This is a genomic window from Phormidesmis sp. 146-12, from assembly GCF_052939495.1.
Map to the genome: position 1 here is coordinate 1 of NZ_JBJPHS010000022.1, position 57,671 is coordinate 57,671.

Sequence of the window (57,671 nt, forward strand, 5' to 3'; positions counted from 1 at the left end):
GGGGGCAGAAGCGCTGAAGAACGAAGCAAAAAAACCTCATCGAATTCACGTTAACCAAATGGCTAGGTATTCAGGCAGGAAGCCTATTGTATTAGTTGGATCAAACATCGTTCAGGGAAAAGGCTTAGGAATTATCAGTTTGTAATCCTTGAAATCCTAAATCTCCCTGCACAGCCACTTTATCCGGGATATATTGCCTACCAGGTCTTCTGAAAGGATTAGTCATCGTAAAGTAACCTTGATCATATTTCTACGATCAAGTAAACATAATTGTAAAAGTGGGTTAGATCATCTAAGCTGCTGTAGAGATAAAGCCGTGAAAAAATTATGGAGTCTAAGGATCTCATTGAATCGACAAAGCAATCAGCAAGTGTAAAACTCAAAAATAAACCTTTCGCGAATCAGCAAACGGCTCTGCAAAAAATCTTGTGGGCAGCTCGAACTCGGATTTTGCTCTGGTATGTTGCGATTTTGGTCTTCATTTTTCTCGCTTCGATTCCAGCATTTCGGCAACTTCTGTCTGCTCAAATTGACCAACGGGTGCGTCAAGATTTGAGTGAAAAAGTGGATGTTTTCAAAAGTTTAATGAGTGGAGAATTGCTGGATGAAGGAATTGTCGAATTAGATGATCCAGAGCTTGCACGACAAGATCAGCGATTCAAACAACCTTATTCTAAAGAGGAGTTGGCTGACTTTTTTGATGCTTACTTAATCCGTCAAATTCCTGAAGATGACATCTATATTCTTACTTTTGTAGATGGCGAATTCTACAAATCTAGTCCAAGGGCAAGACCTGAAATTCTCAAACGCGATTCAGTTTTGATGCAACGCTGGGCGCAGCAAACTCAACCTGCTCAAGGCAAACATTTCACAAATGATGCGGCGATCGGAGATGTCCTTTACATTCTTGAACCTGTGAAAGTAGGCGGGAAAAGTCTGGGAGTACTCGTGGTTGCACATACGACTGCGGGAGAGCAAGCAGAAGCGATCGAAGCCGTTGGAGTCGTCATCAAGGTCATCGCAGGCGTGCTTTTGATTGCATTGGTTTTAGCTTGGTTTGCATCGGGGCGGGTGCTAGCTCCTTTACGATCGCTGAGTGATGCAACTCGTTTGATTGGTGAGGCAGACCTCAATCAACGGCTAGAAGTGCAGGGAACGGGGCAGCTTGCAGACTTGGGACATTCTTTCAATGAAATGATGGATCGACTGGAATCGGCGTTTATAAGCCAGCGAAATTTTATTAATGATGCTGGGCATGAGCTACGAACGCCAATCACGATCATTCAAGGGCATCTAGAACTGATGGGAGATGATCCGATCGAGCAACAAGAAACATTGACGATCGTGATGGATGAGTTGGAGCGAATGACTCGGTTTGTCAATGACTTAATTTTGCTGGCTAAGTCAGAGCATCCTGATTTTTTGCAGCCTGAAACCGTTGAGTTAGCGCCATTTGCTGAAGAACTGTTGGTAAAGGCGCAAGCATTAGCGGATCGGAGATGGATGCTGGAAGGCACAGTAAAGGGTCAAGGCTTTTTCGATCGACAGCGAATCACTCAGTCAGTGATGAATCTGGCACAGAACGCCACACAATTTACACAGGTTGGTGAGACGATCTCAATTGGCTTGGCGATCAGTAAAGGAAAGCTCCATTTCTGGGTGCGCGATACGGGTGAGGGGATTGCTCCCCATGATCAACCTCGCATCTTTGATCGATTTGCGCGGGCTGCAAATAGTCGGCGACGATCAGAAGGGGCTGGATTGGGGTTGTCGATCGTAAAATCAATTGTAGAGGCACATGGGGGAGAAGTATCGGTTCGTAGCCAGATTGGTCAGGGTTCGACTTTTTCGATCGTGATTCCGCTTCAAGTCAGGAGTAAGGAGCAATGATGCAAATTCTGATTGCAGAAGATGAGCCAAGAATTGCCGCATTTGTTGAGAAAGGTCTGCGCTCAAATGGCTTTACAACGACGATCGCGACGACTGGGAGTGATGTCCTCAGTATGGTTATGGGCAACGAATTTGATTTGTTGATTTTGGATCTGGGGTTGCCTGAGAAAGATGGATTAGAAGTACTAGAAGAACTGCGGGGTCAGGGTTCTCAGATTCCAATCGTGATTTTGACAGCGCGAGATGACATTCAGGATAAAATCTCAGGGCTGGAAGGTGGCGCAGATGACTATATGACGAAGCCTTTCCGATTTGAAGAGCTACTCGCAAGAGTTCGATTGAGATTGCGAACCCAGTCAACTATACCTGTTCAAGAAGAACTAATGTTGAGCGCGGGGGATGTGGTGTTAAATCTGCGGACTCGTAAAGCAACGGTAGGAAATAAAACGATCGAACTACCTGCACGTGAGTTTACTTTAGCAGAGATGTTCTTTCGCCATCCGGGTCAGGTTTTGAGCCGTCAGCAGTTGCTCGATCGAGTTTGGGGGTATGACTATGATCCAGGGTCGAATGTCGTTGATGTCTACGTCGGCTATTTACGTAGAAAGCTAGGCAGTACATTGTTGGAGACTGTCCGAGGAATGGGCTACAGACTAAAATTATGAGAATTTTCTCATCTAGATTTCATCTTATTCTTATCTAAAGTTTTCATAGTGTGGCCTGCGGTTAAGTGACAGATAGCTGAGAGGTGCTAACTTATAGGTCAAGGTTTTCTTAACCTTTGGAGCCTGTGTCGTACCTTAGAATTGGCTTGTCTTCTGGTGGGTACGACCTCATACTACATGTGTCAGAATGTGTCAGATTTTGATTGCTGAAGACGAAGCGCGGCTTGCTGCGTTCATTGAAAAAGGGCTGAGAAGAAAAGGGTTTATGACTGCGATCGCTCAAGATGGATTGCAAACGATTGAAATAATACAAGCTCAGAAAATCGATTTGCTGCTCTTGGATTTGGGATTGCCATTGATGGATGGTATGACTGTTTTACAGGAGCTTCGGGATCAAGGAGCGAAGATTCCAATTATTGTCGTCACTGCGCGAGCAGATGAACGTGAAAAGCTAGCAGCGTTACAAGCCGGGGCGAATGAGTTTATTACTAAGCCGTTTCGCTTTAACGATTTGCTGGCAACTGTTCAGTCTTGTCTAAATCTCAGTTAACAGAAATCACAGATCAGCTTTTTCGTTTAAACAATACTAACGTTGCTAAAGTTGTGTATAATTTGATCGACATGACAGTTCAAAAAAGTAAAAGCACTCATGCGGCATTTGTGCGAGCTTCAGGATTCCAGCGTTGAGATGCTTGAGTTTTGGGGTGCGATCGTAACTTGAACTGCTGATCCTCTATTCATATTAGTAGCGTCTCTTTTAGGGCAACGTCTAAGCTGCTCTAGTTTAAGATGTCTAGATTTTAGGAGCTATGAAAAGACGTTCCAATCATGAAATTAGCCCAGCAATTTGGCAATCAATCACATTACACCAGTTACAGGTTTTTGAAGTAGCTGCGCGGCATCGGAGCTTTACTCGTGCTGCGGAAGAGTTAAATCTCAGACAGCCAACAATATCCATACAAATCAAGCATCTGTCTAATTTGATTGGTTCTCCACTATTTGAAAATATTGGAAAACGAATGTATTTAACAGATGTCGGGAAACTACTATTTAAGACTTGTCAGGAAATCTTTGTCCGGATTGAACAATCAAAGATTAACCTGCTGGAATTGAAAGGGCTGAATCATGGTAGGTTACAAGTTGCTGCAACTCCATCTTCACAGTATTGTCTCGCTAAATTGCTGCAACCATTTTGCCAAGATTATCCAGGAATTCATATTTCACTTAGTTGGTTCAGCCACAAGGCTGTTCTCGATCGAATGAATGCAGATCTTGACGATCTCTACATCATGAGTCGGCTACCTGTCTATCAACGAGAGATTGAAGCCCGATCGTTTTTGCAGAACCCGCTGGTGGTCATCGCTCCACGGCAGCATCCACTGGCTCAGAAACAGAGCATTACGCTTCAGAATTTAGCACGTGAGTTTTTTGTGATGCGGGAGCCGGATTCTGCGACTCGGAGAGCGGCTGAGAGCCTCTTTGAGCAGTATGATATTCCGATGCGAGTGAAGTTAGAAATGAGCAATAATGAGGCGATTAAACAGGCAGTGAGAGGTGGGTTTGGGTTAGCTGTCATGTCATTGCATAGTCTGAGCGAGTTTGAGCTAGATCATCATTTTGTGGTACTTGATGTGGAGAACTTTCCAATTGTGCAGGAGTGGTTTTTAGTTTTTCGTAAAGATAAAGTGCTTTCAACTTCCGCAAGGACGTTTGTTGATTTTTTGCTAGAGAAAAGCTCAGGATACTTTCGGGTTTAGGTGTTTCTTAAGTTTGGCTACTGTTGTAAGCGATCGCTGCGTTTTAGACAGCTTGCTGCTCCCCAAACTTCCCAGAATCGAGGTATGGAGAGCGAACTTTGAATAACCCGTATTGCGATCGAGCGACAGACTGCTGTCAATCAGAATGTGAAGGTTGTCCGAATCGTACCAATGACTAAATCCTGATTCCGCTGGTCATGATTGGGAGCCGTCAGCCAAATCACGCCTGGAGTAATGCTGAGATTGTCATTCACTCGGTATTGATAGAATGCCGTCAAATGCAAGGAAGTATCGCGATCGCGTCCTACTCCCGTTGCAGCCGTCACTGCACCATCAATCTGGGTTAGTTTGGGTTCCATACCAATGACTAAACCTGCAAGATTGCCTTTCTTACCCAAATCGGGAAACCCTAATGTCACTGCCCAGTTCCAAATATTGGCATCTCCTAACCTCAATACTCGCGCTCCTGTATAGCCAACCCAGCCATTGATGATAAACGCCGAACTCGGTCGAAAAGAAGCTTGTACCCCAAACGAATTGGTGACAACTGCGCGACCTGTTGCCGTAAATAAGTTCGCATTCAGGCTGCCTGCACTGCCCTCAGTCGTATAGTCAGTGTTGTAGGCATGGATATAAGTCAAGCCAAACCCCAGCGCTTCAGAAGGCTCGAAAGTTAATTGTGCGATCGCACCATAAGACCCATTAAACAGACCATTATTATCGGTCGGATCTGAGGCATCACCCGCAAGATAACCCACACTCAACTCTAGTGCATCACTAAATTCATGCGTGACACCGACACCCGCACCTTCTAACAGATAATAAATTGGGTTGCGAGTTCCAAATTTAGAAATTGAACCACTGCTATCTCCGTCAAAGAAAGGATTGATCGATTCAGCAAACTCTTCTGCTTCTCCCTCATTTGCCGCAATGAAAACCGTCGTTTTCTCGCCCAGTGGAAACTCATAGGAGATTTATTATCAGTAATAGTTGGTCAGCCAACTATTTTGGCTGCTCTTTTTGACAGATTTGGGATTTATTACTACTCACATTTTATTGCTTACGGCAGGACTAAAGGATCGGTATACTATTCCTGATATTCAGCTTTATTTAATTGAGAAAGACAGAGGGTTTCCTAAATTTTTCTAGTATATGAAAGAGTGTTGGTTGTTTGCTTCTACTGGGGTTTATTACTTTCAAACAGCGCTTATGGCTTTACTCAAGTTAGATGCTGCTATTCTTCTACCTTCTAGTAGACGATGCCTTCAGTAGATTATTAAGACACAAGTGAAGAAAACTTAAGAATCCTTTCATGAGACTTTTCTCATGCAGCCTTCACTTTAGTCTTAGCAAAAACTAAGATGCTGTATATTAGCGCAACCGAAGCGCTGTTGACTGAATGGCTGTTGAGCTGAAAGGCTCTGAGTTTTTCTAAGAGAGGTTTCCAATGCGAGTTTGTGTAATCGGAACCGGATATGTTGGCTTAGTCACAGGAGCGTGTCTTGCTCAAATTGGTCATGATGTAGTCTGTATCGATAATAATGCTGCAAAGGTTGAGCAGATGCAAGCTGGTATTGCCCCAATCTTTGAGCCTGGACTTAAAGAGATTATGCAGGCTGCAATGCAAGCAGGCAAGCTGCAGTTTTCAACGGATTTGAGTCAGGGTGTCGCACATGGCGAAGTGCTATTTATCGCAGTCGGTACACCTGCTTTACCGAATGGAGAGAGTGATACTCGATATGTAGAAGCAGTTGCCCGTGGAATCGGACAGCACCTGAATGGTGGATATAAAGTCATTGTGAATAAGTCTACTGTTCCCATTGGGTCAGGAGATTGGGTGCGTCGAATTGTGATGGATGGTGTAGCAGAGCGACAGCAGCAAATTACAGGGTTTGATGTTGTCAGTAATCCTGAATTTCTACGAGAAGGTTCAGCCGTCTATGATACGTTTAATCCCGATCGCATTGTGCTGGGGAGTGATAGTGAGCAAGCGATCGAGAAAATGAAGGCACTCTACCAGCCTTTAATGGATCGTACCTTTGCTCAAGATCCGACATTGCCGCCTGTTCCCGTCGTGGTTACTGATCTCACTTCGGCTGAGATGATTAAGTATGCGGCGAATGCGTTTCTAGCAACGAAGATCAGCTTTATTAATGAAGTTGCGAATATCTGCGATCGAGTGGGTGCAGATGTCACTCAAGTTGCTCACGGCATTGGATTAGACTCTCGAATTGGAAGTAAATTTCTCCAAGCTGGCATCGGATGGGGAGGTTCTTGTTTTCCGAAAGATGTTGCTGCTTTGATTCATACTGCAAACGATTATGGATACAAGACAGAACTGCTTAATGCTGCGGTGGAGGCGAATCAGAGTCAAAAACTAATTGTTGTTGAAAAGCTCCAGCAAGTTCTCAAGATCCTCAAAGGTAAAACGATCGGCTTACTCGGCTTAACATTCAAACCCGATACTGATGACCTGCGAGATGCTCCTGCGCTGGAAATCATTGCTGCGTTGACTCGTTTGGGTGCGAAAGTCAAAGCTTATGACCCGATTGTTTCTGAATTAGATCATGCTGACTTAGCTGAAACTCCTGAACAACTTGCTGAGGGCTGTGATGCACTGGTTCTCGTCACCGACTGGAAAGAATTCCGCGATTTAGATTATGCTGCGCTTGCTCAAAAAATGGCATTTGCATTGATCATTGATGGACGAACCTTTTTAGATCCCGCTCAGATCACTGAAGCAGGCTTTGCTTATATTGGGATTGGTCGCCCAAATCGAGGCTTCCTAACCCCTAAGATTGCTACACCTCAAATGAGTACGATCGCTTAGATTGTAGGTTCCGCATCTACAAAGCAGAATTTACTAGATATTCTCCAACAATTTGAAGAAGGTTTGTCATCTTTTCGCTTTGACCCTTCACCCCACCCTTTCTTATGAAATTGCTGGTTTACTCCCACGACGCTTTCGGCTTGGGCAATATTCGTAGAATGTTAGCGATTTGCGAATATTTGCTCCAAACGATTCCTAATTTGTCTATTTTGCTTCTGTCGGGTTCTCCGATGATGCAAGGGTTCAGAATTTCCAACAACTTAGATTACATCAAACTCCCCTGTCTCAATCGTGGGACTACTGGCAAGATTGCGACCAAATTTCTAGGAATGGATGCAGACGAAACCGTGAAACTGCGATCGAAGCTGATCCGTTCTGCGGCTGCCAGTTTCAAACCAGACATGGTTTTAGTTGATAAGAAGCCCTACGGCATTCAAAATGAGCTAATGCCAACGCTGACCTACCTCAAGACCGTTCAGCCAGAAACAAAGATGGTTTTGCTGCTCCGTGATATTCTAGATGCCCCTGAAGTGACGATCGCAGAATGGCAGAAGCATGGATTTGAGCAGACGGTTGAAGAATTTTACGATCGCTTATTGATTGTTGGAACCCCTGAAATTTTTGATTTCTGCGACGCTTATCAACTTCCGTCTCATATTGCTTACAAAGCGAGATACTGCGGTTATTTACGTCGTCCGCAAGGGTGTAAATCTGAAGCAGAAGTTCGTCAAGAACTCGCACTAGCAGATTCTGATCGGCTCGTCGTAGTAACACCTGGCGGGGGAGAAGATGGCTATCCGATGGTTGATGCCTTTCTACAAGGAGTTTCTACTTCAACTTTCAAGAGCTTGGTCATTTGCGGCCCAGAAATGCCAATTCAGCAAAGGCAAGCACTCTACCAAACCGCAGCACATCTACCTCAAGTCGAAATGCGTGAGTTTAGCGACGACTTGATGAGTTACTTAGGGGCAGCAGATATCGTTGTCTCAATGGGCGGGTATAACACGATTTGCGAAGTGCTAACCGCAGGAAAACGGGCAGTGATTGTCCCCAGGGTGAAGCCTTCGCAGGAGCAAATTATTCGGACAAATTGTATGGCGAGGTTTGGCTTTTTTAGCGCGATCGAACCTAGCCAACTCAGTCCACAGACGCTATTCCAGGCAGTCCAATGGCAAATGGATCAAGTCAATCATCCACTTCCTCAGATTGATCTCAATGGGCTGTCCAGAATTGCTCATCATCTTTCTAGCTTGATGAAAGTCGATCCTAGAGATTCCGTTAAACAAAAACCCTATGCGATTCGTTAAGGAGAAATGTTCATGCCACGGTTAATGTTTTACTGTCAGCACATTCTAGGAATGGGGCATCTTGTCCGCAGTATGGAGATTGTGCGTGGATTAATACCAGATTTTCAGGTTTGTTTTATCAATGGTGGAGAGATTGTAGAAGGCTTCGAGATTCCCGCTGGGATTGAGGTTGTCAATCTCCCTGCAATTAAAACTGATTCAGAATTTCAGGAACTTCAAGTTGTAAATTCAGCCTACACGCTAGAAGAAGTGAAAGATATGCGATGTGCGGAGCTATTGGAAGCCTTCGATCGCTTTCAGCCTGATGTTTTGATGGTTGAGCTGTTTCCCTTTGGACGACGCAGATTTTCCTTTGAATTGATTCCACTGCTAGAACGGGCGAAAACTCGTGGCGCAAAAGCTGTTTGTAGCTTAAGAGATATTGTCGTGACAAAAAGCGATCGCACAAAGCACGAAGAGAAAGTCTGCAAGTTGATGAATCAGTACTTTGATCTACTCCTTGTCCACGGCGATCCGCAGTTTCAACCCTTAGAGGAAACCTTCTCTAGAGTGACAGACCTGACCTGTGAGGTAAAATTTACAGGCTATGTTGTTCAACCTCAACCGGAGCCAGTTGCAGAGCTTCCAAATGTAAATCCTGACAGGCCTCTCATCCTAGTCAGTGTGGGGGGTGGAAGATTTGGGCATGAGCTTCTTGATTGTGTCGTGGAGACAGCTCCTATTTTGAAGCATCAACTGCCGCATCAGATACAAGTGTTCACAGGCCCATTTATGCCAGAGTGGAAACTGCTTGAACTGCAATCAAACGCAGCAACTTCTTCTAATATTCGTATCGATCGCTATACGCCAAGCCTCTTGAGCTATATGCAAAAAGCAGATTTGTCGATTAGCATGTCTGGTTACAATACAACGATGAATGTGTTGACAACAGGAGTGCGTTCTCTGCTGTTACCGTTTACAGGAAATGACGACCAGGAACAACGCATTCGAGCAGAGAAATTAGCTCATTTGGGAGTTGTTGAAGTCATTCAACCCAGCGATTTAGAGCCGAACCAATTCGCGAAAAAGATTGTTTTCTACCTGCAACAGCAACCAACTCGATTGAAATTTGATTGTGCAGGTGTTGAGAAAACCGCAATGCAATTGAAGCAATTTTTGCGGCAGCAGCAGCAAAGTAGTGTGGAGGTAGTGAAAGCATGAAAGTTTGTATCACGACGTTAGAGTTTCCGCCGGATGTGGGTGGTGTGAGTGAATCGGTTCATCGAATTTCTAAGATGCTGACAGCAGAATCTAAGATGCTGACAGCAGGAGGCTATGAAGTCCATGTTGCTGTGTTTCGGGCAAGCCATCGTGCAACGAAAGACGGTAGCCGCAGACGGGCCAGTTGCGCGACAACATTACAAGATGGAATTCACGTTCATCGAATTCAGAATGCTGTACGAGCTGATGTGGTTGAGATTCAAGACTTTTACAGTGATGTTTACTTCTACTTGAAGCAACTACACCAAGCGCATCATTTTGACTTATTCCATACGTTTTTCATAACTGAAACGGGATACGTCACGACGATGCTGGCCCGCGAAAGTAACATTCCTGTGATCAACAGTGTGCGTGGAAGCGATTTGCACAAACATATCTTTAGTGCAAAGTATCATGCTCCGCTGAGTTGGGTTTTGGAGAATGCAGATTGGAATACCTTTGTCAGTCGCGATTTGCAGCACCGAGCAGAAGTGATGGTTCTGAGCATTACTCATAAGTCCTCTGCCTTCTGGAATTCAATTGTTCCCGTTGAATTTACAGACTTACCAGTGCCGAGCTTAGGTTCTGAGCTATCAGGTTTAGTCATTGGTTCAGTGGGCCGGTTGCGCGATAAGAAAGGGATTGAATTTTTACTAGATGCCTGTGAGCAGATCGGTGATGAAATTGATTTAACTTTGCTGCTCATTGGTGATTTTGTTGAGAAAGAGCGTGCCTACTGGGAGCAAGAGTTGAAGCGATCGAGTCTTGGCGATCGCTTAAAGATTACAGGCATCGTCAGCCGCGCAGAAGCTCTTGCTTATTTACCGCTCTTAGACATCTATGTGATTCCGTCGCTGAATGATGGTTGTCCGAATGCACTCCTTGAAGCAATGTGTGCGGGTTGCCCAATTATCGGAAGTAATGTCGATGCGATCGGTGAAATTTTAGAGCAGCAGGTCAATGGATTAGTGGTGAATCCTGGCAGTACCAAAGCCCTCGCAGATGCGATTCGCTATCTTACCAAAGAGCCAGAACTGAGAAAATCGCTCGGAAAAGCGGCTCGTAAAACAGTGATTGAAAAGCTTGCTCCAGAGGTTGAATACCAGAATTGGATGAGCGTTTATCAAACTGTATTAGGAGAAAACCGCGATCGTATCTCAGAGTTCAATGTTCAAGATCTAGCACTGCAAGTCTAGCTTCTGTAGCGCATTATTTACTACAGCAACCCGTACAGATCCTCAATTCGATAGATATCGCCCCCAAGATACTCGACCCTTACAATCTAAAGTTCAACTCAGGAGTTCTATCATGTCTACCCCAAGAGTAACCCTCGTCGTTTCTCCTCGTGAACAATTTAGCTACACTTGCGAATCTCTCGAAAGCATTTTGGAGCATACAACCGTTCCTTATTCGCTAATTTACGTTGATGGTGGTTCCCCTAAACCAATTCAGCGATATTTAGAGAGCAAATCGCAAGAGCAGGGCTTTCAATTGATTCGCACCGAGCAATTTCTAGCTCCGAATCAAGCTCGAAATCTAGCACTTCCCCACGTCGATACGGAGTACGTGCTGTTTGTTGATAATGATGTGGTTGTGAGTCCAAATTGGCTAGAAAAGCTGATTGCTTGTGCAGACGAAACTGAAGCTACGATCGTCTGTCCACTCACCTGCATTGGTAAACCTCTCGGAAAAACAATTCACCTTGCGGGCGGAGAGGCACACATCTACACTGAAACGCAGAAAGACGGCACGATCAAGCGTAAGGTGCATGAGAAGCATTACTTTGTGAATCGTCCCGTTGCAGAGGTTCAAGAAAAGCTGATTCGTCAGCAATGCGAGTTTGCAGAATTTCACTGTATGTTAGTTCGGACTAGCATCTTTGAGAAAATTGGGCCACTGGACGAAGCGCTACTCAGCACCCGCGAACATATTGACTTCTGCATGACCGTAGCGAATGCAGGTGGGACTGTTTTCTGTGAACCTGAATCAGTCGTGACTTATGTTCCTGACTTGAAGAAATTCGATTTAACAGAACTTGCTTTTTTCATGTTGCGCTGGAGTGATGCTTGGGAAATTGCCAGTCTAGAGCATTTTTCTAAAAAGTGGGATCTGACGACCAATGATAGGTATTTCAAGAAGCGATACGATCGCATGGGACATCGCCGCTATCAAGGTCTCTTACGTCCTCTAGTTCGTCAAGTTTCGCTTGGTCAAAGTAATCCACAGCTTGAAAAAGCGCTAATTCCGATCGAACGAACTATCAATCGACTGATTAGCGATCGTTACAAGAACCCTGTTCAGTAATGTTCCATTTCTCTTGTAAACCCGTTTGGATAGTAGGCAAACGATGAAGAAGGACGCACCCAAAAACTTCAAAACCGTAATGCCAGGAGTCAGCCGAATTCTGAAGCAGTTTGCACCTCAAATTAGCAAGCAAAAGCCTCTTTTACTCATGTCTTTTGCAGGGCTGATGACAGAGATTGTGCTACATTTGCTCGAACCTTTTCCACTCAAGCTGATTTTTGACTACATTCTACTTCCAGGCGCAACAACTCGCCCTTTCCCGATTCCCTTTCTAGTAGGGCTGAATCCTTTTCTGCTCTTAACAATTCTGACTGTAGGATTAATTGCAATTTCTGCGCTTCGTGCGATCGCTGCTTACTTCAGCATTGTAGGGATGTCACTTGCCGCAACGCATATCTTGACCGAAGTTCGATTCGAGTTATATAGCCATCTCCAGCATTTATCGCTGGCGTATCATCACAAAAGCCATAGTGGTGATCTCATCACTCGTGTGACATCAGATATCGGGCGTTTGAGAGAAGTTACAGTGATGGCAGTGATGCCGCTCATAGCTCATTCCTTGACGCTAGTTGGCATGATTGGTGTGATGGTTTGGATGAATTGGGAACTAGCCTTAATTGCGATCGCGCTTTTCCCAATTTTCTTCTTTGCGACCCTGCGCCTGACTCGTCGAATTAAAGGCGTTGTCAAAACTCAGCGCAAACGAGAAGGAGAAATGGCAGCAACGGTTGCAGAATCGATCGGAGCAATTAAAGTCGTACAGACTCTTTCTTTGCATCAGATGTTGGAAGAGACATTCTCAGAATATAGCTCTCAGAGTTTGCAAGATAGTGCTAAAGCACAAAAAATATCAGCCGGATTAGAGCGCTTAATTGAGCTACTGGTTGGGTTAATGACGGCTCTGATTCTCTGGCGAGGGGCGCTGCTTGTTTACTCAAAAGTGCTAACAACTGGCGACTTACTGATCTTCATCAACTATGTTCGCATTGCTTTCAAACCGATGCGCCAAGTTGCTAAGTATATCGGACTGTTGGCGAAAGCGACTGCATCCGGTGAGCGCGTATTAGATGTATTGGACGAAGTGCCTGATGTTCGAGATACAAGAGGTGCGATCGCGGCTCCTGCCTTTCAGGGTTCAGTGCGCTTTGAGAATGTATCTTTCGCTTACGAGAACGACGATCGCGGTATTCTCAGACAGATGAGCTTTGAAGTAAAACCTGGGCAGAAAGTTGCCTTAGTTGGAGCTTCTGGCGGAGGAAAGTCAACGATTGTTAGTTTGCTCTTACGCCTCTATGACCCGTTGGAAGGTCGAATTTTAGTTGACGGGCATGACTTGCGAGAATACAAGCTCGATTCTTTTAGACAACGGGTGAGTGTCGTGCTGCAAGATAGTGTTCTGTTTGCAACAACCGTGCGAGACAACATTGCTTACGGCTATCTCAATGCAACAGATTCAGCGATCGAAGCTGCGGCAAAACTTGCGAATGCACATGACTTTATTCTGCGTCTGCCGAAAGGGTATGACACACAGTTGAGTGAGCGCGGATCAACGCTTTCAGGAGGACAACGGCAACGAATTGCGATCGCAAGAGCCGCGATTCGTCATGCTCCGATTGTTGTGCTAGATGAACCCACTACAGGGTTAGACCAAGAGAATGAGCACGCCGTCACAGAAGCATTAAACCGCCTAGTTGAAGGTAGAACTGCATTCTGGGTGTCGCACAATCTCAAGGCAATTCGTCATGCTGATTTGATTTTGTACATTGAAGGAGGCACGATCGCAGAACAAGGAACACATGACGAACTAATGCAGTTGGGCGGGCGGTATGCAGCAATATACGCACTACAAACTGCAATAAATTCAGATGCTCGTGCAGTTGAGGTGTAACATGGCAACACGATTCATTTTAGTTCGGCATGGGCAAAGTACTTACAATGCTGAAAAACGCTATCAAGGATGCTGCGATAAGTCTGTATTGACGGAAGCTGGATTGATGATGGCACAGCAGACAAGAGATTTGCTGAAACATACTAAAATTCATGCCGCTTATAGTAGCCCTCTACAAAGAACTCAGCAAACAGCGATCGCAATTCTGCAAAATTCCAGGCTAGAACTGAACTGTCACGATCATTTGAAAGAAATTGCGATGCCAACTTGGGAAGGATTACCCTTTCAATATGTGCGACAACACTTTGCAGAGGATTATCAATGCTGGAAAGAGCGACCGCATGAATTTCAAATGCAACTTGCTGAAGCAGAAAGCTCAGTTGCAACACTCACAGAGCCTTGCTTTCCAGTTTTAGACTTGTATGTGCAAGCCCAACAATTTTGGAAAGAGGTGATTCCGCGCCACATTGATGAAACGATTTTGATCATCAGTCACGGTGGAACGATTCGAGCTTTGATCGGAACGGCGATCGGGATAGGATGTCAAACTTTTCACACCTTACAGCAATCGAACTGTGGGGTGAGCGTGCTAGAGTTTCCACAGGGCTTAGAGCAGCCTGCAACGTTGCGAGCGATGAATCATACTCAGCATCTCGGCGAATCTCTTCCTAAGCTCAAAGAAGGCAAACTGGGCTTACGCTTGCTTCTCATTCAAAACTCTGATTCTTTGCTGAATTTTGCTAAGTTTCTCAAGTCGGTCAGCTTAGACTTCTATTTGAGTTGCGATCGCATAAACGTTACTCAAGAATTGGCATGGCAGATGGATTCAGAATCATTGATGACTGGAGTCGCGACACTCTCTCCAAATCTGATTCGTCAATTGCTTGCTCACACGCTAGAGATTCCCGCAGATTCATCGATTTTCGACCTAGAGCCAGGAACAATGAGCATTCTGCATTACCCAATCAATCATCGCCCTGTTCTGCAAGCATTCAACTTTATCCCCAACACACTACTATGAAGATTTTAATCACTGGTGCTGCTGGTTTTATTGGGTTTCATTTGGCAAAACGGCTTCTGAGTGATGGTTATCAAGTTCATGGGATTGACAATCTTAATGATTACTATGATATTGCGCTCAAATGTGCACGACTAGAAAGGCTCAAGCATCATAAACAGTTCAGCTTTCAACTTCTGGATCTCGTCGATCGAGAGGGTATTCTACAACTTTTTCAGGATCACAAATTTGACTATGTTGTGAACTTGGCGGCTCAAGCGGGTGTACGCTACTCGCTGAAAAATCCACATACCTACATTGATAGCAACATTACTGGGTTTGTGAACTTACTAGAAGGCTGCCGAAATAGTGATATTCAGCATCTCATTTTTGCTTCCTCAAGCTCTGTCTATGGTGCAAACACGAAGATTCCTTTCTCGGTTCAGGACAATGTTGACTATCCAGTTTCTCTCTACGCTGCAACCAAGAAATCGAATGAATTGATTGCTCACTCATACAGTCACCTGTATGGCATTCCAACGACTGGACTTCGGTTCTTTACGGTCTATGGGGCTTGGGGTAGACCTGATATGGCTTACTTCAAATTCGTGAAAGCGATCGCAGAAGGGACACCCATCGAAATCTACAACTACGGTAAAATGCAGCGAGATTTTACCTTTATTGATGACATTATTGAAGGTGTGGTACGGGTCATGACGAAGATTCCCACCATGAATGCTGATGCAGCTTTGAATAGTAATGCAGCTTATAAGCTCTATAACATTGGCAATAACAATCCAGTTGAGCTAATGCAGTTTGTTGAAACGATCGAACAATTACTCGGTAGTTTTGCCATCAAAAAATTTCTTCCCATGCAGCCAGGAGATGTTCCCATGACTTATGCAGATGTCGATGACTTAATGCAGGAGGTTGGCTTCAAGCCAGAAACTTCTTTAGAAGAAGGATTGTTCCAGTTTGTGCAGTGGTATCGCGAGTACTACGAAACACCTTCTAGAAACAAGTATCATCAGCGTCCAGCCACTGCTTTAATTTAGTCGATGCGATTGATGACTCAGTAAAAAAGAAAACTAGATATGTCTAGCTCCACTCAGAAGGCTTTGATGTTGTGCGCTTTCAACCTGCTGGTTGCTCAAACTGCAATCGCGGAAGAAGTTCCCACAGTTAAGAGAGAATTTCCTCAATCCTCTGTTTCTCAAACTGCTTTCCAGCAGGAATCTTCTGAGCCAACTTTTTCTGCTTTAACGTCTCCGCCTGAAGTAACACTGCCTGAGTTTTTGACACAGCCTGCTCCAATGGCTCAAGTCACCTCTGTTTCTGAGTTGTCAGATGTCCAGCCTGGTGATTGGGCCTTTCAGTCGTTAAAGTCGATCGTTGAACGATATGGTGTCGTGTCAGGCTATCCAGATCGGACTTTTCGAGGAAATCGGGCAATGAGTCGCTATGAATTTGCGGCTGGCTTAAACAGTGCGATGAATCGAGTCGATGAAGTTCTGAAGACCTTGCCTGAGCAATATGCAACTCAGCAGGATCTAGAAGTGCTTAAGAAGCTCCAAGCAGAATTCGCAAAAGAACTCGCGATCGTCAACAGTCAGATTGATACCCTTGATTCGGAACGACGATTATCTAACTCATTTTCGGCAACAACTAAACTAACAGGCGAGGTTGTGTTTGCAGTAACCAGTGTCGCTGATGCAGAGAAACCAGATGGAAGTGACGATCGTACGGATAGCAATCTCACTTTAGGAAGTCGGGTTCGCCTCAATTTTGATACCAGTCTTTTTGGGAAAGATCGGCTGAGAACTCGATTGCAGGCAAGTAATCTTAGCCGAATTGACCAAGCAGCGGGGACAGACATGGCGCGATTAGCCTACCAGGGGGGCAGTGAAGGCAGATTAGAAGTGAGCCGATTAGAGTATCGAACTTCGATAAGTAAACAAGCAACGCTGTATGTTGCCGCAGTCGGTGGAAGCTTAAACGACTTCGCAAATACCTTCAATCCGTTTCTTTCTGGAAGTGCAGAAGGATCAGTCTCTCGATTTGGGCAGCGCAATCCTATCTATCGAATTGGAGGAGGGAGCGGAATTGGTTTAGAGTATGAGTTCACCGATGATATTGCTTTCACAGTAGGTTACCTGGGTTCGGATTTGAATGATCCAGAACAAGGCTTCAACAAGTCATCGTATAGCGCGATCGCTCAATTGTCTCTAGAGCTAAGTAGCCGATTCGGAATTGGTTTGACTTATGTACGCTCTTTCAATAGCGTCAGTACCGCAAGTGGAAGCGAACTTGCAAATGATCCTTTTGACGGGGATAGTGATGCAGTCATCGCAGATTCCTTTGGCATTCAAGCTGCGATCGCACCGAGTAAAAAGCTCTCGTTCTCAGCGTGGGCAGGCTTTACCCGTGCCAAAGCGACTGATCTAGACAACAATCCGAGCGCTAGTATTTTTAACTGGGCAGTCACGATCGCATTGCCAGATCTACTGAGGGAAGGCAGTTTGGCAGGGTTTGTGATAGGTCAACCGCCTAAACTGACCCGTAACGATTTTTCTCAAGGTGGTCAAGCACTCGAAGATGAGGATACTTCCTTACATTTCGAGGCATTTTATCGGTGTCGCGTGAATGATTTTATCAGTATCACACCAGGAGTTATTTTGATTACTAACCCTGAACATAATCGCGATAACAACAATATCTTCATCGGGACAATCCGAACAACCTTTAGCTTTTGATGTCTGAGTTAACTGAATCCTTTTATCTACCTCAAAATGCTCACGCAATCTAGCTCGAAGTTTTTTGCGATCGCAATTCTAATTTCTCTATTCATTGTTGCTTCTACCTCAGCGATTGAACTCAAAGATGGGAGAACTTATTTTGAAAAGCCCCCGCGCTTACTTGGTATAGCAACAAGCCAAAATGGAACTTACGTCTGGGGCGCAAATTATTACTTCACGGTTGCAGTTCCAGAAGATGCGGGTGAACCATTACAAAAGCTAGAAATCGAACTCGAAGCAAGTCCGGGTCGCCCATTTTTCGATGCGTCTAAGCTAGAAGCGTTTGAAGGCAAGCGGAGGAAACCAGGCAATAAAATTCCCGTCAAAAATGTCATGATCAATGCTCAAGCTCAAGTCATCTCTGTGACATTTGATCCACCTGTTAAACCAGGAAAAACCGTAACCGTGAGAGTCTATCCTGTTCGCAATCCTGCTACGGGAGGAACTTATTTATATGGAGTCACAGCATTTCCAGTAGGAGAGCAACCTGCGGGCCAATTCCTCGGCTTTGGGCGAATTCGGATCTACGATCGAGAACAAGACTAGCATTTAGGTGGCAGATCATGAGTGGAGATGATGAACAACTGAAAGAGAGTCCTAGGCTTCCGGTCGGCCATAAAGGCATCTTTTGGGCGGCTCAAAATCGGATTTTATTCTGCTATGGTTTGCTGCTTGCATTAATTTTTATTGCGGTCATTCCTGCATTTCGATCAATATTGATGCTTCGCGTCAATGAACGAGTTCGGGGTGACATGACCGAAAAAGCAAGTACCTTTAATGCCTTAGTTGAAGGGAAGCTGGATGGTTCTCTCGAAGGTTCTCATTGGTCTGAAAGGCGAGATGAGCGATTGAAACCGCCTACCTCAATAAAAGATTTGGAATCTTTTTTTGATGCTTATCTTTCTCGCCAAGTGCCCGAAGATGATGTCTACTTGATTACTTTCACAGATGGAGATTTCTATCGATCTAGTCCCAGAGCTAGACCAGAAATCCTTAAACAAGGTAGTTCACTGATGAATCAATGGGCAGCCCTTACAATTCCCCAGCAAGGAGAAAAGCCCGTTGATGATCCAGAGCTAGAAAAATTAATCTACATTGCTCAACCGATTCAAGCCGATGGGCAAACGATCGGTGTGTTTATCATGGCGCACACGACAGCAGGAGAGCAGAGAGAAGTTCTAGAAGCAGTGGATGTTGTGATTCAAGTGACCGGGGGAGTGCTTGTCTTAGCTTTACTTTTAGGTTGGTTTGCTTCTGGTCAGATTCTTGCTCCACTACGGTCATTGTCTTCGACAGCACGATCGATTGGTGAATCTGATCTGACTCAACGCATTTCGATCCAGGGTGCAGGTGAGATTGCTGATTTAGCAAATACTTTTAATGACATGATGGATCGTCTTCAAAGTGCATTTACTACTCAGCGCAACTTTATCAATGATGCAGGGCACGAATTGCGAACTCCCTTAACGATCATTCGTGGGCATATCGAATTGATGGGCAATGACCCGATCGAGCAGCAAGAAACCATGAACATTGTGATGGATGAACTCGATCGCATGAATCGGTTTGTCGATGATTTGATTCTACTCGCAAAATCAGAGCGTCCAGATTTCTTGCAGCTTGAACCAGTGTCTTTAGAATCTCTAACTCAGGAGCTTTTTACGAAAGCCTGTGCCCTAGCAGACCGAAACTGGGTGTTAGATAATGTTGGGCAAGGAGAAATCATTGTCGATCGACAACGAATTACCCAGGCTGTGATGAATTTAGCTCAAAATGCAACCCAGCACACTCAAGCAACTCAAACGATCTCCATCGGTTCAGCAATCTCCTCAAAGACAGTTCGCTTCTGGGTGCGCGATACAGGAGAAGGAATTTCTTTAGTCGATCAGCAAAGAATTTTTGAGCGCTTTGCCCGTTCTGCGAAAAGTCGCCGTCGCTCGGAAGGAGCAGGACTAGGATTAGCGATCGTTCGAGCGATCGTGGAAGCTCATCATGGACAAATTAAACTACGGAGTCAGCTTGGCAGAGGGTCAACGTTTACGATGATCATTCCATTAGAGGATGCTATCTCTTCATCACAGGGAACACTTCGCAACCGTTGATCCAATTATTAACTTGAGTGTTGTGATATTTGAAAGAACCTTATGCTGTTCTGGTCACTAACCGCACGGATTGGACGGCGAAGCAGGTGCTGTCTCAATATTGGCAGCGCTGGACAATTGAAACCTTTTATCGGGACGGAAAACAACTGCCTGGAGGTTAATTTTTCGAGATGCCCTCCAAGTAATCACTCTGCCTGTAGTACTGAAAGTAGGTTTTTAGCAGTTTATCGCTCACTTGAGGGCAGGAGATACTTGTTCCTTGAAGCCCCTCTGAAGTGTTACGACAATCAAACTTAGATTCGGATAGATTTAATTGACTGTCTTTAGATTTCTCGGTTGATTTGAGCAGAAATCGGGGTAGCAGGGGATATAGGGCATTGTCTTGAGCAGATTTTGTTACTTTGATTAACTCTTCACGCCATTGCTCGTAACTCACAGGTTTTAACGAGTAGCCAGATGAGCTAATTAGCCAGTTTAGTAACTGCTGAATCCGGATGGGAGTTGGATTGACAATATGAAATACCTGTCCGAGAAGCTGTTGCTGTTGAGAAAGATGCACGATCGCCTGACTTGCATAGTCAACGGGTGTCATGTCTACTAAGATATCACTGTCTGATTCTGGAATATACCCGATTTGAATACACCCTTTGATCATACGAGACATGAAATCATCCGTGTTACAGATTCCAGTTTGGCTATCTCCGGTGATTCTTCCTAGTCTGTAAATGCAAACTGGAATTCCTCTAGACTTTGCGATCGCTGTTAGCCTTTCTGAAACCCACTTACTCTGAGCATATCCACTTTGAAGGCTTTCACAAGCTTCCGGAGTATCCTCTTCTTTAACCTCTATTTTTTCTAAACGATCGACATTAGAAAAGACACTAAACGTTGAGATAAAGTGGACAGGCTTTGTGCGAACCATCGCCGCCAGTCTCAAAACTTCTTGAGTCCCCAAAACATTTGCGGCTTTCAGTGTGGAATAAGAGTAGACGAAGTTGACTAGAGCGCCATTGTGATAAATCACATCAATGCGATCAGCTAGAGCCTGAAATTGATCAGAACTCAGTCCCAGTTTTGGTTGAGCTAAATCTCCTAAGACTGGAAGAATTCTGTGGGCAAAACTCTGATCCCACAAAGCATAATCCTCAAGATTTTGTTGAAGTCTTTCTCTCGCTTGTTCAATCGTGGAAGCACGAACTAAACAGTAAATCGTCGCAAAAGTTTGTTGTAGAAGCTGATGTAGTAAGAAAGCTCCCAGAAATCCAGTTGCCCCGGTTAAGAAGATGGCCTCTGGAGGGGATATTTCTACTGCGTATTCTGTTGCAGGTTGAATGTCAGCATCGAGGACTGCTTCTTTTCTCAAATCCACTGCTATTGTTGTCATCAATTCCTGAGTGGATTGAACTTGCTGTTGCAGACTGGTGATTACCTTTACTTGCTCTGTAATCGTTGGTGCCTCAAACAAACTTCGCAGGGGAATTTCCACCTGGAATAGTTCCTTGATTCGCGTCCAAAGTTGAATCACAAGAATGGAATGCCCACCTAAGTCAAAGAAATTGTCCCGCGTTCCAACCTGCTGAACACCCAGAATCTCTGTCCAAATCGCTGCAAGCTGCTGTTCGTCAGGCGTTTGGGGCTGAATATAACTTGTGGTAGGTGGTAGTTTGATGGAGTCGATCGTAGCCAATGCTTGACGATCAATCTTGCGATTAGGTGTCAGTGGTAAAGACTCCAGAACAACAAAAGTAGAGGGAATCATATACTGCGGTAGGATTTCCTTTAAGAAGGATCGCAACTTGTCATCAGCGATCGCCTGATCGTTCTCAGCGACAAGAAAGGCACAGAGATATTGCTGAAGATGTTCTCCAGAGAGCAATACGGCAGCCTGTCGGATCTGAGGATGCTGAGACAGTACCGCTTCAATCTCCCCTAACTCAATGCGAAAACCGCGCAGCTTCACCTGATAATCTACCCGCCCCACATACTCGACACAGCCATCGGCTCGATACTTCACCCGATCGCCCGTGCGATACAACCGCGCCCCTGGGACACCACTGAACGCATCAGGTACAAATCGCTCTGCCGTCAGGTCATCTCGTCCCACATACCCCCGTGCTACGCCTGCGCCGCCGATGTACAGTTCTCCCACCACACCGATCGGCACGGGCTGCTGCTGCTGGTCGAGAACGTAGAGTTGCGTGTTGGCGATCGGGTGTCCGACCACCGCCGCATCCGCCGCCGTCGTGAGGCGATAGCGAGTAGACCAGATCGTTGTTTCCGTGGGGCCGTAGAGATTCCACAGCGCGGCTCCGCGAGGTAAGAGTTGTGCTGCGAGGTCAGGCGTGAGTGCTTCTCCGCCACACAACATCGTGAGCGTTTGACTGCCCGACCACCCTGCTTCTAGCAGCAGTCGCCAGGTGGCAGGAGTTGCTTGCATGAAGGTGGCTTGTGTCAGAGTGAGCGTGGCTGCCAAGCGCTGACCATCGACTGCCGTGGCTCGGTCTACCAGTTCTACCGTTGCCCCCACAACGAGAGGCAGCAGCAATTCCAGCACTGCGATATCAAACGAGAGCGAGGTCACAGACAGTAGCACATCACCCGGATGCAGGTTCAAGTCCTGCTGCATTGAGTCGAGGAAGTTGACCACCGCGCGATGAGGAATTTGTACCCCTTTCGGTCTGCCTGTGGAGCCAGAGGTGTAGAGAATGTATGCTAGAGCGTCGGGAGTAACGGAGCAGGGCGGGGAGAGCGTTGAGGTCACGCCATCACTCCAGACGTGATCGAGCGGCAGAACTTGACCTGCAAAGGAGAAGGGAGTGTCGAGGGGTGTGTCGGTCAGCAGCAGGGCAACGTGAGCATCCGCAAGAATGAAGCGGAGGCGTTCAACCGGATAAGCGGGGTCGAGGGGAACATAGGTGCCGCCTGCTTTGAGTACCGCAAGTAGGGCAATCAGCAGGTTGGGAGAACGCTCTAGGAACAGACCGACGCGGGTTTGTGACGTGACTCCTGCTTGTTGCAAGCGATGAGCCAGGTGATTGGCGCGCTGGTTGAGGGTGTCGTAGGTGAAGGAGGAGTCCTGGAAGTGGAGAGCGATCGCGGCTGGGGTGCGTTGCACCTGAGCTTCCACCCATTCGTGCAGGCACAACTCAGGAATCTTGGTGCTGGTCTGATTCCACTCTTTTACGAGGGTTTGTTGTTCTTTAGCAGTCAGGAGGGGAAGCTCCTTGAGACGTTGATTTGGATCTACAACCATCCCTGTCAAAAGCATCTGTAAATGTCCTAATAGGCGATCAATCGTATCAGCATCAAATCGCCGATCGTCATAAGTCAGTTCCAAGAAAAACGGTGATCCTAGTCCGATAACGAGACTGAGGGGATAGTGCGATCGACCAAATGAAAAAACGCCTTCAATGCTGAGGTCAGTTGCTTGTGTTTGTAGAGAGGGATCAACTGGATAGTTTTCAGCAATGACCAGGCTCTCAAACAGCGGGACACCGCGAGGCAGTTCGCTCCAGCCTTGGATCTGAACCAGCGAACTATACTCGTACTGCCGCATTTCGACCTGTCTGGATTGAAACTGTTGCAGCCACGGCACCAGTGTTGCTTCTGAATTAACTTGAACGCGGACGGGCAGCGTGTTGATAAACAGTCCCGCGATCGCTTCTACGCCCGATAACGAAGCGGGTCGTCCGGAGGAGGTAATGCCAAAAACTACATCAGATTCTCCACTGTAGCGGCTAAGCAAAAGGCTCCAAGCTGCCAGAACTAGCGTAGTAGGAGTTAGCTGATGCTGTCGAGCAAAACGCTGGAGATCGTCACCGATTTGAGGGAGATCGAGCCGCTGAACCTTGTAGGAGTCAGTTGTGAAGGGCGGTTTAGAAATTGGCTGATCAACACCCATCGGCGTTGGTGCGATGAATCCTCGAAGCATTTTACGCCAGAAGGTTTCGGCTTGCAGAGAATCTTGCTGCCGCAGCCAAGTGATGTAGTTGCGGAAGGAAGGCGAGGGTGGAAGCTGGAAAGTTCCTTCGGTGGTCAGGGTCGTGTAGAGATCAAATACTTCCTTGAACACAAGCAATCTCGACCAGCCATCCAGCAAAATGTGATGTTTGCTAAATGTGAATTGATAAGTGTCTTCTGTAAGGTGGATTAGCGTGAGCCGCAGCAAGGGTGCAGTTGTCATCTCAAATCCCTGAATGCGATCGGCTGCCAGAAAAGCCTGGAGGTTTTCCTGTTGTTCGATCGAGGTTTGTTCGCGCCAATCCAGTTCTTGCCAGGGTAGTTCGATTTGTTGATGAACAACTTGTACAGGCTTTTTGAGCGTTGCCCAATGAAAAGAAGTTCGCAGGATGGAATGTCGCTCCAGCACGATTTCCCAGGCTCGTTTGAAAGCGGGAATATTCAGCTTGCCACGCAGCGTAAAGCTATTTTGATCGAAATAGGCGATCGATTCCGGGTCGTGCAGCGTGTGAAAGAGCAATCCTTGCTGCATGGGCGAAAGCTCATAGATATCCGCTACATTTTTCGCTTTCATAGTCTGTTTGGCTTCCTGGTTAATCTAACTGAGCAATCAGTAAATCGAGGTCTTCTTGATCGAGTTGAGCATCTGGAAAATCTGAGGGAGTGTAACCGCCTACGTCTGGAGACTGACAGTGAGCAATCAGCGATCGCAGAGCAGTGAGATAGTTTTGGGCTAGCTGCTCAATGCGAGAACGTTGGTAAATTTCCGCGCTGTAATCCCATCGTAGGTGCAGTTGTCCCTCGCTCACAATTGCAGTGATATCGAGCAGATAACAGCGGTTGCCTTGAGGACTGCGCCCCAACCCTGTCGATTCCGGTGCAGGGGCAAATAAGGACGTTGGGGCAGCGATCGTGTCTACTTGCCCCAGGTAATTGAACTTCACAGAAGCGGGCGGACGATCGCGCAAACTAGCTGTTACTTCGTTCTGATTGAGATAGCGCAGGATGCCGTAACCAATGCCCTGTCGAGGAATCTGGCGCAGTTGCTCTTTGATGGATTTCAAACATTTTTCGGAATGCTCAGGATGATCCAATTGTAGTTGCACAGGAAAAATTGTGGTAAACCAGCCGATCGTGCGGGACACTTCCACATCTTCAAACAGCGACTCTCGCCCGTGTCCTTCTAAATCGAGATAAAGCGAGGGAATTTGAGTCCACTGAAAAAATGTCTGCACCAGTGCCGTGAGCAATACATCATTAATTTGAGTTTGGTAGGTGGCTGGAACCTCCTGGAGGAGAGCATTGGTTTCTGTTTGGGTCAACGCGACGGACACTGTTTGGATCAGGGCAACCGTATTGGCTCCAGTCGGATTATCCATTGGCAGTGTGGCGGCTCCACTCTCTTGCTGCCAGTAAGTGAGTTCTTGCTGGGGTGCCTCCGAGTTAGCATAGTTCTGCAAACGGGTTGACCACTCCTTAAAGGAGGTTGTTTTAGCAGGTAGCTGTACCGCTTGACCCTGAGCTAATTGCTGGTAAGCTGTTTGCAAATCCTCTAGCAGAATGCGCCAGGACACCCCATCAACCACGAGATGATGCAGAATCAGCAACAGGCGATCGGGCTGATGATTGCCAAGGTCGAACAGTGCGACTTGCATTAAAGGACTGTCCGCGAGATTCAGGCTTGTTTGCAGGTCGGTGGCGACAACGGTAATTGCCTCAGATTGATCGGCGGCGGCAAGAGTAGACAAATCTACTTGAGTGAATGGCACGATCGTATCAACATCAGTATTAATCTGTTGCCAGCCTGTTGCATCTCGATGAAACCGCAGCCGCAGGGCATCGTGATGTTGCAGCAGATGACTCAGTGCTTGCCTCAGCAAAACTGGATTAAGGGGTTGCTGAACTTGCAGCAGGATCGATTGATTCCAGTGATGTGACTCTGGGAGATTTTGCTCAAAAAACCAGTGCTGAATTGGAGTCAGCGGCACAATTCCTGTTACAACTCCCTGCTCTGCGGCAATGATGGGAGCCGTATTGACCACTTCTGCCAGCGTCGCAATGGTGGGATGCTCAAACAATTGCTTGGGCGTGAATCGGAGTCCAGCTTGACTGGCTTTCGCAATCACTTGAATGCAGAGAATAGAATCCCCACCTAACTCAAAAAAGTTATCATAAATTCCTACTTGCGGCAGTCTGAGAACAGTTTCCCAAATCTGAGCAATCGTTGCTTCGATAGAAGTGCGCGGTGGAACAAATGCGCTAGCGGTGTTGGACTGGGGAAGATCCATTGCCAACAATGTGTGACGATCGAGTTTGCCATTCGGCAGTAACGGCAGTGTCTTCAACGGCACGATCGCGGACGGTATCATGACTTCGGGAAGTTTAGCTTGCAAAAATTGGCGCAGATTCACGATCGCATCAGCAGCCTGAAAAACTACATAGGCAATCAGTTGTGGATGTTCTGCTTCTGTAGCAAGCACGATCGCCTCTCGTACATCTGGATGTTGTTTCAAAGCCGCTTCGATTTCTCCCAGTTCAATTCGGAAACCCCGAATTTTTACTTGCTGATCTGCACGTCCCAGAAACTCGATTGTTCCATCTAGGCAATAACGGGCGTAGTCTCCGGTTTTGTACAGTCGGGCACCTGGATCGCTGCTAAACGGATGCGGCACAAAAGCGGCAGTTGTAAGTTCAGGCTGGGCGAGATATCCACGAGTCACGCTAGCGCCGCCAATGTGAATTTCACCCGCAACACCGATCGGGACAGGTTGGAGGTGAGTATCTAGTAGATAAACTTGGGTATTTGGCAGCGGATAGCCTAATGGAACCGTCTCAGAATCGGCTGCCGATAGGCGTTCTCGAACTTCATAAGTCAACACTCCCACAGTGGTTTCTGTTGGCCCGTAGTGGTTGAGTATCTGGCAAGTGGGCGCGAGTTGCTGAATTTGTTCAACTAGATGCCAATGAAGTGTTTCTCCACCCAGGATTAGCTGTCGCTGGGGCAGGATTGCCCGACAATCAGTAGCGTCTAGCAACACCTTAAGATGGGAAGGAACAATTTTGAGATAGTCGATCGCGTGCTGACGACCGTATTCTGCTAGTGCGTTGGGATCGAGCGATCGTTCCTGGGAAATCAGGTGTAAACAGCCACCTGTGCATAGACAGGCGAACAGCGTGGTATTGCCCAAATCCGCAGCCAGAGTAGAAACTGTGGCAAAACTTGCCCCTTCAGGGATAGCCAGCCTGGTTAAGATGCCGTTGACATAATTCAACAACTGTCGATGCTCTACAGCCACCCCTTTCGGTTGACCTGTTGAACCTGATGTGAACAGGACATAAACTAAGTTTTCGGGTGTTGTGCAGTGGGTTGGATTGGTGGTGGCTTGTTGAGCGATCGTAGACCAGTCCGTATCCAGACAAATTACCTGCATCGTCAATGTCAAATCATTTGCAAGTTTCTGCTGGGTCAGGAGAATTGAGGCTTGAACCTGCTGTAACCGCTGCTCAACTGCCGTCGTAGGTAAGCCCGGATCAAGGGGTAGATACGCACCACCTGCTTTAAGAACTCCCAATAAGCCGATTAGCATTTCTGGAGAACGATCGACATATAGCGCCACAAGCTGTTCAGGTTTAATTCCCTGTGTCCGCAGGAAGTGAGCCAGTTGATTGGCGCGGGCATTTAGTTCCGCATAGGTGAGGGATTGATCCTCAAAGACTACGGCAACGCGATCGGGTGATTGTTCTACCTGCTGTTCAAACCATTGATGGATTGTGCTGTAGCTGCAATGGTTGATTGTTGTTGGGTTGAAATCTACTAAAAGCTGCTGTCGATCGCGATCGCTGAGCAAATTGAGGTCTGCGAGTCTAGCATTCGGTTGATGAATAATTGAAGTCAGTAAGGTTTGAAAATTGTTCGCAATTTGAGCGATCGCACTGGCTGCAAACAGATTGGCATCATAATGAAATTCGGCTCGAAGCTGCCCGGATTGACGAACACAGGACAGTCTAATTTTGAAATGATTCAGGTAAACTGCTTGCTGATAGATAGAAAAAGTCAGATTAGGCGTTGATGCCACAGACCATTCCGCAAACTCAAAACCAACGGGCAAAGTTACTAGAGGCAATCCTGTAAAGTACTCCTGCCATTGGTGTGCTTCCTGCATGATCTGAGCCGTCTGCTGCACCCGTTGACTCAAGAGATCATGCTCCTCCAAATGGCTCTGTAATGGTAAGCATTTGTCCAATAGTCCCAGAGCGTGTTGCAAATCCTCGTACTTTCGCGCCATGCTGGTAACACCGACGGTGATATCGGATCGACTCGTCATCCGCCACAGCAGCACTTGCCAGCAGGTCAGCAATACCGCCGCGATCGAGCCGTTGTCATGTTGAGTGAACTGGCTAATGGTTTCAGCATCCAGGTGAGCGGTGAAGCAGCGCGGTTGAAATGGCGCAGATTGAACTTGGTGTTCAAAGGGAAGCCTCCATCTGCTTAAATCCGAGAATTGCTGCTGCCAATAAGTTTTACCGCAATTCGTTGCTTCCGCTTCTAGCAGTTCATTTTGCCACTCTGCTAGATCTGCATATTGCATCGGCTCATCTAGTTGACTATCAAAATCACCAGCATAGGTACGGCTAATTTCGCTAGCAAGAAGCTGTAGCGTCGTTGCATCTGCACATAAACTCGGAAGACTCAAAATCAACAAATGTTGCTGTGGAGCCAGGGGAACGATTGCCACTCGTAGTGATGGAGATTGCTCAAAACTGTGGACTTGGCTATTTTTTTGTAAGTAGTCCTGAACAGCTAGTTCCAGATTTTGAGCCAGTCCACGATCGAATAAAGGTTCTGACACAGAAATGTTGAGATTAGTTTCCTCCTGAATCACCTGAAGCGGCAGAATCATCTCCGGCAAGCATTGAAACGCTGTTCGGAGGATTTCATGTCGCTGAATCACCTTTTCTATCGCTGTCTTCAAAGTTTGAACCTGAAGCGCTCCTTCACATAGCAAGATACACTGAGCGATCGTCGGAATGTCAGGATGCGATCGCTGTAGAGACCACAGGTGCTTTTGTTGGGGTGACAGTCGGTAGCCCTCGATCGTGGGTAATTGCATAGTTCAGTTCCTACTTATCAATGATTGTTTGTTGCCCATAGCATATCTGGACTGTGAGGATCTGCCATTGCCGCTAGAACTCGACGTGAACCCAAAAATGGGCAGCGTCCATGTGCAGTGAGCATATTGTCCAAAAGCAGCACATCTCCGGCTTGCCAGGGAAATCGCACTGTCTCCTGCTGATAGACGGAGCGAATTACTTCGAGAACAGAGGGTTCAATCTCCGTGCCGTTGCTATAGTAAGCATTGCGCGGTAGCGCTTCCATAGGAATTCCCTGAATCAGATCGGTCTGGAGCATTGCTCCTAAACTCGTGATGTGAAATAGGTGCGCCTGATTAAACCAAACCGCTTCACCCGTCTGAGGATGGGTAGCGATCGCTTGACACACCTGACGAGTTCTTAACTGATCCTGTCCCCACCACTCAATTGCAATTCCAGCCTGATGGCAGTATTTTTCAACGACTGATCGATCGTCCGTTTGAAAGACTTCCTGCCAGGGCAAATCCAGCCCCCCACCATAATTCCGCACATACAGCACGCCATCCTGAAATCGCGATCGAATGCTGTTAGGAATCTGCGCTAGAACCCGGCGACTATCCGCGATCGGAGTTTCTCCCCCCTGTTGAGCAGGCTGAACACAATAAAAGCTAATTTTCAGGCACCACTGCCGCGCATAGGACATTTCGTTATGAAGTGGAATTGCCCGATCCGCTGGATATTCTGTGGAAGTGTAGACATTAGGGCGAACTTGGGTGCGGGGAGTCGATCGATAGGAATAAGGCATTGCGGTTTGGGAAAGCCCCTGCATGAATGTCTCAAAATCTGCATCCCCTAACACTTGAAAGTTACGAAACAGAATACCGCTATGTTTCAACAACTCTGTTTCGATCAGTCGTTGATTCTCCTTTGCCCACGTCGCTAAACTCAGTCCTTCCAATGTTGGCTGAATGATCAGAGGAAGCTGTTGTTCAGACGGTTGTATCTGAACAAGCTGAGTTGTAGAAGTCACTAACTTACGTCGATGCTGCCGGATGAAAGTCGTGGGATCTGGAGTCTGATTCATAGTAGGACATTCCATCAAAGGTTACTGCTGTTTGCGTCGCTTAGTCAATTTCAACTTCTGAAGGCTTAATTGCTCTAGTTCCTGTGCTTTGGTTTGCTGGTGTTGCTGCTCGGCTGCAACGATCCAAGTCATGAGTTCTTTTAACGGCACCTCCGGTTGTTCGACAATTCGGCGTAAAACCGTTGAAAAACACTGTAGCCATTGATTCATAACGTCGGTATCCAACCGAGCCGGGTCATACAACAGTTGCAGCGACAACTCTGTTTCGGGAATCACTCGCACGGTGAGTGGATAGCCATTATTCACGCTGGAACTGACTCGCTGAATGTCTAACTGAGTCGATCGCTGTCTTAGGGATTCATCGATCGGGTAATTCTCAAACACAATCAGGCTCTCAAATAGCGGTAAGCCCGGAGCAAGATCGCTCCACCGCTGAATTTGTACCAGTGGCGTGTATTCATACTGTCGAGCTTCACTTTGTTGAACTTGGATTGCTTGAAGCCAGGGAATGAAAGCAGCATCCGGATTAATCTGCACCCGCACAGGCAGCGTATTGATAAACATTCCAACCATAGAATTTGAGTCAGATAGCGTCACCGGACGACCTGCTGTTGTTGCACCAAATACTACATCCTCGCTGCCACTATGATGACTCAATAACAGTGCCCAAACTCCCTGAATCAGCGTATTCAGTGTTAGTCGATGCTGTTGAACTAGGGATTGCAGGGCGGTAGTTGTTTCGAGTGTGAACGATCGCGACAGAATTGTGGCTTCACTGGCTCGATCGACGTTGGCTACCGAGTCGCTGAATCGGGTTGGCGCAGTAAATCCTTGCAGCATTCTACGCCAGAAAGTTTCGGCTGACGCAAGATCCTGGTTGATCAGCCAGGTGATGTAATCCCGATAGGGACGAGTCGGCGGTGCAAGTACTGATTGTCCCTGATAGAGCCGTTCATAGGTGGCGAACACTTCCTGAAACACCAGCGGCACAGACCATCCATCTAAAATTAAATGATGGAAATGCCAGATAAATCGGTAGGTGTCTTCTGTCAACCGGATCAGGAAAATCCGACTCAGTGGGGCTTGATGGATTTGAAACCCACGCTGTCGATCGTCTTTCAACAAAGCGGCAATCTGGGCTTCCTGCTGTTCTGAAGACAATTCGCGCCAGTCTGCTTCCTGCCAGGATACGGAAGTCCGTTGTCGCACAACTTGCAAGGGTCGATCGAGTCCTTCCCAAATAAAAGCAGTCCGAAAAACAGGATGGCGATCGAAGATCTGCTGCCAGGTTTGTTGAAGAATAGCGCTATCTAATTTGCCGCACAAACTAAATGATAATTGGGTGCTGTAGAGTCCGTGACCTGGCGCATACAGCGTGTGGAATAAAATTCCCCGCTGTGCTGGAGAGAGCGGATACAGATCTTCGATTGTGCGATCGCTGCCAACCAACTGATCCAGCGTTATTTGATCCAGTTCTGCGAGCGGGAAGTCTGAAGGAGTGTTCCCTCCAGCACCAAGAGACAGGCAATGATCGATCAATGTTCTCAGGGATGCGACAAAGGCTTGCATGAGCGCAGCGATCGTGGCAGATTGATGCACTGCTTGACTGTAGGTGCAGTTGAGATGCAGTTGTCCTCTTGTGACTCCAGCCTGAATGTCTAATAGATGATAGCGACTACTGGACAAACTTTGCAGGGGTGCAGCAGACTCCGGCGCAAGCTCGAACAGGGAAGACTCTGGCAGCAACTGATCAAACTGACCCAGATAATTGAAGCTAACTTGGGCTTGAGGCAGCGATCGTAGTGGTTCAACGGTGTCTTGATTGAGATAACGCAGCACTCCATAGCTCAATCCACGAGTAGGAATCCGGCGTAGCTGCTCTTTAATTGATTTCAATGCCTCAGCCGGATCAGTGATATTTGTCAAATCTAGCTGTACTGGAAATAGCGTGGTAAACCAGCCAACCGTGCGCGATAGGTCTATGTCTTCCCAAAGCTGTTCGCGTCCGTGACCTTCCAGATTGACCAACAACCGGGAAGTTCCAGTCCATTGAGCGAATGCCTGAACCAGTGCGGTTAGGAGTAAGTCATTGATTTGAGTGCGATAAACAGCAGGCACCTGCTGCAACAACGCCTGTGTTTCTGCCTGATTCAGTTTAACGGACAGTGTATGAGTGTTGGCAACAGTGTTCATTCCATTTGGGAAATCGATCGGAATTGGCTCTGTTAGGCTAGGAGACAGCCAATAGGTTTGAGTTTGTTGTAATTCCTCAGACTGTGAATAGAGTTGCAACCGTTGCGCCCACTGCTTAAAGGCGGTCGTTTTTGCAGGTAGCTGCATGATGCGTCCCTGAATCTGCTGCTGATAGAGCGTTTGAAAATCTTCTAACAAGATGCGCCAAGACACCCCATCTACAACCAAATGGTGGATGATAAACAACAGACGACTAGCTTGATCAGCCCCAAAATCAAACCAAACTACCCGCATCAGCGTTCCTTCTGTTAGATTCAGGCTGGCTTGCAGTTGCTCGATCGCTCCAACCATTGCACTATTTTGCTGTATATCTGGTAGTCCAGAGAGATCGACCACTGCACAGGGATTAGGTGATGATTCTGCATTTACGGCTTTCCAATCGTTTCCTTCCTGGTAAAAATGCGATCGTAGAGCGTCATGATGGTTAAGTAACTGCTGTACCACCTGTTTGAGAATAGTAAAATCCAGTCGCTGATGCACTGTTAGCAATACTGCTTGATTCCAATGATGTGGGTTTAGCAATGACTGCTCAAAAAACCAGTGTTGAATCGGGGTCAGTGACAGTGAACCCGTGACTAAACCTTGGTCAGCCGTTGTGTGCAGGGCAGTGCCAACGACCGCTGCTAACTCCTGGATGGTCTGATGTTGAAACAACTGCTTGGGAGTGAAGTGCAATCCAGCTTGATTTGCTTTTGCAATGATTTGTAGGCTGAGAATGGAATCCCCACCCAATTCAAAAAAGTTGTCCTGCACTCCGATCGTCTCGATCGCCAACACCTGTGACCAAATCTCCACAAGCTGCTGTTCTATGAGCGTTTGGGGAGCGATGTAGCGAGTGATTGACCTCGATCGAGCTATCTCCGGTGCGGGTAGGGCGCGGCGATCGGTCTTTCCACTAGAAGTTAGCGGCATCTGTTCCAACCAGACGAAGGCTGAAGGAATCATATACTCTGGCAATCGCTGGTTTAGCCAGTTTCGCAGCGTCTGAACTGCAATTTCCTCAGCATCTTGCAGAACTCCATAGGCAACTAGGTATTTCTGTCCGGTTACTTCTTCCCGCACCACCACTACCGCTTCCCGTACTTGGGGATGCTGACTCAAAACCGCTTCTATTTCACCTAACTCAATCCGAAATCCCCGAATTTTGACTTGATAATCCGTCCGACCTAAAAATTCAATCGCTCCATCTGTTCTGTAGCGAGCTAAATCTCCTGTGCGGTAGAGCCTTGCTTCCGGCACGTCACTAAAAGGATGGGGAATAAATCGCTCTGCCGTGAGTGCCGGACGATTGAGATAGCCTCTCGCTAGACCCATCCCGCCAATATAAAGCTCACCGGGAACCCCAATCGGAACGGGCTGCAAGCATGGATCAAGTAAATAAATCTGTGTATTGGCAATTGGGTGACCAATCGGAACGGTGGATTGTCCAGAATGACGATCGCACTCCCAGTACGTTACATCGATCGCGGCTTCTGTAGGCCCGTAGAGATTGTGTAGGGCGGCATTTAGTCGCTCAAAAAAACGATTTTGTAGTTCCACAGGTAAAGCTTCGCCACTACAAAAAACCTGCCGAATGCAGCCACAATTTTCCGGTAATTTTGGCTCCTCTAGAAAAGCCTGAAGCATAGATGGAACAAAATGCAGCACCGAGATATTCTGTTCTGCAATTAACCGAACAAGATAGGCACTGTCTTGATGTCCACCCGGTTGAGCCATAACTAGACAAGCACCCGTAGTCAGCGTCCAAAAGAACTCCCAGACGGAGACATCAAAGCTAAAGGGTGTTTTTTGAAGAACGCGATCGTGGGTCGTTAACTGATACGCTGCTTGCATCCAGCAAAGGCGATTATCAATGCCTCGATGAGTATTCATCACACCTTTCGGCTTGCCTGTGGAGCCAGAGGTGTAAATCACATACGCTAAATTCTCTAAACTAGCAACAGGGTCAGGATTAGTAGTGCATTCCTGAGCAATCTGCTCCCAATCGGTATCCAGGCAAAGAATTTGCCCCTGAAATTCCGAGACGATCGGCTTCAAATGCTGTTGGGTTAATAAAATCGGGACTTGAGCATCTGCCATCACAAACGCTAATCGATCAGATGGATAGTCTGGATCAAGGGGCACATAGGCTCCACCAGCCTTAAGAACTGCCAGCAGTGCGATCACCATTTCTAGCGATCGCTCTAGACAGATTCCCACTCGCACCTCTGCTGTGACTCCCATTTGACGCAGAAAATGAGCTAGTTGATTGGCGCGAGTGTTTAACTCTCGATAGGAAAGCTGTTGCCCTTCAAAGACAACTGCGATCGCATCAGGAGTTTTCTCGACTTGTCTTTCTACCCGCTGATGCAAACAAAGCTGCTCTGGATAAACAACCTGCGTTTGATTCCAGTCGATCAGGACTTGCTGTTCTGCTGTGGTCAGTAACGGTAGTTGACTAAGGCGCTGCCGTGGATTGGTGACAATTCCTGCCAACAGCATTTGCAGGTGTCCGATCAATCGCTCTATTGTATCGGCTGCAAACAAATCACAGTTATATTCCAGTCCGCCTAACAATCCCTGTTCAGTTTCACTGAAGAGAAGCGATAAATCAAACTTGGCAGTGCTACTCTCCAACGGTTGAGGAGTGATTGTTAGCTCTGGTAATACCAGCGCAGTTGTCGGCACATTTTGCACTCCAAACATGACCTGAAACAGGGGAGCATGGCTCAATGTTCGCTCTAAATTAAGCGCCTCAATCAGTTGCTCAAATGGCAGATCTTGATGGGTGTAAGCCTGCAAGGTCACTTCTCGCACCCGCGCCAGTAACTCACTAAATGGGGGATCGCCCGATAGATCCGTTCGCAAAACCAGTGTGTTAACGAAGCAGCCAATCAGGGATTCTGTTACGCTTTGGGTACGATTAGCGATCGGCGTACCAACTAACATATCTGTCTGCTGAGTGTAGCGATAGAGCAGCGTCGTGAAGGCTGTCAGCAGGGTCATGAATAGCGTAGCGTTGTGTTGTTGACTCAGTTGCTTGAGCTTGGTAGTGAGAGAAGCCGAAAGTTGCAGCCAGCAGGTTTTTCCCCGAAAGGTTTGAACCGGAGGACGCGGATAATCGGTGGGTAGCGATAACAGTGGGGGTAAAGACTGTAGGTGTTGTTTCCAGTAGGATAAATGTGTGTTCAGTCGATCGCCCTTGAGGGATTCTCGCTGCCAATAAGCAAAATCGGCGTATTGAATCGGTAGTTCCGGTAACGGAGAAGGATTGCCCTGAGAAAAAGCGCGGTAAAGAACCACTAATTCACGCATCAACACCTGTGCTGACCATGCATCCGAGACGATGTGATGAATCGTACATAAGATAACATGCTCAGTGGATTGCAACCGCAGCAGTGTGATTCGTAAAAGCGGAACCTGACTCAAATCAAACGGTTTTTGAGCCGTTTCGATCGCAAGGTGCTGAATTTCTGTTTGCTGTTGAGTCGTGGATTGTTCAGATAGATCCACCACAGGAATATTTAGACTGACAACGGGATGAATGACTTGAAGCGGTTGCCCTTGAAGCGTGGTAAAACTGCTCCGCAACACCTCATGACGGCGTAAAATTTCATTCAAACTCTGCTCCAACGCTGGAATATTCAAACAACCTTGCAAGTGCAGAACTGTGGGAATGTTGTAAACAGCGTTCTCTGGTTCTAGCTGATTCAAAACCCACATACGCTGCTGCGAAAAAGACAGCGGGTTTCCTACCTGTGCAGGACAACGAGCCACGATCGACTGCTTATCAGAATCTATAAATTCGCCGCGCAGACGCTTTTCCAGCAGGGCGCGTTTTGCGTCTGAAAGCTGCGATTTGCGAGTTGCGATCGAGTCATTGTGCTGCATGATTCTACCCCCTCTTCTGGACAAGTTCTTGCGCTTCTGTTTCGGTTAGTTCTTCTATTTCCGCCAGCAGGATTGCCTCGATCTGCTCAGCGACCTCTGCAACTGTATGTGCCTCAAAGAGTTGCCGCAGTGGGAGTTCCACTTGAAAGGTCTGGCGTAGTCGAGCCAGTACTTGAGTTGCCAACAAAGAGTGTCCACCTAGCTCAAAGAAGTTGTCGTAAACGCCAATCATTTCCACCCCTAGAATTTCTGACCAGATAGTAGCGATCGTCGCTTCAACCGAATTGCGAGGTGCAACATAAGATTGGACAGATTTGGCTTTCTCAGGTGTAGGCAGCGCATGATGATCAACTTTGCCATTGGCAGTCAAGGGCAACGCTTTTAATTCCACAAAGGCGGCGGGAATCATGTATTCCGGTAGCTTCTGCTTCAGAAATTGCCGCAGGTCTGACACAGGAATTGAAGCCTGTAGTACTACATAAGCAACCAGTACCGGATTTTTCGGATCGTCTTCCCTCAACTGCACGACGGCTTCTCTCACCTCTGGATGGTGTAGCAATCGCGCTTCAATTTCTCCCAGTTCAATCCGAAATCCATGCAATTTAACTTGCTGGTCAACGCGCCCCAAAAACTCCAGGTTGCCGTTGGGCAGATATCGAACGAAATCTCCAGTTTTGTAGAGCCGTTGATCAAGCTGATGAGAGACAAATTTTTCAGTTGTTAAATCAGAACGGTTCAAATATCCTCGCGCTAGTCCTGCACCAGCGATATAAAGTTCACCTGTGGCTCCGATCGACACAGGATGTCCGTGACTATCCAGAACATAAATCTGCGTGTTGGCGATCGCTCGTCCGATCGGCACTGTTTCCGAAATGCGGTTCGCTAAATCCTCTGGCTTAACAGCATACGTGAGTACTCCCACCGTTGTTTCCGTCGGCCCATAGTGATTAAAGATTTCGCAGGTGGGCATCTGTTGTTGAATCTGCTCAATTAAGCTCCAACGGCAAACTTCTCCGCCCAAAACTAATCGCTGTCGGGGCAAAATTTTGGTGGGATCTGGACAATCGAGTAAAGCTTGTAGATGGGAGGGAACGATCTTGAGACAGTCGATCGAATGTTGGCTAAAATATTCAGCCAGTGCTTGAGCATCACAGGCGCGGTCAGCCGCAATGATGTGCAAACAGCCGCCGCTACAGAGACAGGGAAACAGCATTGTGTAACTGAGGTCTGCTGCCAGCGTGGACACGATCGCATAGCTGGCGTTAGGTGGAAAATTTAACTGCTCTGAAATGCTGTGCAGGTAGTTGAGAATCTGTCGATGTTCAATCATCACTCCCTTAGCTTGTCCAGTCGAACCAGACGTGTAGATAATGTAGGCAGTGTTGGTCAGAGCGATCGCAAGATTGAGATTCTCAGGACTGTGTTGAGCGATCGTCGCCTGGTCGTGATCCACACAGATCACCTGCGGCAGGGATTCAGGTAGGCGATGCAATAACAATTTCTGAGTGAGGACGATCGGCACCTGAGCATCCTGTAACCGAAACTCCAAGCCAGCAGTTGGCAAGGCTGGATCTAGCGGCAGGTAAGCACTTCCTACTTTCAGGATTGCTAGAATTGCGATAATTAGCTCTAGCGATCGCTCCAGATAGATCGCAATTGGAATATCTGGTACAGCCCCGCATTGTTGCAAGTAATGAGCTAATCGGTTAGCTTGATTGTTTAATTCTTGATAAGTCATTGAGTGATTCTCAAATACCAAAGCAATGGCATCGGGAGTCCGCTCAACTTGCTGTTCAAATTGCTGAGGCAAAGATACATTGAGTGGGTAGGCAACCGCCGTATTGTTCCATTGAACTAGCAGTTGATTGCGGTCTTCTGCGCTTAGAAGATTAAGTTGAGCGATCGAGCGTTCTGGTTGAGCAGTGGCACTTTCGAGTAGAGTTTGTAGCTGAGATGCAAGACAGGAAACCGCTTGAGTAGAAAACAGGTTGGAATTGTACTGCAACTCGATAGTTAGATGACCTGCTTGCGTAAAGCTGCTGAGTTTTAGATCGAAGCGATCGCTATAAACCTGCTGTCGCTCAATTTCCCAGGATAGTTCTGGCACAGATTGGGATAACTGCTCAAAAAACTCAAAGCTTAAGGGAAAGAATTCTTGATCCTTCAATCCATCAAACCTGTCCTGCCACTCCTCCATCGCCTGCCAGGTTTGATGAGTTTGACGCAGCACTTCGCTGAATGAAATCCCTTTGGTTAACTGACTTTTTAATGGTAGAGACTGGCTCAATAAACCAACAACAGACTCTAGTTCTTCATACTGTTGATAGCTCCAAACGACTCCGATCGTGATTTCTGCTTGTCCAGTCAGTCGTTCAATTAACACCTGCCAACACGCTAGTAAAAAGAGTGCGATCGACACACCATACCGCCCTGCTGTCGCTTGAATTTGAGTGTTAATTTCAGGCGAGAGGGGAACAGAATAAACCTGTGGCTTAAATGAAGTGATACCATCTGAGATCATTCTAAATGGCAACTTTAATGAGGTTAGCTGCGAATGCTGCCAGTACGATTCCGCAGTGTTATTTTCTTCTAACAGTTCATTCTGCCACTCTGAGAACTGTACATATTGCACCACTTCCTCTGATGAAATTTGATCTATCAAGTTATGCGTGTAAGCTTGAAATAAATCCTTTACCAAATTTTGTAAACTTCTCGAATCTGCACAGAGCGCAGGCAATGTCAGGATCAGTAAGAATTCTTGGGGTGACAGTGCAAGTAAGAGCGATCGCAACAATGGCAACTGTTCTAGACTCTCGAACTCGCCTTGTTCTGCTTCGATCAAGGATTCGATTTGAGAAGCTTTAGCTTCAACGCTCAGATCACAGTATCGCCAGACGATTGAAGCTACAGGATGAATGATTTGCAGCGGTTGTTTCATCCCAGCCCGACGACCAAACGTAGTTCGTAAACTGTCGTGGCGATTAACAACAGCTTGGAGAGCAGCGTGTAGGCGATCGACATCAATCTCTCCGTTTAACTGAATCACACATTGAGCGATATAGCGATCGCCAGATGCCTGTAGCCTCCACAAGCGCTGTTGTTGGGGAGACAATCTGTATCCTGTAATGATTGGGTCTTGCATAAATCTATCTCTCTTAACTCAGTCTTAATTGACGGATAGGCGGCGATCGACAGACATCTCTCCCATTGCCACAACAATTTTGCGGAACCCAATGTAAGGATTGCGCCCGTGAGCAACCAGCAAATTATCCAGCATCAAAATGTCTCCTGGCTGCCAGGTAAACTGCTGTTTTAGCTGTTGATAAAGCTCTTCAATTTCCGTTAAAACAGATGCTTCAATGTCCGACCCATCGCCGTAGTAAACTTGACGCGGCAGCATTTCTGCGCCAAATAAATCTAGTAAGGATGCCTGGACAGACGGTTCCAAGAACGATAGATGATGGAGTTGCAACTGATTGAAAAATACCCACTCCTGGGTTTTTGGGTGCTGAATGATCGCAGGTCGAATTTGACGAGTTCTTAAACCGTCATGATCCAGCCATTCAAACTCGATTCCTGCTTGGTGACAGTAGGTTTCAACCATAGCGCGATCGCTAGTGCGAAAGAAATCTTGCCAGCTTACATCTAACCCTTTCGTATAGTTGCGGACGTACATTAGTTGCTTTTCTGATAAGCGATCGCGGACTGCTGGGCTGAGACGCTGATACATCTGCCGACAATCGACGATCGGGGTTTCTCCGCCTTGTTCAGCAGGTTGCACACAGTAAAACCAGATTTTTATCGGATAGCGATGCAGGTGAGAGCTTTCGTTGTGAAACAGAATTGCTTTGTCAGCAGGATAGGGAGTGGAGCCGTACACTTTTCCACTAATGCCTGCTCTGGGTAAATCGCCATACTCCTCAAATAACTCTGGACAAATTGCTTGAGCAAATTGCTCAAACGCCTGAGCCGATGGAACCTGAAATCCCCGAAATAGAATGCCTCCATGCTGCAATAGTTGGGTTTCAATCCAATCGCAATTTTCTCTGACCCAATCTGCTACGTCTAAGGATTCGATCGCGGGTTCTACCATTAGCGGCAGCGGCGCGTGGGATTGTAACACTCGCGTTCTAATCAGTTCTCCTTGCGGCAGGCTGATCGCTTTTGGCACGATTTGCTTAAATTTCTTCAGGTTCTCTACCTTGCGTTGTTTTTGAGCGATCGCTTTTTGCAATTTTTCGGCATCGGTGTACAGATTCAAATGACCTATCGGTGTATCGGGCTGGGCCACAATACTGTTGAGCAAGGCTTCAAACTGTCGTGACAAGGCTGCGATCGTGTCTGGACGAAACAGATCTGTGCGGTAATTCCAGGTGCCAACGGTTCCCTGATCCGTATCTTCCATAAACAATGCCAAATCAAATTTAGCGGCTCCTGTTTCAACCACTAGAGGCGTTGCGGTTAATCCAGATAGCTCTAGCGGTGGCATGGGAGCATTTTGTAAAACAAACAAAACTTGAAATAGGGGCGTGTGGCTGCGGCGATCGGAACGCAATGCATCTACTAGGCGAGAAAATGGTAAATCCTGATGGGCATAGGCTTCCAGCATCACCGTTCGCACCCGTTGCAGCAAATTCCTAAAACTGGGATTGCCGGAGAGATCCGTTCGGATTACCAGTAAATTAACGAAGAAACCAATTAAGGGTTCAATTCCAGCATGGTTGCGGTTTGCTACATCAGTACCGAGGACAAGCTCTTCCGCTCCGCTGTAGCGGTGAAGCAGTGTTTGAAATGCTGCTAGTAGTGTCATGAACATTGTCGCTCCTGCCTGATGACTCAACTGCTTCAGTGCTATCGCTAAATTGGGAGGTAGTGTGAACGTTGCGATCGCACCCGGTGCAGTTGGAATGGATGGGGGTGGGTCGATCGGTAACTTCAGTTGGGGCAGTCCAGCAAGTTTCTGCTGCCAGTAAGACATCTGCCGCTGCAACACTTCTCCCTGCAACCATTGCCGCTGCCAGACAGCAAAATCGGCGTACTGAATGGGCAGAGCTGGCAGTGGAGCAGGATTTCCCGCAATCAAGGCGTTGTAGCAAGCAGTCAATTCTTGTACCAGCACACCGAGTGACCAGCCATCAGAAACAATATGGTGTAGGGTCAATAGCGCCACATGCTCAGACTCCGACAGCCGCAGCAACTCAGTTCGCATTAATGAACCTTGTGCCAGATCGAAGGGGAGACGAGCCGCTTCGGTCAGCAATTGTTGTACCTCTAGATTACGTTGTGTCGGCTCCAAGCTACTGAGATCAACAATGGGAATTTTTACTGTTTGCACCGGAGCAATCACCTGAACAGGGTTGCCATCAACGATCGGAAACGTAGTTCGCAAGATTTCATGCCGCTGCACGATCGTGTTCAAACTCTGCTTCAAGATGGCGATATCCAGGAAACCGCTCAAGCGTAATGCGATCGGCATATTGTAAGCAAAATCGCCTGGTTGCAATTGATCCAGAAACCACAGTCGCTCTTGAGCAAATGACAGCGGCAAATTGTCTCGTTGGAGAACGGGTTCGATCGGCGGAACCTGGGATTCTGACTTAGCTTGGATCTGCGATCGCACCTCCTCTGCTAAAGCTGCAATCGTGGGAGATTCAAACAGGCAACGCAGCGGAAGTTCGACTTGCAACGATTCCCGAATCCGGGAGATCACCTGCGTGGCAAGCAGAGAGTGACCCCCCTGTTCAAAGAAATTGATATCTATGCCAACTGACTCCACACTAAGTACCTGCTGCCAGATCTCCGCGATCGCGGACTCGATCGGATCGCGGGGTGCCGCAATGCTCTTGGTTAACTCCGATCGAATAGGCTTCAGAGCCGCCAGCGCCCGACGATCGATTTTACGATTCGGAGTCAGAGGGAACGATTCCAGCACTCGAAATTCGCTGGGCACCATATACTCTGGTAGCTGCGCTTTGAGAAATTCTCGTAAGGCAGAGTCGGCGATCAGTGAGTCGTTTGGTACAACAAATGCCAACAGGTGCGGATGGGGTTCTCCTGAGAGCAATACGACAGCTTGGCGGACTTGAGGATGCTGAGACAGCACCGCTTCAATCTCACCCAACTCAATCCGGAATCCCCGCAGCTTCACCTGATGATCCACTCGCCCCACATATTCGATGCTGCCATCCGCTCGATACTTCACGCGGTCTCCTGTCCGATACAACCGCGCTCCTGGGGTTGCACTAAATCTATTCGGGACAAATCGCTCTGCCGTCAGGTCATCTCGTCCCACATACCCCCGCGCCACGCCTGCTCCGCCGATGTATAGTTCTCCGATGATGCCAATGGGCACAGGCTGCTGCTGCTGGTCGAGAACGTAGAGTTGGGTGTTGGCGATCGCACGTCCAATCACGGCGGCTTCTGTGGCATCGGTGAGGCGATGGCGCGTAGACCAGATTGTGGTTTCCGTGGGGCCGTAGAGATTCCATAGTGCCGCGCCGCGTGGTAACAACTGGGCAGCAAGGTCGGGGGTGAGGGCTTCGCCGCCACACAGCAGCGTTAGACCCGGTAATCCCTGCCAATCGGCTTCTAGTAGCAGTCGCCACGTCACAGGAGTTGCTTGCATGAAGGTGGCTTGAGCGCGAGTGAGCGTAGCTGCCAATCGTTGACCATCGACTGCCGTAGCTCGGTCTACCAGTTCTACCGTTGCCCCCACAACGAGAGGCAGCAGCAATTCCAGCACCGCAATATCAAACGAGAGCGAGGTGACAGATAGCAGCACATCGCCCGGACTCAGGTTCAAGTCCTGCTGCATTGAGTAGAGAAAGTTGACCACCGCGCGATGAGGAATCTGCACCCCTTTTGGTCTGCCCGTGGAGCCAGAGGTGTAGAGGATGTATGCCAACTGGGTTGAAGTCGTTGGGCAGGGGAGAGGCGATCGAGATGAACAATCACGCCAGACTTGATCGAGCGGCAAAACCAGACCTGCAAAAGGTAAGACATTTTCCAGAGTTGTGTTGGTCAGCAGCACGGCAACTTGAGCATCGGTGAGGATGAAGGTAAGGCGGTCTGGGGGATAAGCAGGGTCAAGGGGAACATAGGTGCCACCCGCTTTGAGAACGGCGAGTAGAGCAACTAAGAGGTCAGGGGAACGCTCCAGAAATAGACCGACGCGGGTTTCACTGCAAACTCCCACCTGTTGCAGATGGTGAGCGAGATGGTTGGCACGCTGGTTGAGGGTGTCGTAAGTGAGGGCGGAGTCGTGGTAGCGCAGGGCGATCGCTTCTGGTCTTTGTTGCACCTGAGCTTCTACCCATTCATGCAGGCACAATTCAGGAGTCTCGGTGTTGGTTTGATTCCATTCCACTAGCATGATTTGGCGCTCTGTGGATGTTAACAACGGCAGATTGGCAAGGCGCTGCTCTGGGTCAGCCACGATGCCAGCCAGCAAAGTCTGAAAATGCTCCAATAACCGCGCGATCGTGCTCTCATCAAACAGATCAGTGTTGTACTCTAGTGCCCCCAGCAGTGCTTCCTCTGAGTCGCTAAACACCAGGGTCAGATCAAACTTGGCGGTATTGGTTACATTTGCTTGTGGAGTCAAGGTTAAGCCGGAAGTTTCGAGAGGCGCGATCGCGGGATGTACACTCAGCATCACCTGTACCAAAGGTGTATGGCTGGTCTGACGCGCTAGGTTTAGAGTCTCAATCACTTGCTCAAACGGCACATCTTGATGGGCGTAAGCTTTCAGTGCCGTTTCACGCACCTGGGCAAGCACCTGAGAAAACTGAGGATTGTCCGATAGATCGGTACGGAGGATCAGCGTGTTGAGGAAGCAACCAATCAAATCGGCAAGCCCTGGATGATGGCGATTCGCGATCGGGGTGCCAATCAGAATATCGGTTTGCTGGGTGTATCGGGACAGTAACGTGGCAAATGCCGCCAGCAAGGTCATGAATAGGGTTGTCCCGTGCTGCTGTCCTAACTGCTGGAGTGCCTGTTTGAGCGGAGACTGTATTCGTAGCCATTCGGTTTTACCCCGAAAACTCTGAACGGCCGGACGGGGGCGATCGAGGGGTAGCGGGAGCAGAGTGGGAGGGTTGTGCAATTGCTGCTGCCAGTATGCTAACTGGGTTTGCATCACGTCTTCTTGTAACCAGCGCCGCTGCCAGTCGGCAAAATCGACATACTGAATCGGGAGATCTGGTAAGGGAGCAGGTCTCCCGTGGCAGAAGGCATCGTAGAGAACCGCCAGTTCCCGCACTAGAATTTGTGCTGATCCGGCATCTCCAATCAAGTGGTGCAGAGTGACAAACAGCAGGTGTTTAGTGGGTTGGAGTTGCGCGATCGTGACCCGCAAAAGAGGAGCCTGACTCAGATCAAAGCTGTGTTGCGCTACTTCTGCCGCCAGCCGCTGCGTCTCGGTTTGCTGCTGAATGGCTGAGAGTGCTTGTAGATCAACAACGGGTAGATTGAAGCTGAAAGGTAGGTGAATGACTACTTGGGGCTGCCCATCCTTAGCTTCAATACTGGTACGCAAGACTTCATGCCGCTGCAAGAGGGCGTTGAAACTCTGCTCCAAAGCAGACAGATTTAAGGAACCGCTAATATGCAGCACAGTGGGAATGTTATAAGCTGGATTGCTCGGTTCTAACTGCTGCAAAAACCAGATCCGCTGCTGGGCAAAGGAGAGGGGTAAGACTTCACTACGGGAAATGGGTCGAATCGGCTGGAACGACTGAACGATCGCCTGCTCTGATTTCAAGCTCTCGGCGAATTCTGCAATGGTTGGAGCCTCGAATAAGCGCCGCAGCGGAACCTCCACCTGTAAGGCAGATTGCACCCGTGCGATCGCTTGCGCCACCAGCAGCGAATGTCCACCTAATTCAAAAAAGTTATCGTGAATGCTGATCGACTTGCGCCCTAAGATCTGCGTCCAAATTTCAACTAAGATCGCTTCTGTGGCGGTGCGGGCTGGAATGGGAGAACTCTCCGCAGGCGTGGCATCTGGAGCAGGAAGGGCACGGCGATCGACCTTGCCATTTTGATTCAGCGGCAGCGCCTCCAGTAGCACGCAGACAGAGGGTACCAAATAGCTGGGTAATTGTTGCAGCAGATCACGCCGTAAGCTGTTGGAATTCAAGTCCGTGGCAGGTTCTGGCACAACGTAGGCAACTAATTGGGCAGGATCTTGCCGCAGGATCACTACAGCGTCTTGAACCGCAGAATGCTTTCGTAGCGCAGCTTCCACTTCTCCCAGTTCAATCCGAAAGCCGCGCCATTTCACCTGTTGATCTGCCCGTCCGACAAATTCCAGCCTGCCATCGGCGCGATAGCGCACGAGATCCCCGGTTTTGTACAAGCGCTTACCTGCCACAGAACTGAACGGATGGGGCAGAAACGCCTGATCTGTTAGGTCTGATCGACCCAGGTATCCCCGCGCCAACCCGACGCTGCCGAGATACAGTTCACCAATGACCCCGATCGGAACGGGTTGTTTGTGACGATCCAGCACGTAGGTTTGGGTATTCGCAATGGCACGCCCGATCGAGGGGTTCGTATCCGTCGCCGTACATTCAGCCACCGTAGCGCACACGGTTGTTTCAGTCGGGCCATAGGCATTGAAAAATTGTCGCCCCACTGCCCAAGTGGAAACTAACGCCGCTGGACAGGTTTCTCCCGCCACAATCAGTGTATGCAGAGCAGGCAGATTAGACGGAGACAGAGCGGCGAGAGCAGACGGGGGCAGCGTTGCGTGAGTAATGGCGTGAGTTTGCAAAAACTGCTGCAATGGCGAACCGGGCAATCGCTGATCAGATCGACCTAGATACAGTGTGGCTCCCGATCGCCATGCCATCACCAGTTCCCATACCGACGCATCGAAGTTAAACGAGGCAAATTGCAGAATGCGGCTGTCTGACGATAAGCGAAAGGTTTGCTGTTGTGCCTGACTCAGGTTTGCCAGTCCGCGATGAGTCAGCAGCACGCCTTTTGGCTGTCCGGTAGAACCAGATGTGTAAATGACGTAAGCCAGATGATCCAGCGTGACAGAACTGGCAGGATTTGTGGTGGAACAGGCAGCGATCGCGCTCCAATCTGCATCCAGGCAGACAATCGAACCTGAGTAAGACGGCAATCGACTTTGCAGATCACGCTGGGTCACTAAGCCAACGATCTGTGCATCAGCCAGCATAAATGCCAATCGATCGCTAGGGTAGTCAGGATCAAGCGGCAGATAAGCGCCTCCAGCCTTGAGAACTGCCAGGATCGCAATCAGCATGTCTAGAGACCGTTCTAAGCAGATCCCGACCCGTTGATCAGGATCGACTCCCCAACTTTGGAGGAAGTGAGCAAGCTGATTTGCTCGATCGTTCAGTTCCCCGTAGCTAAGAGGTTGCTCGTTCCATAGAGCGGCGATCGCGTCTGGGTGCTGTTGCGCCTGCATTTCCACCCAGTGATGCAGACATACCTGCGGATAGTCCGTCTGAGTTTGAGTCCAGGTTTCTAGTAGCTGATGCCGCTCTGGTTCTGTTAAAAGCGGTAACTGAGAAAGCCGCTGATGAGGGGTTGACGCAATTCCAGTCAGAAGCGTCTGAAAATGATCCACCATGCGGCGCATCGTTGCAGCGTCAAAGAGATCGGTGCGGTATTCGATCCAGCCTTCAACGCCGTCGGCGGTTTCCAGCAAGTTCATCACCCAATCAAATTGTGTCGTTGCTGTGTGCAGAGGGCGCGGTTTTAGACTCAATTCACCACACCTCTGCGGCGCGATCGGCGCGGTTTGCAGGGTAAACATGACCTGAAGCAGTGGCGCATGACTGAGACTCCGCTCTGGTTGCACCGCCTCCACCAGTTTTTCAAACGGTAAATCTTGATGATGACTTGCTTCTAGGACAACCGATCGCACTCGTTGCAGCAGTTCCAGAAATGTTGGATCACCCTCCAGGTTGGTTCGCAATACCAGCGGATTTACCAGCACTCCTATCAGAGCTTCTGTCTCAGCACGATTGCGGTTTGCTACCGGAGCGCCAATCAAAATATCGGTTTGATCCGTGTAGCGATAGAGCAGTGTTTTGAAGGCTGCCAGCAACGTCATAAACAGGGTCGCCCCGTGCTCCTGTCCTAGCGATCGCAACGGTTGAATGAGTGACTTGGGTAGGTGAACCGCTTGCACGGCTCCCTGAAAGTTTTGCACTGGAGGGCGGGGACGATCGCAGGGGAGTGGTAAAACTGCCGGAGCTTCCGCAAGTTGCTGTCTGCCGTAGGATAAATGCTGCTCCAGATCCTTTTGCAACCACTGCCGCTGCCACACCGCAAAATCGACGTATTGAATCGGCAAATCCGGTAGCGGCGAGGACTTCCCATCTAGAACCGCCTCGTATAGCAGTGCCAGTTCTCGAACGAAAATTCCTAGCGACCAACCATCCGCCACGATGTGATGCACATTGAGCAGGAGAACATACGTCTCTGCATCCAACTTCAGCAGGGTTGTTCGTAGCAGTGGGCCCTGCGCTAAATCAAACGGGCGTTGTGCTACCTCAGTTGCCAACTGCTGTACGGCTGCTTCCTGCTCAGATGGGGGCAGAGATTGTAAATCTATCATTGGCAGATCCCAGGATGCAGCAGGTTGAATGACCTGCATCGGTTCTCCATCCGATGTGGTAAAGATCGTTCGTAGTCCTTCGTGGCGCTGACAGAGCGCGGTCAGACTTTGCTGCAAACCAGATACCTGTAGCCGACCCTTGAGATCGACGGCTGCGGGCACGTTGTAAAGCGGAATTTCTGGATAAAGCTGATGTAGAAACCACAATCGCTGTTGAGCAAATGACAGCGGAAAAGCATGACCTGTTCGAGGTTGGGGCTGAATTCGCGATCGCGCCTGCCGACTTTGCTGAAGCCGCTGAGTCAGTTTCGCCAGTTGATCCGGCGATAGGTTGGCTATCCGATCGGCATTATTCATAATCTTCCCCTAAGAATTCAGCTTCTAGTTCTGCCAGCAGGTCAGGATTAACTTGATCGGCAATCGACTGAGCAATCACCTCAGCCAGCTTTGCCACGGTAGGTTGATCAAACAAGCTCCGCAGCGACACCTCCACTGAGAAGGTTTCACGAACGCGGGAAATCACCTGGGTTGCTAGTAGGGAGTCTCCCCCTAGATCAAAGAAAGTGTCATGAATGCCAACCTGATCACGGCTCAAAAGCTGGCACCAGATGTCTGCCAGTGCCGTTTCGATCGCTGTGCGGGGAGCCACAAAAGCAGATTCTAAACTCGGTGCAGCGAGACGCTTTAGAGCCAGCAGCGATCGACGATCAACTTTCCCATTTGCCGTTAGCGGTAAAGTTTCCATCGGCATATAGGCAGACGGTAGCATGTACTCTGGTAGCTTCTCCGCCAGAAACGTTCGGAGTTTCTGTGGCTGAAAGTGCTGAACCGATGCAGGACTTCGCGCCAGCAGCACATCAAACCCTAGCCACTCAGCGATCGAGCCAGATTGAGCCAGGATTTGACAATCGGTAAATCCGGTAGCGGTGAGAACCTGCCGCCACTGTGCCTGAGACAGCAAGGGATGCTGTTGTCGCAGATGGGTGTCCTCAAATCGATCGAAGCCCTGTTGCAGCCCCATACTGAGATCAAAGGCAGGATGGAACTGGGTTTCTTCTAGCAGCAGTAAGAGTCCCCCTGGTGCCAGAAGCGAACGAATGTGGTGCAAGGTTTCGCTGATGTTGCGAGTGGCATGAAGAACGCTGGAGGCAATTACGACATCGAAAGTATGCAATTCATAGCCCTGTTCCTGCGGGTCTTGCTCTAGATCTAGTAGCCCAGTTTGCAGAAATGGGTAAGCCGCAAACCGCGATCGCGCCCGCTGCAAGAAATAGCTGGAAATATCGGTGAATAGGTAAGTCGTACGCTCAGGAGGAAGCTCAGGCAACAGATGCAGCGTCGTGGAGCCAATCCCCCCACCAACCTCCAAAATTCGCAGCGGTTCAGGTTGCCAGGATTGGGCAATCTTGCTGATTAGCGATCGCATTACAGCATTGCTCGCCTGAAATTGCTTTTGATAAATTTCTGGAACTGCGTCGGCAGCGTAAATTTCGGCTGAATGCTGCGTCTCAGTTAGGATATCCGCCAGATTTTCAGCTACCTGAAGGAGTAGTTGGGCTGCTTCCTGACTCAATCCCCAACCTTGTGTCGCTCCTGTGTGAACACGGGCAATTAGATCGCGAGATAGATGGGTCGGTAAGGGAGATACTTGCACAAAGCGATCGTTCTGCTGCTTTAGCCAACCCTTCTGTACGAGGTGAGTCAGTGCCCGTTGCAACCAGCGTTGATAGCGGGGCTGGATCTGACAGTGCCGCAATAGTTCTGTCACATCAGCATCATTGTCAGATTGAAAGGCTCCTAGCTTCTGTAATGCAACGCCTGTAGCGTGGAGATAAAGCTGCTCTAGAGAGTGCCAAAATTCTGAGAACGTCTTGAGATCGATCGCCTCAACAGATGGGGACGGCTGGAGCGACTTCGTTAGTACCTCCCACTGTTTGGGTGTCATTGATGCTTGCCGCTGCAAAAACAGTGAATCTAATTTATCTACAGCAGGAACTACATACGCTACAAGTTGCTGAAGTGATCCGTCTCCCGTTGCTAAAACAACTGCTTCCTGAACCGCTGGATGTTGCTCCAGAGTCGCTTCAATTTCCCCTAGCTCAATCCGATAGCCCCGCAGCTTCACTTGAGAATCTTCGCGCCCCAGAAACTCGATCTGCCTGTTGGGTAAATATCGCCCTAAATCTCCAGTGTTGTAGAGCCGTCCGAGTCGAGGATGGTCGATGAAACTGGTGATCGTTCTAGCATCATCCTGCCAGTAGCCCTGCGCTAAACCCATCCCCGCAATATACAACTGCCCCGGAACCCAGACTGGACGCGGCTCTAATTGCTCATCTAGTACATAAAACTGCTGATTTCGCATCGGCTGCCCGTAGGGAATGCTTTTCCAAGCTGGATCAACAGCCGCGATCGCATACAGAATCGACCAAATCGAAGCCTCAGTCGCTCCGCCCAAACTGACCACTTGCACTGCTGGAACGAATTGTTTGAGGCGATCGGGCAAGGAAAGTGGCAGCCAGTCTCCACTCAGCAGCACCAGCCGCAGGCTGTCCGGTAACACTCCGCAGCGCCCTGCGCCATACTCCAGAAGCATTTGCATCAAGGCGGGAACTGAATTCCACAGTGTGACGTGTTCGCGCTCCAAAATCTCTGACCAAACGGCGGGATCTTTCGTGGCTGTTGCAGGTGGCAGGACGATCGTGCCGCCCGCTGCCAGCGTTCCAAAAATGTCATACACAGAGAGGTCAAAGCTGAGAGAAGAAAGGGCAAACACGCGGTCTTGTGATCCGACCAGGAAGCGCTGATTGATGTCCAGAATCGTGTTAACGGCTCCCTGATGGTCGATCATTACACCTTTGGGAAGCCCTGTCGATCCGGAGGTGTAGATCACATAGGCAAGATCAGTTGGCTGCTGCACAGGTTCTAGAAGCGGCTCGTCAGTCCAGTCTGCATCCTCAACATCCCAAACCTGCAAATGGCTAGCAGCGAACGACGCTTGGAGACATTGATGCGTCAGAACATGCCGAACGGCAGTTTGCTCTAGCAAATACCAGCGGCGTTCCTGCGGCAGTTCCGGATCGATCGGCACATAGGCACCTCCTGCCATCAGCACTCCCAATACCGCAACAACTTGCTGCCAGCCTTTTTCTAAGACGATCGCCACCAGTTGATTTGGCAGCACTCCCGATCGGCGTAGTTGATGCCCTACATGGGTAGCACGACGCAAGAGTTCTGCATAGGTAAGGGTGCAATCGGGCGCAATCACCGCGAAGTGATCCGGCTGCATTTGCGCGTGTGCCATGAACAGGGTGTGCAGCAGATGCTTTGATACAGGAGCGGTCGTCTCGTTCAAGGTAGTCTGCAACGCTTGATCTGCCGTTGGTAGCAATACCGATCGAGCTGCCTGCCAGGGTCGATCGCAAGTTGCTAAATCTTCCAGCAGGTGACAGTAAGCCGTCAGCATCGCATCTACCATCCCGTCTGGAAATAATCCCTCCACAGCATCCCAATTGAACACCAGCGCTCCGTTGTCTTCGTAAACCTGGTGATCTAACCAAACTTGGGGGGTTTGAGCAATGCTGTAGACTAACTTGCCCAGCCATTCGGTCGCAAATGCTGTTTCATCCTGCATCTGGGGATTTGCTAGCAGACTGGTGAACACTACGGGCATGGTGATTCGTCCCGCCCCTGCTTGAGCGCGCGCGAGTTCTCTCAAAACCCGAACACCGCTAACTGCACTGTGTTCCAGATCTTGCCACAATTGATGCTGAAGCTGTTGGGCACGCTGTTGAAAGGAAGCTGATTGACTGTAATCGACTGCAAGCAAAGTAAGGGACGTAAAATCACCGACAAGATCGTTAACTTGAGGATGGAGCGGTAACCGATTGAACGTCGTCAGGTTAATCGTGAAGTGACGAGTTTTGCTCCAGGTGGCTAACACATCGGCATAGGCAGCCAGCAACAGTCCAGAGGGAGTCAAACCTGCTTGAATGGCGCGCTGCTTCAACTGCTGCCAAATTTCCTGCGACAGTGTGACAGTCTGACGTGCAAACCGAGGAGTGTCAATGGCAGTTGGTGCGATCTCCAGGGGAAGTTCTGGTGCAGGGGGCAGTTGGGGAATTCGAGCTTGCCAGTAGGTGAGCGATCGCTGATACACGTCGGAGGCTTCCAGGGTCTTCAGCGCTAGAACGTAATCGCGGAATCTGAGATCCAGCTTAGAAAGCGCAGTGCCCTGCTGGTAAAGCTGCCGCCACTGTTTGAGTAACAGCGCCAGACTAGCAGCATCTACGAGCAAATTATCAAAGCTGAGAAACACGCGGATTCGCTGGTCATCCAATCGCGCTGCACTAACTTCAAAGAGGGGATAGATGTCGGACGGGCGTACTCGATGGGATAGCTGCTGTCGAATCGCGGCGAGTTCGGCGGTCATGGCTTCTGGAGACTTGCCGCGCAGATCCCACTCGTGAATTTGATAAGGAGGCACTGAGGCGAGAACTTGCTGCTGTCCGTCGGGCAAGATGATTGTTCGTAGCGTATCGTGATGTACTACTAACTGTTGAAATGCATCATTTAGCCGACGTAAATCCAGATTGGAACTGTCGAATTCAGCATAGACATGAGCGGCAACGTTACCCATCTCAAACGATCGCGTTCTACCAATCCAGTACGCTTCCTGAATGTCGTTGAGTGAGAAAGGCTGATGGTGCTGCTCTGGGTCGGGTTGAATTTGGGGCAGAACTGGGTGAGTTGCGGTGGCAAGCTTGTGAACCAACTGAGCCGCTAGATCTGTGATTGAACTATCTTCCAGCAGCGTTGTAAGGGCGATCGTAACTCCTAGATCAGTTTCTAAATCGCTCTTTAGTTCCAGTGCCATAATGGAATCCAGCGCTAGAGTTTTGAGCGATCGCGATGATTCAATCTCTGCTAATGGAACTCTTAGTACGTGAGCAATGCGATCTCGCAAGTAGCTCTCTAATGCCTGCTGTTGCGATTCTGGTTCCAGGGTCAGCAGCGTTTCACGGGACACGCTAGAGCGGGATGATCGGGCTTCAATTGGCGGACGATCGTCTAACTCTAACCAATATCGTTGGCGTTCAAAGGGATAGGTGGGGAGCGGTTGCCGTTGGCGGGGGTAGTCGCGATCGAATCCAGCCCAATCAACCTCAAAGCCGTGTAGATAAAGTTCCTTCAGACTATTCAACAAGGTTTCCCACTCGCCCGTTTGAGGATCGAGAGACGGCAGCCACACTTGGGTTTGAGTAGAGAACTTTTGCCGCAAAGCTTCCAGCGATGTGGAGTGCAATCCAATTTCTAGAAAGGATTGAAACCCTTGCTCTAGAAGCGTTTGAATTCCTGTCAGGTTATTGGTCGATCGAGACAAGCATTGTTGCCAATCAGTCTTTGCAGTGTTGTGATCTAGAAGTTGTCTGGTTGCTCCAGAAACCAGTGTCAGACAGGGAGCCGCAGTCTGCAAAGGATGTTCTGATGGGTGAGTAATGCACCGTATCGCCTCCTCCAAGCTCAACACGCCCGCCACACAAGCGGCTACCAATTCTCCTACTCCGTATCCCAGAACAGCATCCGGCTGAATTCCCCAAGACTGCCACAAGTGCGCCAGCGCATACTCTAGTACAAACGCGATCGCTGCCGAATCTGACTCACTCACTTTTGCTACAGTGCCAGTGTTGGGATAAAGCAGCGAAAGAAGTGACTGTTTCAGAATAGGCTGCAATCGCTGATCGCACTGCTGCAAAATTTGTCGGAACGTCGGCTGAGTTTGGTATAGCTGAGTTCCAACCCATGCCGCTGTGTCACCGGGGAACAAGAAGACAATTTTGTGTCGCTCTGTTGTTGTTGGCTGATCAATCAATTCGCTCGCATTTTGATGCAACCAGATCACTAACTGCTGCTGAATTTGTGCTAAAGAATGGCTAACACAGGCAAAGCGGTAGTTAAAATGCGATCGTCCGACTGTCGCACTATGGCAAAGGTTTGCGATCACCTCAGATGGCTGCTCCTCAAGAAATTCCACATACTGCTGAACTAGCGATCGCAGAGCAATTGGACTTTTTGCCGAAACGCTGAACAGGTGCAAGGGACGATCGAACTCAATAGACTGAACTGGCTGATCCGGAGGCGCTTCCACAATCACATGAGCATTCGTGCCATTTGCGCCAAACGCATTAATTCCAGCAATCCGTCTTCCCTGAATGGGCATCCAAGGCGTGCGCTGAGTTGGAATTTTGGCAGGAATCTCCTCCAGCGAAATCGTGGGATTAAGTTGCTGAAAATGGAGATGCGGCGGTAATTCTTGATGATGCAGCGCCAACGCCACCTTAATTAAGCTGGCCATCCCCGAAGCAGTCTCTGTGTGTCCAATATTGGTTTTGACAGAGCCGAGGAACAGCGGAGTTTCTCCTGATCGCCCTTCCCCCAACACTGCCGCCAGCGCCCGAACTTCGATCGGATCACCGATCGGGGTTCCGGTTCCCTGCGCCTCGACATACGAAATTTGAGCAGGCTGAACGCCGGACTGCGACAAGGCTTCTCGGATTACCGTCTGCTGTGTTGCCCCGTTAGGAATCGTTAAGCCACCACTCGCACCGCCATGATTCACCGCCGTCCCGCGAATCACCGCCCAAATGTGATCTCCCGCTGCCTGTGCATCAGAGAGCCGCTTCAGAGCGACCACGCCGCAGCCTTCCGATCGCACATAGCCATCGGCTGCTGCATCAAAGGTACGGCAGCGACCCTTAGCAGACATCAACCGAGTTTTAGAAAAAATCACGTTCGCCTCTGGTGACAGAATCAAATTCACGCCTCCAGCTAACGCCAAATTGCACTCCCGGTTGCGGAGGCTCTGACACGCCAGATGAACTGCCATCAGCGACGAGGTACAGGCGGTATCCAACGCTAGACTTGGGCCCTGTAATCCCAATAGATAAGACAAGCGACCTGCGGCAAAGCAAAAGCCATTTCCCGTACCCAGGTAGGCATCGATCGCGGCCGGATTTTTCGTTCTGGTTTGCAAACTAGCATAGTCACTGGTGCCAATCCCAACAAACACCCCAGTCTTGCTGCCCATCAAATCGCGTGGGGCTTGTCCGGCATGTTCCAGCGCTTCCCAGGCAACCTCCAAAAGCAACCGTTGTTGTGGGTCTATGCTAATGGCTTCCCGTGAACTGATACCAAAAAAATCGGGATCAAACTGATCCACTTGCGATAAGAATCCGCCCCAGCGCGTGTAGGTTTTACCAGGAGCATTCGGATTGGGATCATAGTAAGCATCTACCTGCCAGCGTTCTGGGGGCACTTCTGAAATCGGATCAATTCCATCCCGCAACAGTTGCCAAAATGCAGCCGGATGGTTGGCTCCAGGAAACCGACAGCCCATGCCCACCAGCGCGATCGGTTCGGTCTTGGCCTGCTGAAGGGCATCCAGTTGGGATTTCAACTCCACCGCCAGCAGTGCCAGCCGTTTTGGAGAAAGGTCTGTAATTTGTTCTAGAAATGCATTCATAGGATTGCCCCAGACATTTTTTCGGATAGCAGCCGCTCAACTTCGTCATCTGACAACTGCTGAATCTTGGCTAAAGGATCAGTTAAGTCGATCGCGGGAGCAATCTCTTTCGCGATCGTGGGTTCCTTCCAGTTCAACAGGGTTTGAGCTAGATGGTTGGTCAGAGCGCTGACTGTGGGATGCTCAAACGCCAGAATTGCCGGAATTGCACAGCCCAAACTGGATTCCAATCGATGCTTTAGTTCCAGCGCCATAAGAGAATCCATCCCCAGTTCAAACAATCCTCGTTGCGGGTCTAAGCGCTGGGGAGGTTGAATTCCCAACACATGGGCAGCTTGTTCCTGAATGTGAGCTTGCAGCGCCTCTATGCGTCCGTTGGTAGGAAGGCTCTCTAGCGCCTGCAACCAGGAAGTTGGGGCGATTGATGGCTGAGTTTCAGTTGCTTGATTGGTTGCTTGATTGGCAAGCTGTTGCAACAGCGACGAGTCAGCATTTGGGAACACCTGGAAGAACTCCGACCAGGGCACAGGTAACACCGCCACCTGCGCTATCTCCTGATGCAGCAGATGTTCCAGCGCGGCTAGACCCTGTTCAGGCAGAAGAGTCCAGCTATCTGGCAACAGTCGATAACCCTCCTGGACGTAGCGCGATCGCATTCCCACTTCCGCCCAGTCTCCCCAGGCAATACTCAGAGCGGGTTGCCCCCGCGATCGACGGTAGTAAGCCAGGGTATCCAAAAACGCATTGGCGGCACTGTAGCTGCCCAACTGCTGCCCAACGGCTCCCAACAGTCCCGCCCAGGACGAGAATAGAACAAACCAATCGAGCGTCTGATGGTCAAACAGTCGATGCAAAACCCAACTGCCCAGCACCTTCGGGCGCAACACCGCTGTCAAGGTTTCCTGAGCCAACTGCTGAAGCGGAACCAGCGGTTGAGGAACTCCTGCTAAGTGCATCACCCCACGAATTTCGGGACATCCCTGTTCTTGTAGGTGATGCAGCGCTGCGATCATCTGGGCTTCGTCTGCTACATCGGCAGTCGCTAGATAAACGGTTGCCCCAGATGCCTCGATCGTCCGAATGGTCTGAATTTGATTTGCCACACGGCTCTCTTGGGGCGCATCCCACTGGTTACGAGGCGGCAGGAGCGATCGTCCTAGCAAAATCAGATGTCGCGATCCCTGTCGAACTAACCATTGTGCTACCAGCAGACCCAGATCTCCCAATCCTCCGGTCAGCAAGTAGCTACCCCCTGACTGAACCTGAATTGCGGATTGAACAGTAGCCTGATGCTGCACCAAGCGAGGCGTATACCATTCCCCCTGTCGGTAGGCGATCGGGGGATTCCCAGAGATTGCTTGCCATAGTGCGGCGGCATTTTGTTCAACTGATGCACGCGGATCAAGATCAATCAATCCACCCCAACGTTGGGGTTGCTCCACTGCTATCACCTGCCCCAATCCCCAGAGTAAGGACGGAACAATAGCTTGTGAATCAGTCGGTTGAACAAACTGGCTCCCCTGAGTTACCAGCCATAGTTGCGACTGACTGGATGTGAGCGACTGAAGAAGAGACAAAACATCAAAACAAAGTACTCCTGAAGCTGCTTCTAGTTCAGGGGTTGTTAAACTACTACTGTCAGGCAAATCCAGACTGTTGAGGTGAATTACTCTCAGAGCGGTTGTCTGATCAAACTTCTGTAACCACGATCGAGCGTCTTCAGACCGATTGCCCTGAACCAGGCTCACCCGCTTTCCATCTGCTCGAAGCTGTTTCGCTAGTTCTGTGCCGACTCCGCTCTGATCAGCCAAAATCAGCCAGTCCTCAACGATCGCAGGGGCTTGAGCTACAATCACCGCTTGGTGTACTGGAGTTCCTTCAGGCGCGATCTCCCTCACCTCAGCAAATCCAGTGCTTTTCAGCAGTTCACACCAGCGCTCTTGACTAAGTAATGGATAATCAGGACGCAGCGATCGATCCGTAAATTTCCACCATCCTTCCGTTAAACCGAAGACCAAATCGAGCGATCGTTGAGGCTGTGTCCCTTCCAGCAATACGAGTAATCCGCCCGGTGCCAGTAATTGCCGCACATGCTTTAAGGTCTGCTGCAAATCCGCTGTGGCATGTAAAACATTAGCTGCCAGAATCACATCAAACTGCTGTGGAGAAAAGCCTTGAGACTGCGGATCTTGCTCAATATCCAACACTCCGTACTGCACAAATGGATAGTTGTGGAATTTTTGCTCTGCTCTCGCTGTCATCAACCGCGAAACATCAGTGAACCAATACTCTGTTTGCGCGGCAGGTAGAGACGGAAGCACCTGAGCCGTGGTACCTCCGGTTCCAGCCCCAATTTCTAGAATGCGAATTTGCTGACCTTTGGGTAGACTGTTCACAGCTTCAGCGATCGTTTGTTGCACCCAGCGATTCATGACTTGAGCGGCTGGAGCGTGTTGATAAAGCTGCTCGACTAAATCCAGCGATCCGTCAGGAAAGAGTAGTTGCAGGGAGTCACATT

The 57,671-nt window shown here is 48.7% G+C and carries 25 protein-coding genes (1 of these 25 running past the window's edge); 16 read left to right on the forward strand and 9 right to left on the reverse strand.

Features of this window, described 5'->3' with window-relative positions; all coding sequences use genetic code 11:
• Window positions 1-327 precede the first annotated feature (327 nt).
• The 4 genes from ACKFKF_RS11925 (at window position 328) to ACKFKF_RS11940 (ending at window position 4,312) form a co-directional block, all read left to right on the forward strand.
• Entirely contained in the window at window positions 328-1,890 is a 1,563-nt protein-coding gene (locus ACKFKF_RS11925) for an ATP-binding protein (protein WP_446867906.1), read from the forward strand.
• Entirely contained in the window at window positions 1,890-2,555 is a 666-nt protein-coding gene (locus ACKFKF_RS11930) for a response regulator transcription factor (protein WP_446867907.1), read from the forward strand. The genes ACKFKF_RS11925 and ACKFKF_RS11930 overlap by 1 nt, the downstream gene beginning before the upstream one ends.
• 187 nt (window positions 2,556-2,742) lie before the next feature.
• The gene (locus tag ACKFKF_RS11935) at window positions 2,743-3,105 is read left to right on the forward strand and encodes a response regulator transcription factor (RefSeq protein ID WP_446867908.1); all 363 of its coding nucleotides are present in this window, start codon (window positions 2,743-2,745) and stop codon (window positions 3,103-3,105) included.
• A gap of 259 nt (window positions 3,106-3,364) precedes the next feature.
• Complete coding sequence (locus tag ACKFKF_RS11940) at window positions 3,365-4,312, forward strand: LysR substrate-binding domain-containing protein (protein ID WP_446867909.1); 948 nt, start codon at window positions 3,365-3,367, stop codon at window positions 4,310-4,312.
• A gap of 140 nt (window positions 4,313-4,452) precedes the next feature.
• Here ACKFKF_RS11940 and ACKFKF_RS11945 read toward each other — a convergent pair whose 3' ends face one another.
• Window positions 4,453-5,286, reverse strand: a complete 834-nt coding sequence (locus tag ACKFKF_RS11945) for an iron uptake porin (RefSeq protein WP_446867937.1) — start codon at window positions 5,284-5,286, stop codon at window positions 4,453-4,455.
• Window positions 5,287-5,759: 473 nt separating this feature from the next.
• On the opposite strand from ACKFKF_RS11945, the gene ACKFKF_RS11950 reads away from it, so the two are divergent.
• From ACKFKF_RS11950 to ACKFKF_RS12005, 12 genes are all read left to right on the forward strand, one after another.
• A complete protein-coding gene (locus ACKFKF_RS11950; protein WP_446867910.1) occupies window positions 5,760-7,142 on the forward strand; it encodes a UDP-glucose dehydrogenase family protein in 1,383 nt (460 codons plus the stop codon).
• A 104-nt stretch (window positions 7,143-7,246) separates the two neighbouring features.
• On the forward strand, window positions 7,247-8,449 hold the full coding sequence (locus tag ACKFKF_RS11955) for a glycosyltransferase family protein (RefSeq protein ID WP_446867911.1): 1,203 nt from the start codon (window positions 7,247-7,249) through the stop codon (window positions 8,447-8,449).
• A gap of 12 nt (window positions 8,450-8,461) precedes the next feature.
• Window positions 8,462-9,649, forward strand: coding sequence for a glycosyltransferase family protein (locus ACKFKF_RS11960; RefSeq protein ID WP_446856950.1), 1,188 nt, complete (start codon window positions 8,462-8,464; stop codon window positions 9,647-9,649).
• The gene (locus tag ACKFKF_RS11965; RefSeq protein WP_446867912.1) at window positions 9,646-10,884 is read left to right on the forward strand and encodes a glycosyltransferase; all 1,239 of its coding nucleotides are present in this window, start codon (window positions 9,646-9,648) and stop codon (window positions 10,882-10,884) included. Before ACKFKF_RS11960 ends, ACKFKF_RS11965 begins: the two co-directional genes overlap by 4 nt.
• A gap of 112 nt (window positions 10,885-10,996) precedes the next feature.
• Window positions 10,997-11,992: a glycosyltransferase family 2 protein gene (locus tag ACKFKF_RS11970; RefSeq protein WP_446867913.1), complete on the forward strand. Its 996-nt coding sequence runs from the start codon at window positions 10,997-10,999 to the stop codon at window positions 11,990-11,992.
• Between the two features lie 43 nt (window positions 11,993-12,035).
• Entirely contained in the window at window positions 12,036-13,880 is a 1,845-nt protein-coding gene (locus ACKFKF_RS11975) for an ABC transporter ATP-binding protein (RefSeq protein WP_446867914.1), read from the forward strand.
• A gap of 1 nt (window position 13,881) precedes the next feature.
• Window positions 13,882-14,901: a histidine phosphatase family protein gene (locus ACKFKF_RS11980; RefSeq protein WP_446867915.1), complete on the forward strand. Its 1,020-nt coding sequence runs from the start codon at window positions 13,882-13,884 to the stop codon at window positions 14,899-14,901.
• On the forward strand, window positions 14,898-15,932 hold the full coding sequence (locus ACKFKF_RS11985) for an NAD-dependent epimerase (protein WP_446867916.1): 1,035 nt from the start codon (window positions 14,898-14,900) through the stop codon (window positions 15,930-15,932). Before ACKFKF_RS11980 ends, ACKFKF_RS11985 begins: the two co-directional genes overlap by 4 nt.
• A gap of 39 nt (window positions 15,933-15,971) precedes the next feature.
• A complete protein-coding gene (locus ACKFKF_RS11990) occupies window positions 15,972-17,630 on the forward strand; it encodes an iron uptake porin (RefSeq protein ID WP_446867917.1) in 1,659 nt (552 codons plus the stop codon).
• A 36-nt stretch (window positions 17,631-17,666) separates the two neighbouring features.
• The gene (locus ACKFKF_RS11995; RefSeq protein ID WP_446856943.1) at window positions 17,667-18,218 is read left to right on the forward strand and encodes a DUF2808 domain-containing protein; all 552 of its coding nucleotides are present in this window, start codon (window positions 17,667-17,669) and stop codon (window positions 18,216-18,218) included.
• 17 nt (window positions 18,219-18,235) lie between these two features.
• Window positions 18,236-19,774 carry a sensor histidine kinase gene (locus ACKFKF_RS12000; RefSeq protein ID WP_446867918.1) on the forward strand — a complete coding sequence of 513 codons (1,539 nt, stop codon included), beginning with the start codon at window positions 18,236-18,238 and terminating at the stop codon, window positions 19,772-19,774.
• A 29-nt stretch (window positions 19,775-19,803) separates the two neighbouring features.
• Window positions 19,804-19,935, forward strand: a complete 132-nt coding sequence (locus ACKFKF_RS12005) for a hypothetical protein (RefSeq protein ID WP_446867919.1) — start codon at window positions 19,804-19,806, stop codon at window positions 19,933-19,935.
• Here the strand turns inward: ACKFKF_RS12005 and ACKFKF_RS12010 are convergent.
• The 8 genes in view from ACKFKF_RS12010 to ACKFKF_RS12045 are tightly spaced (at most 24 nt apart) and all read right to left on the reverse strand, a layout consistent with a single transcriptional unit that may run on beyond the window.
• On the reverse strand, window positions 19,932-24,308 hold the full coding sequence (locus tag ACKFKF_RS12010; protein ID WP_446867920.1) for an amino acid adenylation domain-containing protein: 4,377 nt from the start codon (window positions 24,306-24,308) through the stop codon (window positions 19,932-19,934). The genes ACKFKF_RS12005 and ACKFKF_RS12010 overlap by 4 nt on opposite strands.
• A 19-nt stretch (window positions 24,309-24,327) precedes the next feature.
• On the reverse strand, window positions 24,328-28,845 hold the full coding sequence (locus ACKFKF_RS12015) for an amino acid adenylation domain-containing protein (protein ID WP_446867921.1): 4,518 nt from the start codon (window positions 28,843-28,845) through the stop codon (window positions 24,328-24,330).
• Between the two features lie 17 nt (window positions 28,846-28,862).
• Window positions 28,863-29,909, reverse strand: a complete 1,047-nt coding sequence (locus tag ACKFKF_RS12020; RefSeq protein WP_446867922.1) for a TauD/TfdA family dioxygenase — start codon at window positions 29,907-29,909, stop codon at window positions 28,863-28,865.
• A 21-nt stretch (window positions 29,910-29,930) separates the two neighbouring features.
• Window positions 29,931-36,032 (reverse strand): amino acid adenylation domain-containing protein, encoded by a 6,102-nt coding sequence (locus tag ACKFKF_RS12025; protein ID WP_446867923.1) that lies wholly within the window; start codon window positions 36,030-36,032, stop codon window positions 29,931-29,933.
• A 4-nt stretch (window positions 36,033-36,036) separates the two neighbouring features.
• Window positions 36,037-39,174 (reverse strand): non-ribosomal peptide synthetase, encoded by a 3,138-nt coding sequence (locus ACKFKF_RS12030; protein WP_446867924.1) that lies wholly within the window; start codon window positions 39,172-39,174, stop codon window positions 36,037-36,039.
• A gap of 24 nt (window positions 39,175-39,198) precedes the next feature.
• Window positions 39,199-47,991, reverse strand: a complete 8,793-nt coding sequence (locus ACKFKF_RS12035) for an amino acid adenylation domain-containing protein (protein WP_446867925.1) — start codon at window positions 47,989-47,991, stop codon at window positions 39,199-39,201.
• The gene (locus ACKFKF_RS12040) at window positions 47,984-55,153 is read right to left on the reverse strand and encodes an amino acid adenylation domain-containing protein (RefSeq protein ID WP_446867926.1); all 7,170 of its coding nucleotides are present in this window, start codon (window positions 55,151-55,153) and stop codon (window positions 47,984-47,986) included. Before ACKFKF_RS12040 ends, ACKFKF_RS12035 begins: the two co-directional genes overlap by 8 nt.
• Window positions 55,150-57,671: the 3' portion of a MupA/Atu3671 family FMN-dependent luciferase-like monooxygenase gene (locus tag ACKFKF_RS12045; RefSeq protein WP_446867927.1), read on the reverse strand. It continues 2,077 nt past the right edge of the window; 2,522 of the gene's 4,599 nt are visible here — the last part of the coding sequence; its start codon lies beyond the right edge, outside the window — the gene reads right to left on this strand; it ends in the stop codon at window positions 55,150-55,152. The genes ACKFKF_RS12040 and ACKFKF_RS12045 overlap by 4 nt, the downstream gene beginning before the upstream one ends.

Excerpts from the sequence above, each read along its gene's own strand:
- ACKFKF_RS12035 (WP_446867925.1), bottom strand. The coding sequence starts at position 47,991 with ATGAATAATGCCGATCGGATAGCCAACCTATCGCCGGATCAACTGGCG.
- ACKFKF_RS12030 (WP_446867924.1), bottom strand. The coding sequence starts at position 39,174 with ATGCAAGACCCAATCATTACAGGATACAGATTGTCTCCCCAACAACAG.
- ACKFKF_RS11925 (WP_446867906.1), top strand. The coding sequence starts at position 328 with ATGGAGTCTAAGGATCTCATTGAATCGACAAAGCAATCAGCAAGTGTA.
- ACKFKF_RS11960 (WP_446856950.1), top strand. The coding sequence starts at position 8,462 with ATGCCACGGTTAATGTTTTACTGTCAGCACATTCTAGGAATGGGGCAT.
- ACKFKF_RS11990 (WP_446867917.1), top strand. The coding sequence starts at position 15,972 with ATGTCTAGCTCCACTCAGAAGGCTTTGATGTTGTGCGCTTTCAACCTG.
- ACKFKF_RS12015 (WP_446867921.1), bottom strand. The coding sequence starts at position 28,845 with ATGCAATTACCCACGATCGAGGGCTACCGACTGTCACCCCAACAAAAG.
- ACKFKF_RS11995 (WP_446856943.1), top strand. The coding sequence starts at position 17,667 with ATGCTCACGCAATCTAGCTCGAAGTTTTTTGCGATCGCAATTCTAATT.
- ACKFKF_RS12040 (WP_446867926.1), bottom strand. The coding sequence starts at position 55,153 with ATGAATGCATTTCTAGAACAAATTACAGACCTTTCTCCAAAACGGCTG.
- ACKFKF_RS11950 (WP_446867910.1), top strand. The coding sequence starts at position 5,760 with ATGCGAGTTTGTGTAATCGGAACCGGATATGTTGGCTTAGTCACAGGA.
- ACKFKF_RS11935 (WP_446867908.1), top strand. The coding sequence starts at position 2,743 with ATGTGTCAGATTTTGATTGCTGAAGACGAAGCGCGGCTTGCTGCGTTC.
- ACKFKF_RS12025 (WP_446867923.1), bottom strand. The coding sequence starts at position 36,032 with ATGCAGCACAATGACTCGATCGCAACTCGCAAATCGCAGCTTTCAGAC.
- ACKFKF_RS12020 (WP_446867922.1), bottom strand. The coding sequence starts at position 29,909 with ATGAATCAGACTCCAGATCCCACGACTTTCATCCGGCAGCATCGACGT.
- ACKFKF_RS12010 (WP_446867920.1), bottom strand. The coding sequence starts at position 24,308 with ATGAAAGCGAAAAATGTAGCGGATATCTATGAGCTTTCGCCCATGCAG.
- ACKFKF_RS11955 (WP_446867911.1), top strand. The coding sequence starts at position 7,247 with ATGAAATTGCTGGTTTACTCCCACGACGCTTTCGGCTTGGGCAATATT.
- ACKFKF_RS11970 (WP_446867913.1), top strand. The coding sequence starts at position 10,997 with ATGTCTACCCCAAGAGTAACCCTCGTCGTTTCTCCTCGTGAACAATTT.
- ACKFKF_RS11975 (WP_446867914.1), top strand. The coding sequence starts at position 12,036 with ATGAAGAAGGACGCACCCAAAAACTTCAAAACCGTAATGCCAGGAGTC.
- ACKFKF_RS11965 (WP_446867912.1), top strand. The coding sequence starts at position 9,646 with ATGAAAGTTTGTATCACGACGTTAGAGTTTCCGCCGGATGTGGGTGGT.
- ACKFKF_RS11985 (WP_446867916.1), top strand. The coding sequence starts at position 14,898 with ATGAAGATTTTAATCACTGGTGCTGCTGGTTTTATTGGGTTTCATTTG.
- ACKFKF_RS11980 (WP_446867915.1), top strand. The coding sequence starts at position 13,882 with ATGGCAACACGATTCATTTTAGTTCGGCATGGGCAAAGTACTTACAAT.
- ACKFKF_RS11930 (WP_446867907.1), top strand. The coding sequence starts at position 1,890 with ATGCAAATTCTGATTGCAGAAGATGAGCCAAGAATTGCCGCATTTGTT.
- ACKFKF_RS12000 (WP_446867918.1), top strand. The coding sequence starts at position 18,236 with ATGAGTGGAGATGATGAACAACTGAAAGAGAGTCCTAGGCTTCCGGTC.
- ACKFKF_RS11940 (WP_446867909.1), top strand. The coding sequence starts at position 3,365 with ATGAAAAGACGTTCCAATCATGAAATTAGCCCAGCAATTTGGCAATCA.